This window comes from Lederbergia wuyishanensis (genome assembly GCF_022900255.1).
GTDB lineage: Bacteria > Bacillota > Bacilli > Bacillales > Bacillaceae_C > Lederbergia > Lederbergia wuyishanensis.
The window spans coordinates 1-57,671 of record NZ_JALIRM010000015.1; the positions used below are offsets into that span (position 1 = coordinate 1).

Here is a 57,671-nt window from a genome sequence, read left to right on the forward strand (position 1 = left end):
GAGGGTCGGCGGTTCGATCCCGTCATCCTCCACCATATATGCCGGCCTAGCTCAATTGGTAGAGCAACTGACTTGTAATCAGTAGGTTGGGGGTTCAAGTCCTCTGGCCGGCACCATTTAAGTAAAATATGTACGAGCCATTAGCTCAGTCGGTAGAGCATCTGACTTTTAATCAGAGGGTCGCAGGTTCGAATCCTGCATGGCTCACCAAAGTTTTTTGCCACAGGCAAAATAACTTATCTTATTTGCTCAAGCAAAAATAATAGTTATTCTTACGCGGGTGTGGTGGAACTGGCAGACACGCTAGACTTAGGATCTAGTGCCGCAAGGCGTGGGGGTTCGACTCCCTTCACCCGCATTAATAAATTATTTGGTAGAGTGATGCTAAACTCTGCGGAAGTAGTTCAGTGGTAGAACACCACCTTGCCAAGGTGGGGGTCGCGGGTTCGAATCCCGTCTTCCGCTCCAAATTAAGCCGGGGTGGCGGAACTGGCAGACGCACAGGACTTAAAATCCTGCGGTAGGTGACTACCGTACCGGTTCGATTCCGGTCCTCGGCATTTAGGTTTTTTGCAAAATAACCTACTGTCAAAGTAGTAGAAAACACTTTCGCAATCTTACATCCCATACATGCGCCCGTAGCTCAATTGGATAGAGCGTCTGACTACGGATCAGAAGGTTATGGGTTCGACTCCTTTCGGGCGCGCCAATAAAATAATGTTATTTATCGGGAAGTAGCTCAGCTTGGTAGAGCACTTGGTTTGGGACCAAGGGGTCGCAGGTTCGAATCCTGTCTTCCCGACCACTAAAAAATTTGTTTGGGGCCTTAGCTCAGCTGGGAGAGCGCCTGCCTTGCACGCAGGAGGTCAGCGGTTCGATCCCGCTAGGCTCCACCATTTTTATGCAAACAACCAATATGGCGGCGTAGCTCAGCTGGCTAGAGCGTACGGTTCATACCCGTGAGGTCGTGGGTTCGATCCCCTCCGCCGCTACCATATTTTTTGGACCTTTAGCTCAGCTGGTTAGAGCAGACGGCTCATAACCGTCCGGTCGTAGGTTCGAGTCCTACAAGGTCCACCATTTAATTTCATTTGTGGAGGAATACCCAAGTCTGGCTGAAGGGATCGGTCTTGAAAACCGACAGGCGGGTTAAACCGCGCGGGGGTTCGAATCCCTCTTCCTCCGCCACATATTATTTTATTATCGCGGGGTGGAGCAGTCCGGTAGCTCGTCGGGCTCATAACCCGAAGGTCGCAGGTTCAAATCCTGCCCCCGCAATTTTAAAAAAATGAATATTAAGTAGTTTTATGGTCCCGTGGTGTAGCGGTTAACATGCCTGCCTGTCACGCAGGAGATCGCGGGTTCGATTCCCGTCGGGACCGCCATTATTTTTTAAAGTTGGCTCAGTAGCTCAGTCGGTAGAGCAAAGGACTGAAAATCCTTGTGTCGGCGGTTCGATTCCGTCCTGAGCCACCATTTAAATCATACGATGCAAAAGAATGGCGGCTATGGCGAAATGGTCAACGCATCGGATTGTGGCTCCGACATCGTGGGTTCGATTCCCACTAGTCGCCCCAAAATATTTTGTGATATGATTGATTTACGCGGGTGTAGTTTAGTGGTAAAACCACAGCCTTCCAAGCTGTTGATGAGGGTTCGATTCCCTTCACCCGCTCCATATATTAATATGGGCCTGTAGCTCAGCTGGTTAGAGCACACGCCTGATAAGCGTGAGGTCGGTGGTTCGAGTCCACTCAGGCCCACCATTCCGCAGTAGCTCAGTGGTAGAGCTATCGGCTGTTAACCGATCGGTCGTAGGTTCGAATCCTACCTGCGGAGTTTGTGTGGGGAAGTACTCAAGAGGCTGAAGAGGTGCCCCTGCTAAGGGCATAGGTCGCGTAAGCGGCGCGAGGGTTCAAATCCCTCCTTCTCCGCCATACATATGTTAAGGCCCCTTGGTCAAGCGGTTAAGACACCGCCCTTTCACGGCGGTAACACGGGTTCGAATCCCGTAGGGGTCATCTATTAAACAAACCATCTGATATGAATCAGATGGTTTGTTTTTTATAGAAAATGTTATTGTATATTATTCTTCTTCATTATCTACATATCCATCCGTATATTTGTAGGGGATATCTCCAAACGGTGCTTCAATGCCTTCTTTATCCAATGTTTCTTCATATTCCATTTTCTCTTCTGACGTATACGTTTTTATGCCTTTTCCGTCTATATTTGTTCCAGTGAAGGTTTCGTATTCCTCGACAAATCCATCCTTCATATCTCCTTCGTATAAATCATTATAATCGTTATAGTCGCCTTCGAAATCGGAAGGTGTTTCGGAAGTACCATATTTTGCAACTTCTTGAAAACTGTCTTCATAATCTTTTACTGAACTTCTTTTATCACGATAAGCATAAGAATTATCTACAGCTGGCTTTAATAATTGTTCTTCTACAGGACGGTCTCCAGGTAACCTTTGTTCAGGAGTATGTTCTACACAAAAGGTTGTATTTGGAATTACTTCTAGTCTTTCGTATGGAATATCTTTGCCACAAACCTCACATTTTCCGTATGTTCCGGATTCTATTGCTTCAAGTGCTTGGTCCACTTTTACTAGTTCTGCTTCTGAATGAACTGCTAGAGCAAAATCTCTTTCTCGTTCGAAGAGCTCAGTTCCCATATCTGCGGGATGGTTATCATACATCGATAATTCTCGATCCCTTGCATTGGCGCTTCCAAAAACTTCTTCATCTTCATGTATATCTTGAGTCAGCTGTTTCTTTATCTCTAAAAGTTCGTTTTTTAAAGTTGCTAATTGTTGTTGATTTAGCATTTGCGATCCCATCCTTTATTTTCGATTCATTTGTAGTATGAACCTATTGTTTGTAAACAACCATTTCCTTATAGTTTCCTTTTATTACAAAATAATAAACATAAGTAATACGTTTAATACAGCAGGGCAATGTGCTAATTGCTAAATGATTGATTATAAACGATGCTTATTACAAATGAAGAACAGAATACACAAAAAAACACTTGCCATAAAGACAAGTGCTGATTAAGAAAAGTAGCTTATGAAAAGTCCGATTGCCATTAGAAAGCCAAATATAGTATTTGTTTGAGCTGTTGCTTTCATTGCGGGCATCATTTGAATAGGTTCTGTTTTTCCAATAAATCCTTTTACAGCTTTCAGAGCTTTTGGGATACTGATAAATGTAATTAATAACCAAAACGATGTTTCTGTAAAAAATATTAAAAAGATAATCCAGCTGTATGACACAATAAACATAGCTGCTAGAAGTACAATTGCATTTTTTCTTCCAATAATGATTGCTAGTGTTTTACGACCATTTTCCTGATCCCCATCTAAATCACGAATATTATTTGCTAGCATAATACTTCCAATTAATATAGACACTGGGATAGATACAAGTATACTGATTTTTGAAATATAGCCAGTCTGTATGAAATAAGAAATTTGAATGATGACTACACCCATGAAAAAGCCAGACATTAACTCTCCGAATGGAGTGTAGGCAATCGGTTTAGGTCCACCTGTATAAAAATATCCTACGGCCATGGAAATTAGTCCAATTACTGCAATCCACCAGCTGCTACTCATTGATATATAAATACCTAATATGAGCGATATTCCAAAAAGAAGAAAACCAAGGCGTAAAACAGTTTTGGGTTTTACACCGTTTCGTACAATCGCACCCCCAATACCGACCGAGGATTCGTTATCAAGCCCTCTAGCGTAATCAAAGTACTCATTAAACATATTTGTTGCTGTTTGTATGAGTAAGCTTGCGACAAGCATAGCAACGAATAAAGGAATATGAATGGGTACACTTTTTATTGCTAATGCTGTACCTAATAATACTGGAACAAATGCAGCAGTCAATGTATGTGGTCTACTTAACTGCCACCATATTCTCCAACCTGTATCTGCAGATATTAGAGATTCTTTCTGTATATTCATTATTTGTCTCTCCCTTTACATAATACAAATAAAACTAAAAACATAATAGGAATCTTATTCACCTATTAAAGTGTAGGAAATGAGTGGGCTTGTGTCAATCCATTTAATAAGGGAATTTGCGAGAAATCTTTTCCATAAGTATGATTGCTACATTTACCAATGATATTCATATATAATATAGTAGTGAAAAAGTTAAAATGCAGATTTTGTAATACTACATTTAGAACTATTATAAGCGTCAATTTATGCAAAATGATGGCTTTAGTATTAAATAGTGAAACCTAAAACAAGGTCTTCATTTACTTATAGTTATTTTATCACTTATTGTATTAAAAAACTTGGCCGTAGGATGCTTAAGTTTTTGGCTTTAGGAGAGAGATTACGTTGACAAAAATATTCTTACAGACGAGCTTCGAAAATGATTTATATAAGGAACAGAATCATAAGAAAAGCAAACTTTTTAGTTACACCCAGCCAATAGATTTTTATGATCCTGTTGAGTTTTTTACTTACCAATCCTCTACATTCCATGGAAAAAGGTTTTTTTGGAAAAGCTCGGATGAACAATTGTGGACTGTCGGATTAGGAATTGCAGCCACTATTTCAGTCGATGATGCGGAGGAAAGATTTCAAGATTCACATACGAAATGGAATCAACTCCTTAAGGATGCAAATATTGAAAATCCAGCAAGAGTTCCAGGGACAGGACCGTTACTATTTGGGGGCTTTTCTTTTGATCCTTATAGTGAAATTGAGGATGAATGGGAGGCTTTTGGGCATTCCATATTATACTTGCCATCGTATATGTTAACCGTTACGGAGAATCAAACTTACTTAACTATTAATGCATTTTCTAATAATACTGTGTCTGCTGAATCATTGCGTGAAGAAGCGAACAAGCTAGTACAGCAATTAAAGAACGATGAGAAATTGTTGAAAGAGAATCCAATAAAAATAAAAAATAGTATAGAGATTGCGCCAGACAAATGGATACGTTCAGTTGACGAAATCGTGAATATTTTAAAAACAACTGATACAAAAAAAGTTGTCTTTGCTCGAAAACTATTGCTCGAATTTGAAGAGAGTGCCCAACCATCTTATATAATAAAAAAGTTACTTGAACAGCAACCGGATAGTTTCGTCTTTGCTTTGGAAGTTGGGGATTATTGTTTCCTTGGTGCATCCCCAGAGAGGCTTATAAAAAAAATAGATCATGACGTATTATCTACTTGTTTAGCAGGGTCTATTGGGCGCGGGAAAGACATAATAGAAGATCAAAAGCTTGGTGAAATGCTTTTACATGATCATAAAAACTTATTTGAGCATGAGTTAGTCGTTTCTATGATCGAAGATGCTTTAAGGCCTTATTGCACTGACATCAACATTCCTGCTGAACCAGTATTGATGAAAATGCCAGACATTCAGCATTTGTATACTCCAGTAAGAGGAAAAGCAAATGAGGATTTTTCAATATTGAACGTTGTTGAAAACTTACATCCAACTCCCGCTCTAGGAGGAGTTCCAACAAAAGCAGCACTTAGTATTATTCGTGAAAAAGAACATATGGATAGAGGGTTTTATGCTGGTCCCATTGGATGGACTGATTATAAAGGGAATGGAGAATTTGCTGTAGGCATCCGTTCAGGCCTTATAAATAGGGATAAAGCATATTTATATGCAGGATGTGGCTTAGTATCTGATTCTGTTTCGGAGGAAGAATTGAAAGAGACAAGAATAAAGTTTCAACCAATGCTAAAGGCAACCGGAGGAGAAATTCTATGAATCATCAAGAAGCGCTCACAAAATATCTTGCTGCATTTATTACTGGTCTTGTCCAAGCGGGTATTAAGGATGTGGTTATTAGCCCAGGCTCACGCTCGACTCCATTGGCATTAATGTTTTCAGAACATCGTGACGTAAACGTGTATATGAATGTAGATGAACGCTCAGCTGCGTTTTTCGCTTTGGGTCTTGCAAAAGCATCGGGGGATCCAGTTGGTTTACTTTGTACTTCGGGAACGGCAACGGCGAATTATTATCCTGCTATTATAGAGGCAAGTCTATCCGGTGTTCCTCTGATTGTGATGACAGCTGATCGTCCTCACGAGCTACGTGATGTTGGTGCTCCACAAGCGATTGATCAGCTTCATTTATATGGAAGCCATGTTAAATGGTTTGCTGAGATGGCTTTGCCTGAATCAGGTGTTGAACAGCTTAGATATGCTAAAACGACTGCGATTAGAGCAGTGAAAGAAGCAATGGTTCAAAGCAAAGGACCTGTTCATTTGAATTTTCCTTTTAGGGAGCCGCTACTACCAACACTTGATCCTTATCCATTTGAAGATGAAGCATCAATTTCAATTGAAGAAGGAATCCTTTTTCTGCCGTATGAAAAATTAAAGAAATACGCTGAACAATTGCAAGGAATTGAAAGAGGTTTAATCATTTGCGGTCAGATAGAAGAACCTGGCTTTAATGAAGCTGTCACTACATTAGCTAAAAAGCTTAAGTTTCCGATTTTAGCTGATCCACTATCCCAACTTAGAAGTAGTTCTATATTAGAGACGACAGTTATTGATAGTTATGATGCTATCTTAAGAGTCAAAAATGCAGTTGCTACCCTCAAACCGGAATTGATTATTCGTTTTGGAGGAACAACTGTATCCAAGTCTCTTTCACTTTACATGAAAAGCTTAAATGATATTGAGCAAATTGTTGTGGATAGTGGGTCACACTGGAGAGACCCTAATTATGTTGGAACAACGATGATACATTGCGACGAAAAAGCATTTTGTAATGAACTTGCTACATTGATTCAGGAGAAAACTTCATCTTCATGGCTTTCAAAATGGTTGAAAATGGATGAAGTGGCAAAAAGTACGATCAGAAAGCATATGCAATTAGTGGAAGAGCTTGAAGAAGGAAAAGCAGTCTTTGAACTAGTTAATCTTCTTCCTGTCGATAGTACCGTTTTTGTTGGAAATAGTATGCCGATTAGGGATATAGATACTTTTTTCCATAAAAATAATAAAAATATTTCGGTTATGGCTAACCGAGGTGCTAATGGGATTGATGGTGTGGTATCTACCGCTTTAGGTGCAGCCGTCTATAAACGACCTCTTTTTTTAGTGATTGGTGATCTTTCTTTTTTCCATGATCTGAATGGCTTACTGATGGCAAAATTGCATAAATTGAACATTACCATCATCTTGCTTAATAATGATGGTGGGGGAATCTTCTCCTATCTGCCACAATTTGGCGAGCCGAAGCATTTTGAGGTTTTATTTGGGACCCCTACTGGTTTAAATTATGAACATGCAGTTCAAATGTACCACGGTCAATATACAAAAATATTTGACTGGGAAGGCTTAAAAATGGCTATTTTAGATTCAGTTAGTTATGAAGGTTTAAACGTTATAGAGATTCCGACAGACCGTGAAAGAAATTTGTCCTCTCATCGTGAAATGTGGGAAAAGGTTTCCCAGGAAATATATTTAATACTTCAGGATGTTGAAAAATGATTGTAACCGTGGATGGAATAGATTATTATTACGAGGTTTCTGGAAATGGAGAACCGCTTTTTCTTTTCCATGGGTTTACGGGTGATTGTTCAACTTGGAATTCAATAAAACAATATTTAAATGACTCCTTTCAAGTTATTTCAATAGATATTATTGGCCACGGAAAAACTTCTTCACCGGTAGATGTAAGCAAATATACAATGGAAAAGGTCTCTTTTCAAATAAAAACTATTATGAACCATCTTTCGATAAGTAAAGCACATTTCCTCGGTTATTCGATGGGAGGAAGGCTTGCTCTAAGTTTTGCATTTCTCTATCCTGAGTCCGTGAATAGTCTCATTCTTGAAAGTGCCTCGCCAGGATTAAGAACGGATGAAGAGCGTAGATTACGTGTACAAGCTGATGAACGGCTTAGTCAAATGATTTTACAAAATGGTATCGAAGACTTTGTTAATTACTGGGAAAATATTTCGTTGTTTGAAACACAGAAAAGATTGGATAAATCAGTCCTAGCGCAAATAAGAAAACAAAGACTTTCAAATAGTTCGATTGGATTGGTAAATAGTTTACGAGGAATGGGAACAGGAGCTCAATCTTCTTGGTGGGATGCACTTACTACATTGGAGATACCTGTGTTATTACTATGTGGTGAGCAGGATCAGAAATTTTGCGGTATATCGAAAGAAATGCAAAGTCTAATACCCAACACAGATCTTATCGAAGTAAATGGGGTAGGACATGCAATTCATGTGGAGGATCCTGAAAAGTTTGGTACAATAGTGAAGGAGTTTTTGTGCAAAATTTAATAAAGGAGGAAAAATAGATGGCATTTAATTGGACACAGGAAAGAGAATATGAAGACATTTTATATGAAACTTATAATGGGATAGCGAAAATATCCATAAATCGCCCAGAGGTACATAATGCATTTAGACCGAAAACGGTTATGGAATTAATCGATGCTTTTGCATATGCACGTGATGACGAAAAAGTCGGCGTTATTGTTTTAACAGGGACAGGTGGAAAAGCATTCTGTTCTGGTGGGGATCAAAAAGTGCGCGGTCATGGAGGGTATGTTGGCGAGGATAATATCCCTCGTTTAAACGTTCTTGACTTACAAAGGCTAATAAGAGTTATTCCAAAACCAGTTGTTGCTATGGTTGCAGGTTACGCAATTGGAGGGGGGCATGTTCTTCATGTCGTCTGTGATTTAACGATTGCTGCAGATAACGCTATTTTTGGACAAACAGGACCGAAAGTAGGAAGCTTCGATGCTGGATATGGTTCCGGCTATTTGGCTCGTATTGTTGGCCATAAAAAAGCGAAAGAAATTTGGTTCTTGTGCCGTCAATATAATGCACAGGAAGCACTTGATATGGGGCTAGTTAATACGGTAGTTCCGTTAGAACAATTGGAAGAAGAAACCGTTAAATGGTGTGAAGAAATGCTTGAAAAGAGCCCAACTGCATTGCGCTTCTTAAAGGCCGCATTTAATGCTGATACAGACGGTTTAGCAGGACTTCAACAATTGGCTGGAGATGCTACGCTTCTTTACTATACAACAGATGAAGCAAAAGAAGGTCGCGATGCATTTAAAGAAAAGCGCAAACCGGACTTCGGGCAATTCCCAAGATTCCCTTAATATTTTTCCCAAGCCTGATGGAATTTACCATTCAGGCTCTTATTTAGTTTTTAGGAGGAACTTCACGCCATGGGAGAATTGATTCCAAATTGGTTATTGCAAAGATCCTATTTGACACCGAACCGGACAGCTCTTGTTTTTAATGGTCAAACGTGGACTTTTCAGGAATTGAAGGATACTGTTCATAATCTTGCAATGAAGGTGGCTGGATATTCTGTGACCCAGCATTCAAGGGTCGCTATTCTGGTGAAAAATCGTCCTTCAACTGTGTTTCTTATCCATGCATTACAAATGATTGGAGCAGAAATTGTTTTTCTTAATAGTCGCCTTACAGCATCTGAGTTAAGCTATCAGATTAAAGATAGTGAAACAACAGTTTTATTTTATGATCATGATTTTGATTCAAGTGTGAAAGACCTTGAAAAATTATGCTCTCAACTTAAAACGTGTTCTATTGAAAATCTTACAATGTCTGAAAAATATTCAGTCAATATACGAAATGAGTTTAATTTAGATGAAATATGCTCAATTATGTATACATCTGGAACAACCGGAAAACCAAAAGGTGTTCTACAAACATATGGAAACCATTGGTGGAGTTCTACAGGTTCATCATTGAATCTGGGATTACAAGCAAATGATGCATGGCTTTGTACAGTTCCAATTTTTCATATAAGCGGTCTTTCTATATTGATGAGAAGTGTAATATACGGAATACCCGTTTTCTTAATGGAAGAATTTAATGAAAAACAGGCTAATTCCTTGTTGCAAAGCGGAAAAATAACGATTATGTCAGTCGTTACAGTTATCTTGAATAGAATGCTAACCGTTTTAAAAGATGAGACGTATCATGAAAACTTCCGTTGCATGTTGATTGGAGGAGGTCCGGCACCACTACCACTTTTAGAAAAATGTGCCTTGAAGAAGATTCCTGTTTTTCAAACGTATGGGATGACGGAAACTTCATCGCAAATCGTTACTTTATCACCGGAGGATAGTTTCGTTAAGCTTGGTTCTGCTGGAAAGCCACTATTTCCAGCTCAAATAAAAATCGTAAGAACGGATGGAACAGAAGCTAATGCCCGTGAAACGGGAGAAATATCCTTAAAAGGTCCAAATATTACACCGGGATATTTAAATCGTAAACAATCATTTCATGACGGTTGGTTTTTAACTGGGGATCTTGGTTATTTAGATGAAGATGGATTCTTATATGTTCAAGATCGTCGCTCTGATTTAATCATTTCTGGTGGGGAAAATGTGTATCCTGCTGAAATCGAAGCTGTGCTTATGGCACATGATGCCGTCGATGAAGCAGGGGTGACAGGAATAAGTGATTCAACATGGGGACAAGTAGCGTATGCATTTATCGTTGGGCAGAATGTTTCAGAGGAGGAACTACTCCAATTTTGCCAGGCACGGTTAGCATCTTATAAAATTCCAAAACGGATTATACAAGTAAAGGAATTACCTCGAAACGCCTCGAATAAATTAGTACGTGATAAATTACGGCTTTTGATTGAAGGAAGAGAATAAATGCTACATATTAATCGTGTTAACTTATCAGTTATTGAAATGCCATTAAAACTGCCATTTTTTACCCATCTGGGTACTGTGAAAAAAAGACAATCAATTATTATCGAAGTGATGGATCGCGACGGTGTTTCCGGATTAGGAGAAGCTGTTGCATTTTCCTCCCCTTGGTACACAGAGGAAACAACTCAAACTGTGTTGCATATGATGAAGGATTTTTTAATTCCAAAACTTTTTACCGAGAAAATAAATCATCCAGCAGGAATCTCCAGCATATTTGATTCAATACGAAGAAACGAAATGGCTAAGTCAGGAATAGAGACTGCTATTTGGGATTTATACGCTAAAAAGCAAGGTATCCCTCTTTCAATTTTACTTGGTGGTAGTCGTAGTGAAATTCGAACGGGTGCTGTTGTAGCAACACAAAATGAAGAAGAGGCTTTAAAACAAATTGAGTATTTTCAAGAACAAGGTTACCAAAGAATCAAAGTGAAAATTAGTCCTGCGAATGATATAGATTTCTTAAGAGCTATTAGAAAGGAATATCCCCATATTCCACTTATGGCTGATGCAAATTCTGCATATACACTTAATGATGTAGGGCGATTGAAAGTATTAGATGAATTCCAGTTATTAATGATTGAACAACCCCTTTCTGTAACTGATATGGTGGATCATGCTACTTTGCAAAGACAAATTGCTACTCCTATATGTTTAGATGAGAGTATAACAAGTTATCATGATGCGTATAGTGCTATTCAGCTTGAAAGCTGTAAAATCATTAATATTAAAATGGGGCGTGTTGGCGGCTTGGAAAATGCCAGGCGTATTCACGATTTATGTGTAAAACACCAGATTCAAATTTGGTGTGGAGGAATGATTGAATTTGGAGTTTCTCGCGCACATAATATTGCTCTTGCTACATTAGAAGGATTTACGATACCTGGTGATATAGTATCCTCGAATCATTATTGGGAAGAAGATATCATTGAGCCTTTTGTTGAGGTGAAAAATGGTGTAATTTCAGTACCTGCTGAAGTTGGAATCGGATTTTCGATTAATCGAAAAAGATTAAAGGAAGTCACGATATACAATGAAGAATTTGTTAAAGGGAAGGGAGTTTAATATACTCGCCTTCCCTTTTATTATTTTTGTTTAAACGTTTGACAATCTGTTTCTTGCTCTGTTTCTGCTTTTTTTCCAGTGTTGCTGACCACATAGATTTGATTTGCAGAACAAAGATTCCCCTTAGCCCAGAAATGACAATTTTCTACTTCACATAAAACATCCTTAGCCATCTGTATCACTCCTTTTCAGAATAAGATACAACAATAGTTTGGGTTAAGTGATGAATGTTATGAGAGGAAATGTATCATTAAATAGCAAAACTTTTCCACTTCTGACAATCGTTATTTCTTTTTTTCAGGAACCGGATCGATTCCCCCTGGATGGAAAGGATGGCATTTTAATATTCTTTTTATTGTCAAAAAGCCCCCACGTAACGCACCAAAACGTTGAATTGCTTCGATTCCATAATGCGAGCATGTTGGATAGAATCGGCAAGTCGGCGGCTTTAAAGGTGATATGACCTTTTGATAAAATCGTATAAAAATGATTAATAATTTTTTCAATATGATCGCTTCTTTCAGGAAGGATATAGTTCATTTTAGCATATTTACATAAAGGTAAGGGGAAAATACTTTTGTTTGCAATTGGGACAGGTAGGGTAAATTCTTTAAAGAAGGAGTGATGAATATGTCAGATACTGATCAATTAGTTCAAATAGTTAATAAGCAAGTAGCGAATTGGACAGTTCTTTATATGAAGCTACATAATTTCCATTGGTATGTAAAAGGTCAAAATTTCTTTGCCCTTCATGAAAAGTTCGAGGAATTGTATAATGAAGCGGACTCTCATATTGATGAACTTGCCGAAAGAATTCTTGCTCTAGAGGGTAATCCAATTGCAACTTTAAAAGATGCTCTAGAGATTGCAAGTATAGGTGAAGCGGAAGGTAATGAAGATGCAAATCAAATGATTCATTCCCTAATCGATGATTTTTCGATCCTATTAACTGAATTAAAAGAGGGGATTAAAGTTGCAAACAATATGGGTGATGATTCGACAGGAGACATGCTAATCACAATTCATCAAGGCTTAGAAAAACATAATTGGATGTTAAAAGCATATTTGGGAAAATAAGAAAACTTGGCAAATAGCCAAGTTTTTTATTACTTATGTATCAATGTAAGTGTCTAGAGTTATTGTAATGTGTTCCATCTAGCTGGGCAAATTTCCCTTTAAGTGTTTCCAATAAGTATAAACGAATAAAGTATTGGAGTTCATGCTGGTCCATATCTTTTACGATATCTAATAATTCATTGCGATTGTAATGTTCTAGAACCGCAAATGTAATCATGTCTAAATCTTCTTCATCGTCTGTAATTTTATTACGATACATGGCGAATAATTCGTCCACCAATTTCATGTAAGTCACCTCTTTTATCAAAGATTATCATGCCATAACTGTGTGTTTCTAGCAACCCATATTTTTATATACCCGCATTATTATTAATACAATCAAAAAAATGGAGAATTCCTATTAAGAATAAATTGGGTCTGTGTGCGGCAAAATATGCATAGCAAATTAAGTAAAGGCTGTTATCTAAATGTTTATTGTTTTTGTAAAATCTCAAAATCCGGCTTTATACTTAATTTTTATCCTTAATGTCGTATAAAGTTACTAAAACTTTTTGCAGTTGAATTATTTTCTTTAGAGAACCGAAAATTTTCTTATTGTTAAAACTTTAATTAGCAATAATGTTTGAAAAAAGAGCTTTAGTAAATGAGGAGGGACAATACTTGGAAAACAAAAAAACTTATTATATATCTGTTGGTGCAGGTGAGATTATGTCGGTCCCCAATGCCTCTCCATGGGAATTTAAAATTCAAGCAACAGATGATGAAATAACACGCTTAAGAATGTACTTTGATAATAACCAAGAGAATAGTATGTATGACTTCTTAAGAGCGCATGTTCCTTATGTTGAATATCATAATGATTCCACAAATGATATCCATGATGAGAATTTAATAAAAGTGTATGAAATGGTTCATCAACTTGGAGATGAAGAAGCAAGAAATCATATTAAAAGTATGGGAATCTTAAATGATTTTACAAGTGAATAATTAAAGCGGAAATGCCTTTTTAAAAAGTAGAGAACTTCATAATAATCATCTTAGGATTAACAGCTTATAAAGGTGCAACTATTAGAAAAAAAATATACTCCTCTTTTCTCTTAAGAAACGGTATCGTATAGTGAGAATGAGGAGTGATTTTTTTGTTGCAATTTTTTGATGCAAATGGAAATAAAGTCATATTTTCGTTTGAAAAAGATTCTTTTCCGATAAAGACGCGTCATGTATTAGTAGTATCACGCTATAAAGAGAATTGGCTTCTTACGGAACACCCTATTCGGGGTTTGGAATTTCCAGGTGGTAAATTAGAAGCAGGGGAAACGGTGGAAGAAGCAGCTATAAGAGAAGTTTATGAAGAAACTGGCGGAGTTGTGGATACATTGGAATTCATAGGTGAGTACTACGTTGAAGATTTACGAAATGGTCCTTTTGTAAAAGCGGTTTTTTACACAGATATTTTTACTTTGGATAATAAAGAACATTTTATGGAAACAAATGGACCCGTTTTAAAAGAAGGAGAACTTATCAATGAATTAATGAATCCAGAGTTTAGTTTTATTATGAAGGACAAGGTTGTTTCCATTGCTATTAGAAAAATAAAAGAGAAATATTGAGACTGCCTCGTTTGAGACAGCCACCATCATTCTCCTACATCTTTAATTAATTTTTTTTCAAGCCACTCGACAACTTTATACATGATCGTGGCAAAAATAGCTATGAGTAGAAGGGAAAGCATTACAAGTGTGAAATTAAATACTTGGAAACCATAAATAATCATATATCCAAGCCCTTTTTTTGAAACAAGGAACTCTCCGACGATAACTCCTACCCACGATAAGCCCACATTTACTTTTAGAGTAGAAATAATCGTTGGAAAAGAAGCGGGTAAAATAGCTTCTTGAAAGAGTTGTCTTCTTGAGGCACCAAATGTTCTTAATACCTTAAGATAATTATCATCTACTTCACGAAATGAAGTATAGACAACAATCGTTGTGATGATAACTGAAATAATGGCACCCATTGCGATGATGGAAGTGAATCCTGGACCGAGTCCTACGATTAAAATGGGTCCAAGTGCGACTTTCGGCATTGCATTTAAAATGACAAGGTAGGGGTCGAGTACTTTTGATAAAAATGGAGACCACCATAAAATGGCTGCAAGAATCGTACCAAGCACTGTTCCGATTAAAAATCCTAACAATGTTTCAAAAACGGTGGCACCAAGATGTGTAAATAAAGTTGAATCGGCCGTCTTTTCGAATAAGAGACTTGCCACCTTCGAAGGGTAACTGAAAATGAGAGGATCTACCCAGTGGAGTCTACTTGCCATTTCCCATAAGGAAAAAAAGCCAATGAAGATTAAGAACTGGTAAAATAACACCCATTTTTTATCCGTGGCGAGTTTTTGTTTATATTTCGAATGAAGGAGATTCGGATCAGTTATTTTGTTCAAGACTCTCCAGCTCCTTCCAAATCGTATGAAATATTTCGTTATAAGTTTCTTTACTGCGAACTTCAAATGGAGTGACGTCTCGAATTTCCTTAGGAACATCAAATATTTTATAAATTCGGCCAGGCTTTGCTGAAAAAAGTAGGATTCGATCACTCATAGAAATGGCTTCACCAATATCGTGAGTTACGAGGACTGCCGTTTTTTTATACACTTTTAACGTCTCAAATACTAAATCTTCAAGCTTTAATTTTGTCTGGTAGTCTAAGGCTGAGAAAGGTTCATCTAATAACAAAAGCTTGGGATTTACAGCCATTGTCCTAGCTAGAGCAGCACGTTGCCTCATTCCTCCTGAAAGCTGTCTGGGAAATTGCTTCTCAACACCTTCCAACCCAATTTGCTTTAAAAATAGAAGTGCTTTTTTTTTCGTTTCTTCCGTCAGTCGCCCTTTTAGTTTTAACCCTAAAAAAATATTTTCTTCAATTGTTTTCCATGGAAATAAATAATCTTGTTGGAGCATATAGCCGATTAAATTAGAATTAGCATCCGGAGATTCGTGATCAATCGTTACACTGCCGCTAGTTGGAGGAAATAGACCGGCCAAAATTGATAACATTGTCGTCTTCCCACAGCCGCTCGGTCCAAGAAGTGATATAAACTCACCTTCATCAATTGAGAAGGAAATGTCCTCCAAAGCTTTTGTAGCAGTGGAGGGAGTAAAATAAAAGTGGGCGACATTTTTAACTTCTAGAAAACTCATCGTTAAAGCCCTCCTTTATTTTTTCATTACTTTATCTACTATCTGTGTATTTACAAGCTTTTCGTAATCAACTTTTTCAGGAAGCTCACCAGCTTCTTCCATAATTGCTTGTAAATTGTCCCAACTTTCTTTTGATATTTTCATTTCTTTTGCAAAAGATCCCTGGTTCTTGTAGCGGTCTACTACAACTTCTAGTGTTTCAAGATCAGAATCCTCGAAAAATGGCTGTACTACTTTAGCAATATCTTTCGAGCTATTTTCATCGACCCATTGTTGAGCTTTATAGAGAGCACGAACAAACTTTTCTACGATCTCTTCATTTTTCTTGATATAGCTTTCTTTAGCCATAAAGGATGTGTAAGGAACCTCGCCTGACTCTTCACCAAAAGAAGCAACGATATGACCTTTTCCTTCTTTTTCGAAAATAGAAGCAGTTGGTTCAAAAAGCTGAACAAAGTCGCCCGTGCCGGAGCCGAAGGCACTTGCAATATTCGCAAATTCAATATTCTGGATTAGCTCCAAATCAGCATGCGGATCGATGTTATGTTTTTTTAAGACGAATTCTCCGACCATTTGTGGCATTCCGCCTTTACGCTGTCCTAAAAATGTAGATCCTTTCAGCATATCCCAATTAAAATTATCAATTTTTTCACGTGATACTAAGAAAGTTCCATCTGTTCGAGTTAATCCAGCGAAATTAATGACTGGATCAGACGCCCCTTGCGCATATACATAAATGGAAGTTTCTGACCCAACAAGTGCAATATCAGCCCCGTCTGCGAGCAAGGCTGTCATTGTTTTATCTCCGCCCCAAGCTGTAGTTAGTTCAACATCAAGACCTTCCTCTTTAAAAAATCCTTTTTCAATAGCAACATATTGTGGCGTGTAAAATATAGATCTAGTTACTTCTGCAACTCTTACTTTACTTTCTTTCTGTGAGCAGGCTGTCATAGCAATAAGCATAAATGTGGATATAATAACTGCAATTCCTGTTTTAAACCATGTCTTCATCTTGCAATCCTCCTTGAAATAATCTGGGCTAACATATAGTATGAATTGGGCGAAAATGTGTGATAGCCTATAATAAAAGAAGAAGAGCTTTTCCAAAACAAACAATTGAATTAGAAATGTCACAAAAAGGATTGCAGTTTGAGTGTTGATGAGTATTTATACGGCTAAAAAAATAGATATTATTAATGAAGGATGAATGTTATATGGATGGAACTATTATCGATAAACAGCATTTCCCATCTCCAAGCCCGCTTGTCCGACTTTTTTTAGTCACTTATATGTCTCAAGGCTTAAAAGTAAAAGGTTTAATTGCTGAACCAATAGAGAAAGGGATATATGAGGGATTTCTTTATTTGCGAGGTGGAATAAAGAATGTAGGGATGGTAAGACCAGCAAGAATTGCTCAATTTGCTTCAGAAGGATTTGTTGTATTTGCACCATTTTATCGAGGTAATCGTGGGGGAGAAGGGAATGAGGATTTTGCTGGTGATGATCGACATGATGCATTTTCCGCATTTACATTATTAAAAAACCTCCCAAATGTTCAAGAAAACAGGGTTCATATTTTTGGATTTTCTAGAGGCGGCGTAATGGCACTTTTTACAGCTATCCAATTTCCTGAGGCTGCATCTATAGTAACGTGGGGAGGAGTGTCGGATCTTTCACTTACATATGTGGAAAGAAAAGATATGAGAAGAATGATGAAACGGGTCATTGGAGGTTCACCTAAAACGGAGCCAGATGAATATGAATCCCGAACACCGCTATATGAATTGGAAAAATTGAAACCTCCTGTTCTAATCATTCACGGTGAACTTGATAATAACGTATCGGTTGAACATGCAAGGCGTCTTGAAAAAAGGCTTCAATCGCTTGGAATGCAAGTAGAAGCGTGGTATTTTAAAAACTTTACTCATTATTTTCCACCTGCTATTAATCGAGAAGTAGTTCGAGACCTATGTCTTTGGATGAAAAAGCAAAGATGTGATATATAATAAGTGGAAAGGATAAGGGGGAATCAAGAATGGGAATGCCGTTTGAAATGAACACTATGATCGTGACGAAAGGAAAGGAAAAAAGGCAAAAGGATAATTTTTTCACTCTCGAGAAAAATGGTTATAGACTATACCCAATTGATATTCCTATCGAAGTTCGACATTCAAAAGAGAGCGATTACCATGCTACTGCAATAATAAAAAAAGTAGAATGGGAAAATGAAACAACCACCATTTTGTATCAACTTGTGGCTTTACATTCAAGTAATTAGATAAATCCTCCTATAGTGAATGAAAATAGCATATGTAGGGTGGGTTTGCGATGTGTGACAAGGACCAACTATCATTCATCATTTCTTATTAGAGGCTGAAATGACTGGAGAAATGTATCCAGTCTGAATCGTGTTCGCATATCTGAAATAAATAGATAAGAACACAACACATAGCTTTATATCCCTATCTCTCTGGTCTAAATTCCTTAATGTTCCTAGAGACGAGAGTCTGCTATCAGGAAACGATAAAAACTAGGCCCTTCTATACTGTTACTTTAAATCAGTCTAATAATTGGAGTTTGATACTTTACTTGTAGGGTATTTAAACTTTAAAAGCTTAGCTAAGAAAAAATGCAAAAACTAATGCAATTTAGCGAAAGATTTACACAAAATAGCTTTAACAGGATAGATTGGGGTACATAATATTTGGACTATTTTACCTTTTTTTGATTTGACTACTGGCTATAGTCCTCTGTTAAACAAAGATGTTTATCTTATTTGACAATGTCTCACTCATTGCGCTATTATTTTAGATTGAACGGATACTCTTATCCTGAGATGGTGGAGGGTACAGGCCCTATGAAACCCAGCAACCTACTGACAATTAGGAAGCAAGGTGCTAACCTGTTGCAGGGCATTTGCCTTGGGCGATAAGAGTGAAAGGCTCGGATGATAACAAAACCTTTCCTCAATGTATAAAATAGGAAAGGTTTTTCTTATTTTAAGGTGATTTAATGCCTTTTCATCATTACGACCTCTTTAATCATTAAGGAATTGAGTACCGTTACTTATATAAGGAAACCATACTGATAAAAGGAGGAAACATTTTGTCTAAAACACGCCATTTATTTACATCTGAATCTGTAACAGAAGGGCATCCTGATAAAATTTGTGATCAAATTTCGGATTCTATTTTAGACGCCATTTTAACAAATGATCCAAATGCACGTGTTGCTTGTGAAACATCAGTCACTACTGGTCTTGTACTAGTTGCTGGAGAAATTACAACTTCTACCTATGTTGATATACCCAAAATTGTGCGAGATACAATAAAAGAGGTAGGATATATTCGTGCGAAATATGGTTTTGATGCAGAAACCTGTGCAGTTATTACTTCAATAGACGAACAATCACCTGATATTGCAGCTGGAGTTAACCAAGCTCTTGAAGCTCGTGAAGGTTCAATGTCTGAGGAAGAAATCGAAGCAATAGGAGCAGGAGATCAAGGGCTGATGTTCGGATACGCATGTAATGAAACGAAAGAACTCATGCCGCTTCCAATTTCATTGGCTCACAAATTGTCTAGAAGATTGTCTGAAGTGCGTAAGGAAGAAATATTATCATACTTACGCCCAGATGGAAAAACGCAAGTGACAGTTGAATATGATGAACATAACAATCCGGTTCGAATTGATACGATTGTTATTTCAACCCAACATAATCCTGATATTACGTTAGAACAAATACAAAATGATATTAAAGAATTTGTAATTTCACATGTTGTTCCTGCGGATTTGATTGATGACGAGACGAAATATTTTATTAATCCAACAGGCCGCTTTGTTATTGGTGGTCCTCAAGGTGACGCTGGATTAACTGGCAGAAAAATCATTGTTGATACGTACGGTGGATATGCACGTCATGGCGGAGGAGCTTTCTCAGGAAAAGACCCTACAAAAGTTGACCGATCTGCTGCATATGCTGCTCGGTATGTCGCGAAAAACATTGTAGCATCTGGCCTTGCAGATCGTTGTGAAGTTCAGCTTGCATATGCAATTGGTGTTGCTCAGCCTGTCTCTATTTCAGTTGATACATTTGGCACTGGAACCGTTTCTGAAGAAGTATTAGTCGGAGCGATTAGAAAGAATTTTGATCTAAGACCTGCTGGAATTATTCGGATGCTAGATCTTCGCCGTCCGATTTACAAGCAGACAGCTGCTTATGGTCATTTCGGTCGTACTGATTTAGACTTGCCTTGGGAGAGAACAGATAAAGCTGAAGCCATTAGAAAATCGGCACAGCAATAACATAATAATTGGGTAAAATAGGGCTGTATAAAAAATACGGCTCTTTTTTTTGTAAATATTACTGCAAAAACTGATAAAATAATGATAGTATTAACAAGTATGCAACGCATTGATGCTAGAAATTGCGCTTGAAATATAACAGAGTAGGTGACAAGGAAATGTGTGGTTTTATCGGTTGCGTTCATGATCAGGCAATGGAATACCGCGAATCTGATCAAGAATTATTTAAACAAATGAATCAAATAATCACTCATCGTGGACCGGACGATGAAGGATATTTTACAGATGAACATATACAATTCGGTTTTCGCAGGCTTAGTATCATCGATATTGAAAGTGGCAAACAACCATTATCATATGAAAATGAACGTTATTGGATTATTTTTAATGGTGAAGTATATAATTTTGTAGAACTACGTGATGAACTTGTAAAAGAAGGATTATCTTTCGAAACAGCTTCAGATACAGAAGTCATCATTGCTCTTTATAGCCAATTGAAGGAAAAAGCTGTTGAAAAGCTTCGTGGTATGTTTGCTTTCCTTATTTGGGATAAAGAGAATCAACAGCTATTTGGTGCTCGTGATTCATTTGGTATTAAACCATTTTTCTATTATGAGGAAAATAATCGAACGTACTTTGCGTCAGAGAAAAAGAGTATTTTACTTGCAATTGAGAACAACGACTTAAATCGTGACGCATTACAGCAATATATGACATATCAATTCGTTCCCGAGCCAGACTCAATGACAAAAGGCATTAAAAAACTAGAGCCAGGTCATTACTTCATAAAAAAAATGGGCGAACCATTAAAGATTTCTCGTTACTGGAAGGCTCAGTTCCATCCAGTCAATAAATCTGAAAAAGAATTTATTAAAGAAATTCAAGACGTATTATTTGATTCTGTAAATATTCATATGCGCAGTGATGTTCCAGTTGGTTCTTTTCTTTCAGGTGGAATCGATTCATCCATTATCGCATCCATCGCAAAACAGTTCCATCCGAGCATTAAAACGTTCTCCGTTGGATTCGAGCGAGACGGTTTTAGTGAAATTGATGTGGCAAAAGAAACAGCTGATAAGCTTGGAGTCGAAAACATCAGCTATGTCATTACTCCAGATGAGTATATGAAAGAGCTACCGAAAATTATGTGGTATATGGATGATCCACTTGCTGACCCAGCTTGTGTTCCTTTATATTTTGTAGCGAGAGAAGCACGAAAGCATGTAACCGTCGTTCTTTCTGGTGAGGGAGCGGATGAATTATTCGGTGGATACAATATTTATAGAGAACCACAATCATTGGAAATGTTTAATAAAATTCCTGCTGTTGGAAAGTCACTTCTGCGTGGTCTTGCTAAAGTGCTGCCTGAAGGAGTGAAAGGGAAAAGCTTTATTGAACGTGGACTTACTCCTATGGAAGAACGCTATATCGGAAATGCTAAAATGTATTCAGAAGAAGAAAAAAGAAATTTGCTTAAATTTTATAATGAGAGCATCGATTATCGTGATATAACGAGACCTTTATATGCTGATACAGTTGGATATGATCCAGTGGACCAAATGCAATATATTGATATACACACGTGGATGAGAGGGGATATTCTTCTCAAAGCAGATAAAATGACAATGGCTCATTCATTAGAGCTCAGAGTACCTTTTCTTGATAAAGAGGTCTTTAATGTGGCGTCCAATATCCCAACTAGTCTAAAAACAGCGGAAGGTACGACGAAATACATACTTCGGAAAGCGGCTGAAGGAATTGTTCCGGATCATGTATTAAATCGAAAAAAATTAGGATTCCCTGTTCCAATTCGTCATTGGCTGAAAAATGAAATGCACGATTGGGTTAAAAATATTATTAAAGAAAGCGATACAGACCATCTTATTAACAAACAGTATGTTCTGAATTTGCTTGAAGATCATTGCCAAGGAAAAATGGATTATAGCCGTAAAATTTGGACGGTCGTCGTGTTCATGGTATGGCATTCTGTCTATATGGAAAATCAATACGACTTTCAAAATCAATATAAAACAGCCAACGCTCACTAATATGAATACGTGAGCGCCTGGCCGCCCATTTGCACCCAAGATTTTTCAAAATCTTTTATGGGTGCTTTTTTATTTTTTATCCCTGTTAACGGATCATTAAAATAGACAAATTGATCGTCATAACCAGTTATAAGGACGGAATGTTCCTTCATGGTGATCCGAACCTTTCCTGATTTTGTGTGCCATGTTTGAAAATATGAATCTTCTAATTCTCGATATTGAGAATTAATAATAACCCAGACAGGACGGCCATCTGATAGTGGAATTTTAAGTTCATCAAAAGATTGTCCGGTTAGATTAACGATTTTTTTGGGTAAATAAGAATTTGCTAGCTCCATAATAGGTTCGTGGTATACTCCAAGCCCTGGTTCTTTGAAAGAATACATATTGCCTACGAATCCGTTATGCGGGTTTCCAAAGTGGATTTCCCCATTTTTAACAGTACGAGGTGTCGGGTCTTTTTTGATTTCATCCGCAAGTGTCATTTTATCTACTTCTACACCTGCACTGCCTAAAAGCATTGCCAATGCAGTAACCTCACATCCGCGTGGAAGTTCAGGAAATTGCTTAATAACTGGAGCATTAATCAGAACTTTATTCTCAATTTTAATAATCGCTAAGTTTTCTTGTTGTTCTTTTGACTTACTTGCTTGAACATTTTGTGGAGCATCGTCAGTTTTTTCACTATAGGTTCTATTTGTTCCGTAAAAATAAATGGTCGCTCCAAAAATTACGATAACTAGAAATGAAATAAATCCCGAAAAAAATATATGTCTTTTATATTTAATAAATAGTAAGATGAATACACCGACAGCACATGCTATCGATATGAACTGCAGTGTTTCCATATTAATCAATCACCTTTTTTTAATAATTGCTAGTCGTTAGAAAACAGTTTTCTGGTCCATTTCGCCAGAAAATAGCCTTCCGGGCTTTTTCGCTAGAAAATAGCCTTCCGGGCTTTTTCGCTAGAAAATAGCCTTCCTCTATAACATCGGAAAATAATTACATTTTTTCAGTCTTTTTGTAGTGATTTGTAATACTTTGCTTTTTCTACGTATTCCCTTGAAATACGTTCCATATCTTTTACATCTTCATCAGTTAATTCTCTAATTACTTTTGCAGGCCGACCAAAAGCAAGTGAATTAGGGGGAATGATTTTACCTTGCGGGACTAAACTACCTGCACCAATAAATGCACCTTCTCCAATTTCAGCTCCATCTAAAATGATAGAACCCATTCCAATTAATGCTTTTTTTCTTATTTTGCAGCTATGTAAAATTACTTGATGACCTATTGTTACTTCATCTTCAATAATGAGTGGATTATTTGGACTTTGATGAAGAACTGAGTTATCCTGAATATTTACTTTTTCACCAATAATAGTAGGAGCAACATCACCGCGAATGGAGCAATTAAACCAAACACTTGAATTCGCGCCAATTTTGACATCTCCCGTAATCGTTGAATAGTCTGCTAAGAAAACGGATGGGTGGATGTCAGGTTTTTTTCCATGATAAGGGTAAATAGCCAAATGTAATCGCCTCTTCCAATATATACTTATTCTAGTGTAGCAAATTATATAGATTTTTGCAGAAAGACCAATATGGTTGTCGAAAATTTTTTAAGTATGAAAAAGTGGGTAAAATATGTGTATCATTATTTGAGGTGGTTTTTGTGCGAAAATGGGAAGCTTATCAAGACCCAAAAGCCGTAATTGTGATTGTCCATGGAGCAATGGAGCATCATGGAAGATATGGTTGGCTAATTGAAAACTGGAGGCTAAACGGTTTTCATGTCATTATGGGTGATTTGCCAGGACAGGGCCTTACAACTAGATCTAGTCGTGGCCATGTAGACTCTTTTGATGAATATATAAAAGAAGTCCTTAATTGGATAAATGAGGCTAAAAACTTTGCTTTGCCAATTTTTCTCCTTGGACATAGTATGGGTGGTCTAACAGTTATTAGACTTCTTCAAAATATGGATGTTAAGATAGATGGAGTCTTATTATCTTCTCCATGTTTAGGACTTGTAGAGTATCCACCTATTCCAATCAATGCACTATCTGTTGGACTGAATTGGATACTTCCTGAGTTAAAAGTTAGTAGCCATTTAGATATCGATCTAGTAACTAGAAATGATGATGTTAAGGAAAGAGCTTTAAATGACAGCCTATATGTAACAAAAGTTTCTGTTCGATGGTACCGTGAACTTTTAAAGGCGATGAAGATGGCATTTACAAAACTTTCAAAGTTTCCTAATGTGCCTCTATTGGTTCTCCAAGGTGGAGATGATAAAATTGTTAATAAGATGGATGTCATGGATTGGTTCAATCAGTTAAAGATTTCGGAAAAACATTATAAAGAATGGGAATATTGTTACCATGAAATTTTTAACGAGCCTGAAAGAGAACATATTTTTGATTATGCAAAAAGCTTTGTAGAATTAAGGCTCCGTCAATTAGGATATAATGAATATAAAGAATAAGAGAGCATTGATGATGAGGTGATTGGAAGATGTCTTTACCATCGCATCCAATAGCATTAATGAATCAAGTTTATCGAAAAATAATGCCTGCTGTTCATTCTGAATTAGCGTATTGGAAGGAGCGTGCGGCTGCTATTCCTGATTTGGAATTAAGGCAGCAAGCAATTGCTAGTATTGAACATAAAACCTTCCACTGTGAGGGTGGAGCTATTATGGCACTTACTGCTCATAATGAGAAGCAATCCGCGATAAAATTTATTGTTGCTTATCAAACGATTAGTGACTATTTAGATAATCTTTGTGACCGTAGTACATCACTAGATCCAAAAGATTTTGCTGCATTACATGAATCTATGAAAGATGCACTGACGGTTGGTGAAGAACCTAAACAATATTATCGTTTTCGTGCAGAGAGAGAAGACGGCGGTTATTTAACGGAGCTTGTTCAAACATGTCAGAATGTTTTAGCTACCGTACCTCATTATGAGGCAGTTAAACCATTTCTTCTTGAACTATGTCAATATTATTGCGATTTGCAAATACATAAACATGTTTGTTGGGAAGAACGTGAAGATCGATTAAAAGAATGGTTTGCTGAATACAAAGATTTATTGCCGGAGATGGGATGGCATGAATTTTCAGCTTGCTCTGGGTCTACTCTTGGGATCTTTTGCTTAATTTCGTATGCATTAAGAAATGATTTTGAGGAAAAACATGCAGAAATGATTCGTGAAGGATATTTTCCTTATATACAAGGGTTGCATATCTTGCTCGATTATTTCATTGATCAAGATGAAGATCGCGCAGGAGGAGACTTAAACTTTTGTTTTTATTATGAGGATAAAGAGCAAATGCTGAATCGTTTTATTCACTTTTTAGACGAAGCGGACAAGCATACGAAAAATTTGCCCGATAAAAAATTTCATAAGCTCATTAACCGTGGTCTGCTTGGAGTTTACTTATCTGATAGAAAAGTTAACGAACAAAAGGATGTCAGAACGCTTGCGAAAAAAATCATGAAGCACGGCGGAGTCACAAGTTATTTCTTTTATTGGAATGGAAGGCTCTATAGACGGCTACAGCAATTGGTAAGCGATTCAGGGAGGTTCTTGACGGCAAAATAGAAATAAAGCGCTTGGAAGGAGTATAATCCACCAGGCGCTTAAGTTTTATAATATATTTCGTAATGTTTTATCTAACGTATTGTATGTAAAAATAAATCCTTCTTTCTCTAATTTTTCCGGGAGTACCCACCGACTTTTTAAGACTAACTCGGTTTCCGTTCTTATTACTGCTGCTCCTATTTCCAGCATCCATTTTGGTGCAGGTAAACCAATCTTTACATTCATTTCCTCCCTTAATAATTTCATTAACTCTGCATTACTAACAGGATTGGGGGAAGAACAATTAAATACACCTTCAAGATCATTTCTATTATTAAGAAAAAGAACGATTTGAAATAAATCCTCAATATGAATCCAACTAAATTTTTGCTTACCATTTCCTTGGATGCCACCAAGTCCAAATCTCGTTAAATTTCGATATGGTATAATCACACCACCGTTTTTACCTAACACAATTGCGGTTCGCAATGCTAATTTCCTAGTTTTTGGTAAATTAAAACTAAAAAATTCTTTTTCCCAATTCGTTGCAACATCTACAGAAAATCCTGTGCCAATTTCTCCATTTTCTTCAGTCATAGGTCGGTCTTCAGCATGTCGATAAATGGTTGCAGTACTTGAATTCATCCAAACTTTAGGAGGATTATTACAATCCAAAATACACTTGCCGAGAATATTTGTCGTTTTTATTCTAGAACTCATAATTTCTTTCATGTTTTTTTCGTTATATCTACAATTAACTGACTTCCCAGCAAGGTTTATTAATAGTTCAGATCCTTCTAATGCTTCTACAATTGCTTTTTTGTCATCCCATTGAATATTATGTGGGTGTCTTGAAATGATTTTGACGTCGTAACCTATATCATTAAATCTTTTTTCAAAGTATGTACCAATAAAACCCGTTCCACCGGCAATAATTACCTTTTTCATGTTTATCCCCCAATCACTTGAAGATTTTTTAGTGAAACAATTCACAAACTTATGTGTTCATTTTAACACATATTACTTTAATTTAAATGCAAATTTGTATAAGAATAAAAAAACATACCAAACCTTATGCAGATTGGCATGCCGATTGTTTATTTATTAATTTATCTTTTTTCAATCGCAATGATAAAAGGAGGATTGTTAATTTGGTTAATAAACGAGTATTGCAAGACGTGAAAACTTTTCTGGTTTAAGTTTGATGTGTACCTAAGCAATGCATCTCGTTCAATCTTTCCTCCAGAATGACCATAATAAATGACAAGAACAATGATTCCTTTAGGTGCCATAACATCTAAAATTTGCTGAACAGCCGAGATTGTTGTTTCTGGCCTTGTTGTAATAGATTTATCACTTTTTGGTAAATATCCTAAATTAAAAATCGCACTTTTTATCTGGTGATGTTTATCTTTAGGAATGACGTCTAATATATGTTCGTGACCAGTATGAAAAAGGGTCGCACGATGGAATAATTCGTTCGAATGAAGTAATTTTTGGGTTTCGGACAATGCTTCCTTTTGAATATCGAATCCATATACATGTCCATTTTCCCCCACTAGCTTTGCTAAAAAAAGTGTATCATGTCCATTCCCTATCGTCGCATCTACAACGATATCACCAGGCTTAACGACCCTTTCAAGAACTGATCGTGCAAAAGAAAGTATATTTTCCAAAGACAAAGTATCCAACTCCTTACTCAACATACAAAAAATTGTAACATAACCGTAATCGGAAAAGAACAAACTAAACATGACCTTTTGGGGACAGTCTCAAGGGGGAAAGGTTGAAAGGAGAGGATTGTCAGTGGCAACTCGCCAATCAATTGATGACTGTATTAATCGTTGTGAGGCAGCAATTCTTTACGCGAACGATCAATTCACTGAAGCGAAAAAACAGGAACATTACTATGACGTAGAATTCAGTGAGGCTCAGCAAGGGTTGGAAAATGCGGTATTGGAGCTTGAAAAACTAACCGATAGCTCAAATGCACAGCAACGAGAACAATTGCATCGTATTCGCTTAAAAGTCCAGCAGTTGCAAAACAAAATGATTCTCCAAAACCACGATCATCCGCTATATAGCACTTGGCATTAAAAAAGGAAATCTGGCACTTATACAGTGCCGGATTTTTCAATCAGTTATTTCCCTATCTAAATATAGATGAAATTTACATTAATAGTAAAAGAATTTCGCTAAATAATATAATCAGCAATAACACAATTAATATTGTTTTTATCATTAATTAACTGAATTTATTTTTATTTTTTCATGTACTTGCCAGCACCTACATAAAAGCATAGAATTGTTTGGTACACGAAATATAAGCGTGGAAAGGGTGCAGACAAACATGCCAAAAGCTTTATGGCTGTTAGTCATCGGGATGCTTGTGAATGTAACAGGATCCTCTTTTTTATGGCCGCTCAATGCGATTTATATGCATGAGCATTTAGGAAAATCATTATTTGTAGCTGGTTTAGTTCTAATGTTGAATTCTGCAACAAGTGTAGTGGGGAATTTAATCGGCGGAATACTTTATGATAAAATTGGCGGATATCGTTCAATTATGCTTGGAATCATTATTTCTGTTGTTTCATTAACCGGGTTAACCTTGTGGCATGGCTGGCCGCATTATGTTTATTTTTTGGCGTTAATCGGTTTTGGAGGTGGAATTGTATTTCCATCTATGTTCGCCATGGCTGGGGCTGTTTGGAAAGAAGGAGGGCGAAAAGCTTTTAATGCAGTGTATGTTGCTCAAAATGCCGGAGTAGCGATTGGGTCTGCACTGGGAGGTTTTGTCGCTTTTTATTCCTTTGATTATATATTTCTAGCAAATTTATCCATGTATGTCGTTTTTTTATTTTTAGCCCTTTTTGGCTATAAAAATTTGGCAGGAAATCAGTTAGCTCAAACAAATGTACTCCAAGAACGTAAAACATTAAAAAGTAAAAATAAGTTTTATGCACTTTTAATTTTATGTTCTGCCTATTTATTAGGATGGGTTTGTTATGTACAATGGCAATCTACAATTGCTGCCTACACACAGGAGATTAACATTACTTTAAAACAATATAGTTTGCTCTGGACTATTAACGGAGCATTAATCGTTCTAGCCCAACCTTTACTGCAAAGAGCATTAAGAAAGTATGGGGAACAGTTAAAAGGGCAAATGCTTGTTGGTTTTATCATATTTATTCTTTCCTTCGTTTTAGCTAGTACGGTAAATGAATTTAAGGGGTTCCTTGCTGCAATGGTTATTTTAACGATAGGTGAAATGCTTGTCTGGCCAGTTGTACCGACAGTTGCAGATAAATTAGCTCCAAAAGGAAGAGAAGGTTTTTATCAAGGGATTGTAAATAGTACTGCTACAGGAGGAAGAATGATTGGACCAGTTCTCGGGGGAATGATTGTTGATTTAACAGGAATGACCGCACTTTTCTATTGTATGATTGGTCTTTTATTCATTTCACTAATTCTAACCTTTTTGTATGATCGACCTCTTAAAAGCTTAAGCAATGAAAAAGCAAATGCAAATTTTTAATAAGGCAAAGATTTTAATCTTTGTCTTTTTTTGTTTGTTGGATTTTTCGAAAAGTAATGAATTGTCGAATGTTTGATATTATAATGAAAGCAATTGTGTTAATAGGTAGGGATTGTATATGAATAGAGGAAATATATTCACCAAAGTTGCGATACTAATTGTATTCTTGTTAATCCCAGTTTTAGTTTTATATTTTTATTCAAATCATGTTAGTAATAATGTTGCTAGCACAGAAATTAAGCGTTTAAATAGAGAACAGTTATCCTTTTTTGTCAATCAAGTAGAAATGAATATGGATAACTTAGCAATGAATACAATGACATTAGGTAGAATACAAAGTATTAAAGATTTTAAAACTGTTCATCTTGTTAAAGATCCCATGGATTATATTCAAATAAAAGATGCTGCTATTAAAACAATAGAGCAACAAAACATATCAAATAACTGGAAAAATGAAATTGTAGTTTATTCACCTAATTCTAAAGAGTTAATCTCAACGACAGCTTCTTCTTTTAACATCGAAAATTTATATGAGAGCGAAAAAAATAGGTGGAATCATCATACGGTTATTATTAATGGCAAAGAACAGCACTATTTTTCATGGTATTCAGTTGAGCCCTGGTCAAAGAGTTCAAAAATAAGGGAAGTAAATTTAGTAATTGGGATAAGTTTCTCAGAAAGTATTTTACAAGAGAGGTTAGATCAGTTTAAAAATACTGGTCGAAATGATCCGTTTTTCTATAATCTTAAAGATCCCCCTATTACTAGTCGTACTGCAAATAATGAAATGGTTAGGGCAGTCATAAGTGAATTACAGAAAGATATTCCTCTAAATGAAAATAATGAAAAAATCGTAAAGATTTACAATAAAAATTATATGATTAGTTATGTATATTCAAATAGATTGGGCTCGTATTTAGTAGATTATGCACCTTTTGATACCTTAATGGCGCCTATTAAATCAAGTAGGAATTTATTTTATTTTTCAGTAGGACTTTTATTAATTACTGGTATATTTGCAGCATTTATTTTATACCGACATGTTCACGTTCCTATTAATCAATTAATTCATGGTGTAAATAGTATAAGGTTAGGGGATTATTCAGTACGTATTCCTAATTTACCAAAGAATGAATTTGCGTATTTAATTAAATCGTATAATGAGATGGCTCAACAAATTCAAATATTAATTGAAAAAGTGTATGAAGAAGAAGTAAGATCCAAGGAAGCGATTTTAAAACAACTTCAATCCCAAATCAATCCTCATTTTCTTTATAATAGTTTATTTTTTATTAAAAATATGTCTAAATTGGGTAATCAAAAAGCTTTAAATGAAATGGTACATAATTTAGCAGAATATTACCGTTATACAACAAGGGTAGACAAGCATTTAGTTACTTTAAATGATGAAATCAATCTTATTGAAAATTATCTCAATATATACACATTACGAATGGACAGAATAAGTTTTAATATTTCAATTCCAGAGGATATGAAAGAAGAAAAGATTTTGCGCTTAATAATACAACCAATTGTTGAAAATGCTATCGTTCATGGTCTTGAACCAAAAGTTGGTAAAGGAAATATAAACATCACTGGAAAAATTGTTAGCGAGAAAAACATAATTGTGATTGAGGACGATGGTGTTGGAATGGACCCTTTTGAATTAAACGACCTGAAAGGTAAAGTAAGTTCTCCAATAAACACTAGAAACAATTACGGTATTTGGAATGTCCATCAAAGATTATTGCTTTATTTTGGAACAGGATCAGGAATAGAACTATTTGTTCCTGAGTCAGGAGGATTTAGAGTTGTTTTGTCTTGGAATAGAGTAAAACAATAAATAATTAAATAAATAAATCTCCTCTCTTTTTAACAAAGTGTGGAGATTTTTTTAAATAGTTTATAAAGTAATATGAATATTAATATTCTATTATTTTTAGCCACTATGAAAGCATGTAAGATAATGAATAGATTAACAATTTTTTAAAAGGAGGATTCTTATCGGCTTTTATTTCAATAATGAAAACGCTTTAAAAAACAAGGGGGATGAACATGAAAAAAAATATCTCATTAATTCTACTTCTTTTACTCACTTCAGTTTTGATGTTCGGTTGCAATAAGCAATCAAATACAAAAGAAAATGAAGAAAATACTGAATCAAAATTAGTAAATGGAAAATTTGATCCTCCGGTCACCATTACAACAGGCAGGGGACTTAATACAGGGGATGTAAAATTTAAGAACGATGAGGACATACATAACAATGTCCATAATAAATGGGCAAAGGAAGCATTGGGGATTGAAATAAAATATGACTGGATTGTTGCTGGCGAAGGTGACCAATTCAATAATAAAATTCGCTTATCATTATCCGCTAATGAACCATTACCCGACGTAATGTTAATCGGAGATAGACAATTGGCTAGTGATTTAATCGAATCTGGTTTAGTGCAACCTATAGATGAAGCAATAGAAAAGTATGCAACACCTAGAATAAAAAAACTTTTTGAAGATTTCCCCCAAGGATTTACTACTTCAACTGTTGATGGGAAAAGATATGGAGTTCCAAGATATTCTGGTGGAAACGGTTCAGATTCAGTTTTATGGATACGTCAAGACTGGCTTGATAAATTAAACTTGAAAGGTCCAGAAACACTTGAGGATGTTGAAAAAATAATGGACGCTTTCGTTCATCAAGATCCAGACGGAAATGGAAAAGATGACACAATCGGCGTTACGCTTGCAATGAAATATAATTTAGCTACTTGGATGGCTGACGGAAGTTGGATTTTTGGAGCTTATGGGGATTATCTCCCTAAACTTTGGTCCAAAGATGAGGACGGTAAATTAGTATATGGATCCATCCAACCATCTATAAAACAAGGGTTGGCAAAATTAAACGAATGGTTTGAAAAGGGCTACCTAGATCGAGAAGTAGGTATTTTAGATGAAGAGAAAGCGATTGAAAGTTTTGTTTCCGGAAAGTCAGGGATTGCTGCTGCTCCTCCATGGGCCGCCGATTGGCCTTTACCAGACTTATTAAAAAACAATCCGGGAGCGGTTGTAAAAGCTTATCCAATGCCTAGTGGTCCAGATGGCAACGTTGGGCGTTATGGTGAAGGGTATTTGACAGGTGCTTTTCTCTTTAATAAAGACTTTAAGCATTTAGATGCTTTTTTCAAATATTATGATGCTATTTATGGATACTTATTAGGGGAATCGGAGTATTTTGAAAATGGAATGCATGAGGGGTATGACTATGTAATGAAAGATGGGAAACCAGTGTATGACAAGGATGAAATACCTGGTGGTTGGGTTAACCCTGGAAAATATAATTTACTAGGAGATATCCCTGACGCTCCATTTTTAATGTATGATCTTCTCAAACAATTTCACAGAGGAGAGAAAAAACCGGGAACTGCCTATGAACATATTCTTGTGGCAAGAGGCGATTTATGGTTAGAATCTGCAGCTATTATTACTGACCAAAACGAGCACCGTATCGAAAACTTATTTACAGGTCCACCTACAAAAACCCAGACATCGAAAGGTGAGTTTTTAAGCAAAATGCAGGATAAGACCTTTAGTGAAATTGTTTATGGGAAAGCACCACTTAGTGATTTTGATAAGTTTGTTGAAGAGTGGAAAGCAGGTGGTGGTGACAAGATGACAGAAGAAGTTAACGAATGGTATAAATCCGTCAGTGGAAAATAAATGATATTAATAGAGTGCGGATAGTAATAATCCGCACTCTAAAAGATTTACTGATTTGTGTTGAAGGAGGGTTTTATTTGGAAATACAGACAGGATCGATGAAAAAACAAATTATAACTACTAAAACCCAAAAACAAAAATGGAATTTAAAGAAAAATTGGCCATTACACATTTTACTTCTTCCTGCTGTTATAATCGCATTGATTTTTCAATATGGACCGATGTTTGGCCTTGTTATGGCTTTTCAAAATTATAAGCCTTGGTTAGGATTCATTAATTCTCATTGGGTTGGATTAGAACATTTTCGAACAATGCTTGAATATCCTGATGCGAAGCAAGTGATATGGAATACACTTGTAATTTCAGTATTAAAAATTATTTTTCAATTGTTAGTTCCCATCACTTTTGCCCTTTTATTAAATGAAGTTTATAAAATGACTTTCAAACGGACGGTCCAAACAATTGTATACCTGCCTCACTTTCTATCATGGGTTATTTTGGGTGGTATTTTGATAGATATGTTGTCACCAGAAGGAGGATTAATCAACAATATATTAGTTTCAGTACTACATATTGATCCTATCTTTTTCTTAGGAGACAATACATGGTTTCGATTTGTAGTGATTATAAGTGATATTTGGAAAGAATTTGGCTTTAATACAATCGTATTTTTAGCAGCTATTGCTTCTATAAATCCAAATATGTATGAAGCGGCACTGATGGATGGAGCAAACAGATGGAAACAAACAATCTATATTACAATACCCTCTATGCTTCCGATTATTATCGTAGTAGGAACATTATCTTTGGGTGGTATTTTGAATGCTGGTTTCGATCAAATATTTAATCTATATAATCCTTTGGTCTATCAAACAGGTGATATTATCGATACATATGTATATCGAGTAGGTCTTCAAAACGGTGACTTTAGTTATGCCACTGCAGTAGGATTATTCAGATCAGTCATCAGTTTTATTTTGGTGGTTTGTGGATATTGGCTAGCTTATAAGATCGCTAAGTATAGGATTTTTTAAGGGGGATGTTGATGATATACAAGAGCAAATCATATCAGATTTTCAGCATGTTCAATTACCTGTTTCTTACCATCATTACGTTTTTATGTATCCTGCCTCTTATACATGTATTAGCTGTATCTTTAAGTGGAAGTGCGGCGGCAACTGCCAATATCGTGGGTTTAATTCCAGTTGACTTTACATTAGATGCATATAAAAAGACAATAGGTAATGAAAACTTTATAAGAGCTTTGGGGATAGGGATTTATAGGGTTTTCTTAGGGACGATTGTATCGATGACTTTAATGACATTTGCTGCTTACTCTTTATCAAAGGAAGATCATGATTTTAAAGGCCGAAAATATTATGTATGGTTTTTTGTTTTTACTATGTTATTTAGTGGAGGTTTGGTTCCATCTTATATAATAGTAACTAAAGTAGGACTGATGAATTCTATTTGGGCATTAATATTACCGGTGGCAGTTAATGCATTTAATTTAATATTATTATTAAATTTTTTCCGTACTGCAGTACCTAAATCATTAGAAGAGGCTGCATATATGGATGGTGCAGGACATTTTAGAATATTATTCAGTATTTATCTACCTGTTGCAATTCCTGCACTTGCTACCGTCTCACTATTTACTATGGTGTTTCATTGGAACTCCTGGTTTGATGGTATGATTTATATGACGGATTCTAAAAAATATCCTTTATCCACTTTTTTACAAACAATTATTGTCCAACAAGATTATTCAAAAATGAGTGTGGATGCAGAAACGTTAAGGAATTTATCTCAGCGGACAGTTAAATCCGCACAAATATTTATTGGAGCGCTACCAATGCTTATTATCTATCCGTTTTTGCAAAGGTATTTTGTAAAAGGGATAGTACTTGGTTCCGAAAAGGAATAATTCTTAATAACTCTTTCAAGTTAAAACTTATATATCAATGGAGGTGACCTTAAATGTATCAACTGCTTTTAGTTGATGATGAACAATCTATTGTTGAAACTCTATCATTGACTATTCCCTGGGATAAGATAGGAGTAATAAATATTTTTAAAGCATACTCCGCTTATGAGGCACTAGATATTTTGAGTGAAAACTCTATTGATATTGTCATTACAGATATTAAAATGCCAGGTATGTCTGGAATTCAATTGATTGAAGAGATAAAGCACCGTTTTAAACATATCAAATGTGTTCTACTCTCCGGATTTGATGATTTTGCATACGCTCAACAGGCTATTAAATTTGGTACATCTGACTACCTACTAAAACCAGTTAAAGACGAAGAATTGATCGATACAGTAAGACGATTAGTAATACATCTTGACGAGGAGTGGGATAGCGTTGCCTCAAATAAGAGGGTTATGTCCATAATAAAAAATAATTCAGCTTTATTAAAAAGAAATCTACTTGCGGAATTATTATCTGGTATGAATATTTCTAAAAGTCTCTTAATGGAAAAATTGGAATTACTAGAGATACCTACTAAGTGCGATGATCAAATTTACATTTTACATATACATATCGAAGAAATATTTCACAATTGTACTCTTGAAAGCAACACACTTATACAATTTTCAATTGAAAATATTGCAGAACAAATACTTAGTGATGTTTTTCAATTTTGGTCATGTTCAGATAACTATGATGATATTATTTATGTTGTTAAACATGATAAAGAAGAGAATATTAATAGACTAATAAGAAAGAGTATGATTGCAATTCAAGACAATGTACAAAAGGACTTAGGCTGCAGAGTATCGGTTTTTCTAAGCAAACAAGGAATATTTCCTTACAATATTACTGAATTGTATCAGGATGTAGTTGCCAAATTAAGAAGCAATTCAACCAAGAAAATTGAAGAAATTTTAGAACCAAATGAAATGAAAGCGCAGAAAAATAAAGTGTATTCCCTACAAACTCTCTATCAGGCTCCAAGTATAAATCAATTGTTGGATAGCGGCCTATTCGATCGAGTGAAAGAGAAGCTTAATTCTATTTTTGTTGAGGTGAAGCAAGAACGTTTTTTGTCTAAAGAATATTTATATGAAGTTTTTTATTCAATATCGAGTGCTTATATTTATATCGCTCATAAATATGGAAAACACTTATCCTATATCATAGAAGATGATATTCAAAAAATAACAAATTCAAAATATTTCACTTCAGATGAAATAAAGAAGTGGGCATTTATTACATTAGAAAAAATAATAGGTATAGTAGAAACTGAGCAAAAGGGAGTTCGGTTCCCAATTGTAAAACAAGTTCATATTTTTATTGAAGAAAACCTTGATAAAGATGTATCATTACAAAAAATTGCGGAACATGTTTATTTACACCCAGTTTATCTTTCAAAAATATATAAGATAGAGACGGGGGAAGGTCTGAGTGATTTTATTTATAAATATCGGATGAAGCAGGCTTCAAAATACCTGATAAATAGTAATAGAAAAATAAATGAAATTGGAAAGTCTGTGGGATATCAAAATACATCTTATTTTATTAAAGTTTTTAAAGATTTTTTTGGAATGACACCTCAAGAATATAGAAATGGAAGATATAAAAATGATTTTTAATAATTATAGGGGTGGGATAATTAATGAAATTAGGGTTAATAGGGTCTCCAGTTGAAGAAAGTTTTATAAAAGCTAAGGACAAGGGATTATCATTTTTGGAATTTTGTATCAACATAAATGATGATATTGATCAATTTCTTGAGAACATACCGCTTATTTCTAAATGGAGTAAAACTTACGATATAGGAATCCAATCCATTGGGCGATGGGGAACTGATAAGATCGATGCAAATGGAGAAATTATTGAAAAAGAGTTACAAAAATCCTTTCAATTAATAGATGCTGCAAGTTTTTTAGGCTGTGAAAACTTCGTTTGTGGTTGTAATTTTGTAAAGGAACTTTCTTATTATGAAAATTGTCGTATCGCCATAGAGTTTTTATCAAAACTTATTGAATATGGAAATGAAAAAGGAGTTAAAATTTCCACCTACAATTGTCGATGGAACAATTTTATCTGTGATGATATGGCTTGGACAGTCATTCATGGATATCTGTCTGATTTAGGGATCAAATATGATCCATCCCATTCACGATATGCAAGTTGTGATTACTTAAAAGAAATACGGGATTGGGGAAATAGGTTCAATCATGTTCATATTAAAGGTTCCTTAATAGTAAATGGTAAGAGATTTGACGATCCTCCCGCAGGGCTAGATCAAACCGATTGGCATTCGTTTATGGCTATCCTTTATGCAGTGCAATATAAGTCAGGGCTTAGCATTGAACCACACTCTCATAATTGGGAAGGGGAACTTGGAGAAAAAGGACTAGATTTTACAATCGATTATATAAAAAAACTATTAGTATAGAAAAATAACAAAATATAAATAAAAACATAAATAAGTGACAAAAGGCATCTCCCCTTTTAAAAAGACTACAAAAAAATGGAGATGTCTATTTTTTATGGGCAAAGAAAAATTTGTATGCGTTAGTAATGGGGAAGGGATCTGAAATTTATGCCTAGACTAGTGTGGTTATTAGTAATAGGGCAATTCATATTGATGACAGGGTCTTCTTTTTTATGGCCTTTGAACTCAATTTATATGAGCGAAAATCTAGGGAAATCTTTGTCAGTTGCCGGCTTAGTATTAATGCTTAATTCAGGTACTAATGTAATCGGTAGTTTTTTAGGTGGATTATTATATGATAAATTGGGGGGATATCGTTCAATTTTAATTGGAACTTTTATCTCTATTACTGCTATTTTAGGTTTAGTGATATCACCTACATGGCCAAATTATGCAATTTGTTTAGGAGTTTCAGGATTTGGTAGTGGAATAGTTTTTCCATCCATATATGCGTTAGTTGGATCCGCATGGAAAGAAGGTGGAAGGAAGCCTTTTAATGCAATTTATGTAGCGCATAATGCAGGAGTAGCTCTAGGCTCTGCTCTTGGAGGTCTCGTTGCTTCATATTCCTTCGACTATGTGTTTCTAGCTAATATGACTATGTATATTGTCTTTTTTTTAATTGCTCTATTAGGTTATAAAAATATTACTGTGTCAAAACAACTAAAAAACAATGATGAAATTCGAGAGAAAAAAAGAATTGGTATCAAAAAGCTCTATATGCTAACCATGTTATGTTCTATGTTTTTCCTTTGTTGGGCAGCTTATGTTCAATGGTATACGACCCTTTCAGCATATACCCAAGAGATTAACATCTCATTAAAGCAATATAGCGTTCTCTGGACTATAAATGGAATATTGGTTGTAGCAGGTCAGCCACTTTTACAATGGTTACTTCGTAAATACAATGACCGCTTAAAGGGACAGCTATTTGTAGGTATTAGTATATTTGTTGTTGCCTTTAGTCTGGCAGGGTCATCTAACGGATTTAAGGGATTTATTATAGCAATGATAATCTTAACCGCTGGAGAAATGCTAGTATGGCCGGTTGTACCTACAATCGTTAATCAACTCGCACCTTCAGGCCGTGAAGGATTTTATCAGGGAATTGTTAGTAGTACAGCTACTGCTGGGAGAATGATCGGTCCAGTACTTGGGGGAGTTCTAGCTGACTTATATGGAATGCATATGTTGTTTTATTGTATGATTTTGTTACTTATCGCTGCTCTTATTTTTACTTATTTTCATGACAGGCCATTAAAAATGATGAAAAAAAGTAGTAAAGCAGCTATCTAATTGTATGAACTGTTGATTTTTTGTTGAAAGTAAGTATAAAATTGATTACAATTGGTAATATCATGAATAACATAATTGAAACGTTAACGAAGGACCAGTAATGATTAAAGCCCCGTTCAGAGAGTTGGCGGAAGGTGCAAGCCAATCGGGAGCAATCACGAACTCACCTTTAGAGTTGCATGTGTAAACGGATATTCAGAATGAAATATCTAAGTAATCCATGCCGTTTTCCGCGTTAAGGATGAATGAAGTGAGTGTAAATATACACTAATGTGGGTGGTACCGCGGGAGAATCAACCTCTCGTCCCAAGAAAAGTTATTTTCTGGGATGAGGGGTTTTTTGTTTTTTTTTATGGAAATGTCTAGCACCAGCGCCTATCGTCACTTCGAATGGCAACGTTGACTGTGTAACGTGTCCAGAGGCAAGTATGTAATAAGAAAGGCGCTTGTGCTTTTCTAAAATAAGGAGGCAGTAACATGAGTTTTAACCACAAAGAAATAGAACAAAAATGGCAAAAATTTTGGGCTGAGCATAAAACGTTTAAAACCGATGCATATGGTGAAGGAGAAAAGTTTTATGCGCTTGATATGTTTCCGTACCCATCTGGAGCGGGCTTGCATGTTGGACACCCGGAAGGATATACGGCGACCGATATTCTTTCAAGAATGAAGAGAATGCAAGGGTATAATGTTCTTCATCCGATGGGTTGGGATGCTTTCGGGCTTCCAGCTGAGCAATACGCTCTAGATACTGGAAATAATCCTGCTGATTTTACACAGCACAATATTGATACATTTAAAAGACAAATTAAAGAACTTGGGTTTTCGTATGATTGGGATCGTGAAATCAACACGACTGATCCAAATTATTATAAATGGACACAATGGATTTTTACAAAGCTGTTTGAAAAAGGTCTTGCTTATGTTGATGAAGTAGCTGTGAACTGGTGTCCTGCTCTAGGAACAGTCCTTGCAAATGAAGAAGTTATTGATGGAAAAAGTGAGCGTGGGGGGCATCCTGTAGAGCGTCGCCCTATGAAACAATGGATATTAAGAATTACTAAATATGCTGATCGCCTACTTGAGGATTTAGAAGAGCTGGATTGGCCAGAAAGTATTAAAGATATGCAAAGAAACTGGATTGGTCGTTCGGAAGGTGCTGAAGTTATTTTTGGCATTGACGGATTTGATGAAACGTTCACTGTATTTACGACTCGGCCAGATACGCTTTTCGGTGCGACTTATGCTGTACTTGCACCTGAACATCCTTTTGTCGATAAAATTACAACTGCCGAGCAGAAATCTGCGGTTCAAGGGTACATCGATCAAATCAAATCAAAAAGTGATCTTGAAAGAACAGATCTTGCAAAAGATAAAACAGGTGTTTTTACAGGGGCTTATGCTGTAAATCCTGTGAATGGTAAAAAAATTCCGATTTGGATTGCCGATTATGTATTGATGTCTTATGGTACTGGTGCAATTATGGCTGTTCCAGGGCATGATGACCGTGATTATGAGTTTGCGAAGAAATTTGGTTTAGACATTATTGAAGTTGTTGCAGGAGGAAATATTGAAAAAGAAGCCTATACTGGCGATGGGGCACATGTGAATTCTGAGTTCCTTGATGGAATGAACAAGGAAGAAGCAATCTCTGTAATGATTGAATGGCTTGAAAAAGAGGGCAAAGGAACGAAAAAAGTCACTTACCGACTAAGAGATTGGCTATTCAGCCGTCAACGTTATTGGGGAGAACCTATTCCAATTATCCATTGGGAAGATGGTACCATGACGACAGTTCCTGAAAATCAGCTTCCTGTCATTCTACCTGAAACTGATCAAATTAAACCATCTGGTACAGGAGAGTCTCCGTTAGCAAATATTGAACTATGGCTTTACGTTGAAGACCCTGAAACAGGTAAAAAAGGACGCCGTGAAACAAATACAATGCCACAATGGGCAGGTAGCTGCTGGTATTATTTGCGTTATATCGATCCTCAAAATGATCAGGCACTTGCCGATGAGGAGCTTTTGAAAAAATGGCTTCCAATTGATATATATATAGGTGGTGCAGAGCATGCGGTCCTTCACTTGCTTTATGCGCGATTCTGGCATAAATTCTTGTATGATATCGGTGTAGTTCCTACCAAAGAGCCTTTTCAAAAGTTATTTAACCAAGGTATGATTCTTGGTGAAGGAAATGAAAAAATGAGCAAATCAAAAGGGAATGTTGTAAACCCAGATGATATCGTAGAAAGCCACGGTGCCGATACTTTGCGCTTATATGAAATGTTTATGGGACCTCTTGATGCTTCTATTGCTTGGTCTACAACCGGTCTTGATGGTTCTCGTCGTTTCCTTGATCGTGTATGGAGATTATTTGTAGATGAAAATGGAAATCTTAGTGAAAAAATACAGGATGGCTCTGGCTCAGTTCTTGAAAAAGTGTACCATCAGACTGTTAAAAAAGTAACGGTCGATTATGAGGCTTTGCATTTTAATACAGCTATTTCCCAGTTGATGGTGTTTATCAATGAAGGTTATAAGGCTGAAGTGCTTCCAAAAGAGTATATTGAAGGATTTGTAAAGTTGCTTTCTCCAATTGCTCCTCATATTTCAGAGGAATTATGGGAAAAGTTAGGACATACAAACACACTTGCTTATGAGCCATGGCCAAAATATGATGAGTCAAAATTAGTTGATGATGAAGTGGAGATTGTTGTTCAGTTGAATGGAAAGGTTCGTTCAAAACTATTGATTTCTCGTAAAGCTACGCGTGAAGAACTGGAAGAATTCGCGTTGAACGATGAGAAAATCAAGGAAATGATCGAAGGAAAAACAATTCGAAAAATCATCGCGGTTCCTGGTAAATTAGTAAATATCGTTGCTAATTAACATCATTTCATATTGGTAGGAGAGAGGTGAAACGAATGGAACATATTAAAACTATAACTCCAGAAGAAGTACAAAAGCAGTTAGAGGAAGGGAAAACCTTAAATCTCATTGATGTGAGAGAAGATGACGAAGTTGCAGAAGGTATGATTCCTGAGGCGGTCCATATTAGAATGGGTAATATCCCAGAAAACCTCGATAAACTAGATCTAAATTCAGAGTATATAATTATTTGCAGATCTGGTGGACGGAGCGGTAGAGTGTGTGAGTATCTCTTTGACCAAGGATATAATGTTAGTAACATGGTAGGCGGAATGCTGGAATGGGAAGGACCGCTTGAACCCAAGAAATAATTATTTAATGAAAAATAGATGATTTGCTAACTCTAAACCTCCGAATGAAAAACGGGGGTTTTTCTTTTTGTCTATATTCCAATATTGTAGGGCAGTGAAAATTAAAACTACTTACACCTTTATTGTAATTGACTTTGGATAAACAACTATCAAAGGCCCCGATACCCTCGACAAGAAAATCTAAAAGCTTAAAAGTTTACTTATTGTATTTTAGTCATGGGTTCTGATTTAGGGTCAAAAATATAGTCCCTTATACTAAACTAGTAATTTTCTTATAGTAAATTTTATGTGTTTTTAGACAGACTTTAATTATTTCTAAATTACCATTATAATGAAAAATATATTTATTAAAGGGGGGACTTTAGAATTACAATTTTATTAAACGCGCTAAAATCTTTATCTCTGTACATAGTAGTAACCGTATTATTAATCCTAATTGTGTTATTTCCACGAGAGCCTGTTTATGAATATGATGGTATTGCGTTGGAGCCAATTCTAAAATATGAATTTCATTGGGAACAGTACAAAAGCAGTTTGCTACATTTTTATCATTTAGTAAAAGACGAGCATTCATTGGGGATGACGAGGTATGAACTTACAGCAGAGGAAGAGATCAAGCGTTATTTACCTAAGAGTTTAAAAGTTATTGCGGTTGCTTTTGTTTTAAGTATTGTTTTTGGAATTTTAAAAGGTATTTTTGATTATAGGATCAAAGATACAAAGCTTAAAATATTTGGAAATGGAAGTACTTGGTTCTTTCAGTCAATTCCGGACTTTTTCATTATTCTCTGTGTTCATTGGCTGACTATTTTCATGGTTCCATCGTTGCGTATTTTTAATAATTCTGTTTGGTATAATTTTTTGGCAATTGGATTTCTTGTTTCCTTATATCCGATGATGTATATTGCACGCATCACATTTGCTGCAATTGCTGCAGAAGAAGGTGAATTATATATCCAAGTTGCGAAGTCTAAAGGATTTACTAATAAGAAAGTTTTATATAAACATATTATGCGTAATAGCATGCAAACAATTTTAACGCATATTACGCCTTTAATGCTTTTTATCCTTTCAAGTCTTCTTATTACCGAATATTTAGTAGGATATCAAGGCATTGCTTATCGTGTATTCACAGCAATCGGAGTCGCACAATCAATTGGAGGAGGCTGGCCAATTTATGAACCTGGGATTATAATTGGGACCGGTTTTTGCTTCATTGTGCTTGTCATGCTCTCTCAACTCGTTGGTTTTATTATAAGAAAAAGTATAAAACTAGAATTGGAGAGAGATTGATGCTAAAAAACAAATATTTATTAATTGGTTGTATATTACTGTCGTTTTTGTTATTTGTTATGTACATAGGCCCTAAACTACCAATAGTAGATACTAAATTAGAAGGTGAGCGGCTTTATTTTCCTGAAAACGGAAAATTTCAAAAAGCTCCTTTTAAACCTTCTGAACGCCAGTGGTTTGGCTCTGATCGAGATGGAAGGGATTTATTTAGCTTAATTGTAATGGGGGCTAAAGAAACCATCATTCTCATTTTTGGAATAACGATTTTGCGTTACCTGATCGCAATCCCTCTCGGATTATCGGGGTACAAAAACAGAGGAATCATGTCTAAAATTATTTATGGATGGCATAAACTTTTCTCCAGTCTTCCTACGATTTTTATAGCAATTATTGTGTTAAATATGCCTTTTTTGGTTTATGCACAGCATCGAATGTATTGGGCCATCTTTGCACTTGCTCTTATAGAAGTTGGAAGAGTCAGCTATATTATTCAGCAACAAGCACATTTAATATCGAAAAAGCCTTATATGGACGCGGGAATAACGATAGGTATGAAACCAATAAATCTCCTTAAAAATTATTATTTAACTAATTTAGCACCAGATGTCGCAACCAATTTCTGTTTAGACGTTGGTAGGGTTGCTTTATTAATGGGGCAGTTGGCGATATTTGGAATTTTTATGAAAGTAGATTTTGTACAGGTAGGTTATGGAGTAAGCGAAATTGTGAATACAAGTCTTGAATGGGGAACGATGATGAAAGAGGCAAGAAAGGATGTTGTTACTGCATTTTGGATTCCTTTCTTCCCGGCACTTGCATTAGCTTATATTATCTTTACTTTCAATATATTAGGAGAAGGTTTACGAAGATTTTTTAATCGTCATTTAGAATAAATTCTGAATTGTATAAAAATAAGTTTTTCGGACATAATATATTTAAAACTCCGAAAAGGTGAGAGAAATGGTTCAAGTGAAATTATTCGATTGTGAACATGAGCGAGATCTTGAAGACGAAATGAACGATTTTTTGAGCGAGTTAGAGGAAAGAGATATTATCGACATCAAATATAATGTTGCAGCTATTGGAGAAGCTGGCTCAGAGCAGGTGTATTGTTTTAGTGCAATGGTTTTATATGTTAAATAATGAAAGAAGCTGTTTCAAGTTGACAGCTTCTTTCATTTTTAAATACTTTGTGCAGCATTTATACCAGCCAATCTCCCCGTAACTAAAGCAGATGTAATATTATAACCACCTGTGTAGCCATATATATCGAGAACTTCTCCACAAAAATATAGGCCAGGCATCAACTTCGATGCCATTGTTTTAGGTTCAATTTCTTTGACTGATACGCCTCCACCAGTAACGAATGCTTTTTCAAGCGGTAACGTGCCGTTCACTTTAAACCGGAATTGTTTACACATTTCTACGAATGTACGCAATTTTTCACCTGAAATTGAAGCACATATTGCGCCAGAATCAATTCCGCATCGCTCCAATAAAAACAATAAATAACGTTCAGGTAAAATCCCTTTAAATGCATTCTTTACTGCTTTCTTTGACTCTTCTTTCATTATTTTTAAAAGATCATTATGTAAATCTTCTTGTTTACGATTGGGAAGAGCGTCCAAAGACATTATAACTTCATTGAGTTTCCACTTTTTTTGTGCCTTCACGACGAATTGGCTGCACCTAAGAACAGCTGGACCGGAAATGCCAAAGTGAGTGAAGATCATATCCATTTGATGTGTAATAATTGGCTTTCCTTTAGGGTTTAGAACACTTAACGCTACATCTCGCAATGATAAACCCTGCAATGTTTTTTCTCTTATAAAATCTTCTGATGAAGTGATAGGAACTTCTGTAGGGAATAGCTCTGATATCGTATGACCAGCTGCGATTGCCCAAGGGAAACCATCTCCTGTTGAACCCGTTTGAGGCACTGACTTTCCTCCTGTAGCAACTACAACAGATTTACAAGCAATTTTTTCACCGGATTCTAACAAAATTCCAGCAATGTGATGATCGCTAAATAAAATCTCTTGTACTGGACTATTCACCTTTATTGCAACCCCTAGAAGGTCAAGCTGGGTTAAAAGCGCGTCAACAACAGATTGTGCCTTATTAGAAACAGGGAACATCCTACCATGATCTTCTTCCTTTAATTCTATACCTAGATTTTCAAAAAAACGGATAATATCCTCGTTATTAAAAACGGAAAATGCCCCATAAAGAAATCGGCCGTTTCCTGGGATATGGTGAATAATTTCTTCAATAGGAAGTCGGTTTGTAACATTGCAACGCCCACCTCCTGAAATTGCCAGTTTGCGTCCTAATTTATTTCCCTTATCAATGAGAAGTACTTTAGCATTATTTTCAGCTGCACCGATGGCAGCCATCAGTCCTGAAGGTCCCCCTCCAATTACAATGACATCATACATAATTCAATCAACACCTTGTTATTTGCTGTTTCAATTTTAAAATTTGTAGTGAGGAAAAGCAAACAGTTCATATACCGTTCATTGTCAAATGACGTCAATAACTGTAAACTAACAATAGAGTTTTCTGCAAACAATCGATAGGAAAAGGTCCTTTACTAGTAGTTATCCTATTATAATTGATAATAAGATTTGTTTTCAGTAGTAAGTCGTGCAAATCGGTAATAAAATTCTAAGATCGAAAGTATATTAAAATCTTCTAGTAATATATACTTATGATTTTTCACATAAAATAAATGACGGAGAGTAAGAGAATGTATGTCTTCTAAATTAATTCGAGGAACTTTTATATTAACGTTAGGTACAATTTTATCGAAAGTATTGGGATTAATATACGTAATCCCTTTCTATGCCATAATTGGCGGAGAAGGGCCATATGCTTTATATAATTTAGGGTATGTGCCTTATACCATTTTTATCAGTATTGCTACAGCAGGGGTGCCTCTAGCTGTTTCGAAGTATATTGCAAAATATAATGCAATGGAAGAATATGCTGTCGGACGAAAATTATTTAAATCAGGTCTTTTAGTTATGAGTGCGACAGGAATAATATCATTCCTGATTATGTATGCCTCAGCTACACCGTTGGCAGAAATCGTTTTAAGGGGAGCGAAAACAACATATACAGTTTCCGACGTCTCCCAAGTGATTAAGGCTGTTAGCTTTGCCTTACTGGTAATCCCATTAATGAGTTTAATCCGTGGGTTTTTCCAAGGACATCAATCAATGGGCCCTTCAGCAGTGTCTACAGTAGTAGAACAAATTGCACGTATCATATTTTTATTAGCAGGAAGTTTCGTTGTTTTATTTATTTTAAAAGGAAGTATTGTCACTGCTATTAGTATTGCCACCTTTGCAGCACTAATTGGAGGAATTGCCAGCTTAGTCGTCCTCTTAGTATATTGGAAAAAAAGAAAACCTGGACTTGATGAACTATTAAAACATGACAAAGGAACATTACATATTTCTTTAAAGGATATGTATAAAGAAATTATCGTTTACGCCTTTCCTTTTGTTTTAGTAGGAATTGCTAATCCTCTCTACCAATTTATTGATCAGGCTACCTTTATGAGTGCCATGGAACAAGCAGGTAAAGCTAAAGAAAGTTTTGATGCTTTAGGTACCTTAAATGGAACAACTCATAAGCTAGTTATTATTCCGGTTTCTTTAGCAACAGCCTTTGCGTTGACACTCGTTCCTCTTATTACAGAGGCATTCGTAAACAATGAGCGAAAAATCATGTTCCGTCAGCTCGATCAGACAATACAAGTTTTGATGTTTATTACTTTACCGGCTGCTTTAGGGTTGTCTCTACTAGCAGATCCGATCTATTCGGCCTTTTTCAGGTATAATCCTTTTGGAGGAGAAATCCTTCGTGCATACGCCCCAGTTGCAATCCTTTTTGCCCTTTACTCTGTAACGGCAGCTATACTACAGGGGATCAACGAACAGCGTTTTACAATTTTAAGCTTATTAACAGGATTACTTTTAAAATTAACTTTTAATATTCCTTTCATTAAAGCCTTTGGAACAGAGGGAGCCATATATGCCACATCTTTGGGGTATACTGTTTCCATCATCATTAATCTTTTTGTTATTAGAAGTTTTGCACGTTATCCCTTTAAGTTAATTTTTAGGCGATCCCTTTTGATTATTATTTTCAATGTCATGATGATTGTGCCTGTTTATTTTGCATATAAAGGACTGTTATACTTTTTAACTCCTGAATCTAGATTTGAATCTATATTGATTATCATTATCTGCGCTTCAATTGGTGGCGTAATTTATGCTTATTTGGGACTAAAAACAGGATTAGCGGATCGACTTTTTGGCGAAAGATTAAAAAAGTTAAAGCGTAAATTAAGAATTAATAGTATTTAAAAAAAGAACTGACCGTTTGGAATTTTTCCATTTCAGTCAGTTCTTCATTTACATCAATAGTATTGGTCGAAGCCTGGACGACCCGGAAATCCCATTTGCCCTGGGAATCCCATTTCGGGGGACATCATTTGTCCAGGAAATCCCGTTTGTCCTGGAAATCCTGTTTGTCCCGGAAACCCAGTTTGCCCTGGGAAACCACCCGTTTGCCCTGGAAATCCAGACATTCCACTACCCATGCCTTCTAGTTTTTGTAATCTTGAACTTAAACGTTCATGTTCGCGCTCTAGTCGTTGCATTCTTCTTTCTATTTGGCTCATTCTTTGAGTTAATCCTGCACTCCCAGTTGAGCCAGGGAATTGTTGAGGAAGCATTTCTCCATGAAACTGGGGTTGCATTTGTTGTCGGAATTTCATGTTAGTTACCACTCCATTCATTGTTCTCCTGCATCATTAGCCTATGTTTCTGAATAGATTATGTTTGGGCCACAGCCTAGAAAAGAGTTTTATAATTATAGAAATAAAAGGGGGACCTATTTTGCGAATCGATAAATTACTTTCTAATATAGGATATGGGAGTAGAAAAGAAGTAAAAAAAATTTTAAAAAATGGAAATGTTACAGTGAATGGAGACATTGTTAAAGATGCGAAATTTCATGTAAATCCGAATGTCGATACTGTTTTTCTATTTGGGGAACAGGTTTACTATCGTGAGTTCATTTATCTCATGATGAATAAGCCTGCCGGAGTCATTTCTGCGACAGAAGACGAGAGAGATAAAACAGTGATTGATTTATTGAATGATGAAGAAGTAATATTTAATCCATTTCCGGTGGGGAGACTAGATAAAGATACTGAAGGATTATTGATTTTAACCAACGATGGAAAGCTTGCACACCAATTGCTATCCCCGAAAAAAAATGTTCCAAAAACATATTTTGCCGTTATTAATAGCCCAGTTACAGAAGAAGATGTTGAAGCTTTTGCAAATGGTGTCACCCTTGATGATGGATATGAGACAAAACCAGGTAAGTTAAAGATAATTAAGGCAGGTTCGTATTCAGACATTGAACTTACTATTACAGAAGGAAAATTTCATCAAGTTAAAAGAATGTTTGAGGCGATTGGAAAAAAAGTAGTATACTTAAAACGGATTTCGATGGGGCCAATAGAACTGGATAACACGTTGGAGAATGGTAAGTATAGGGAGCTTACAGAAGTAGAAGTACAGCAATTGAAAAACTTTGTTCCCGAAGAAGAGTAGATTGGTATTGATTTTATTATCATGTTGGAAAAAATTTCAAAAACATTGGACGTTTCATCGTAATGTGTTTTTCACTAAAGATATTAAAGCTACTTAGTATATAAAATAAATTAAAAGTCAGGAATCAGATATAAGGACTTTTTCGTTGAAAAACTTATGAAGGACAAGTTCTTGAAAGATTACGAGGGTTTGTCTATAAAGGAGATCAAAATAGACAATTCCCGAAAAATCTAAGACCTTGTCTTATATTCTGATAAACCATACCAATATCAATTAAAAAGCCATCTTATAATGTTTCTCCTGCTAAAGAGGACATACATTATTTTAGATGGCTTTTTTAGTTAATCGTATCAATAAACAACTCTACAACGGTTATTATTTTGTTCTATGAGGTGATTTTTACTTTTTTCTTTGTTGTCGTCCATTTTCCCCGATGTGGGCTGCTGATCAGGTCATTGTATTCTAACACATTCAAATCCCTTTGAATGGTGCGAGGAGTGCTCCCAAATTCTTCCGCAAGCTCACTTGTCGTTACGGTGCCATTTTCTTTAATGTATAAATAAATGGCTTTGATTCGGGTAAGCATTCTGTTCGTCGAAGGTTTCAAAAAACCACTCCCTCATCTTAAATTCCTTGGCAGATGGTACGGTCGGCTTAATGTCCCGGACAGAACGGGCTATTATCTTTTTCCGTATAGACAACTCCTTATTTTTTTTTTTGACTTTTTCACATGTCAAGGGGGACTACTTATAAAGTAACTAATCAGACAGTTCTATTTTAACTCATTAATGTGAAAATTTAAAGGTTTTTTCTTTTGTAGTGGAAATTTTCGCATTTCGAAACTTACATATAGTATCATTCGTATAAAAAAGTGATCAAAATGTAAGGTGTGAACTCAATGTCGTTGTTAGAAGTTAATATTCAGCAAGCAGGCTATAAAGCAAATATTGAAACGATCAGGAATATACATTTTTCAATAATGAAGTCAGAATTAGTCGGGATGATTGGATCAAACGGAGCGGGGAAAAGTTCGACAATAAAAGCTTTTCTTGGTGAACTCCCTTTTTTAAATGGGGAGGTTAAAAGAGAAAAAGGCAGCAACTACTCATACATACCTGAAAGACCGATTTTTTATCCGGAATTAACGCTATGGGAGCATTTTGAATTTATAACTGCTGTGGAAGAACTTGGTGAATCTTCTCTTTCCTATGCAAAAGAAATTTTAAAGAAATTTCGTTTAATCGATCGGATACATGAATTTCCGGCTACTTTTTCAAAAGGAATGCAGCAAAAAGGAATGATTGCTCTTGCATTATTTACAAAGCCTGATTTATTAATTATTGATGAGCCATTTATGGGTCTCGATCCAGGGTCTACGAAACTATTATTAAATATGCTTGAGGAAGAACGTGAGAAAGGGACCGGTATTCTTATGTGCACACATATATTAGATACTGCACAACGAATCTGTGATTCTTTTATTATTATAGAAAATGGAACAATGAAGGCGTCAGGGTCTTTAGGCGAAGTATTAGAAGCATGTGGAGCCGAGGATGGAAGTCTCTATTCATGCATTTCGATTGAGGATGAGGTCAATGAATAGCACGCAGCTTCTATTTAAAAGAATCAAACAAAATTGGAAACAGCAATTTGCTGTTATTAAAAGAGTTGTAGACTGGACTGTGCTCGTATATCTAGTGATTCCCGCAGTTGTCATTTCACTTTCTGTATATCGATCGTGGTGGGTTCAAATTCCCGATTGGATGACGTATCTGCCTTTCCAAGGTATATTTCTACTTTTTTTCTTGTTTTTATGGGGGGAACATTTTTTAACATATGTTCGCGAAGCTGACCGAATATTTTTAAGAAAAAAGGAAAAGCTTTTCCTCGGTATGAAGCGAGGAGGCATTATTTATTCCTATATTTTTCAATGGTTATCTGCTGTGACAATCTGTATACTTATTGCTCCATTGTGGTTTAAGTATTTTGATTTGCGATTGGGACAGCTTATTCTATTTGCTGGATTATGGGTTTCATTAAAATGGATGATTATGGCAGTAAAAGGAAAGTTAGATGTAGAATTACGAGGATGGAGAAGTCTCTTACGCGGTGTTCCACTATTTTTTGGAGCGGCAATTATTTGGATTTGGTGTTATAAAGCATTCATAAACGATAATATACTAATAATCTTTATAATAATCATTATTAATTCAGTCGTATCTTATATACTAGTGCAATCACGTTTCCGCTCAGTACATACTTTTGACAAAGATTTAGCGATAGATGAACTAGAAAGAAGTAAATATTTGGAAGTCATTTTCGGAATTTCAATGGATATGGAAAAGATGCCGAAACCTGTTCCTGTACGGAGAAATCCGCGCCTGTATTCAAAGTCCAATCGAATCTTTAGAAATCGTACACCGAAAAACGGATTTATTGAGCTGTTTATTAAAGCAACGACTAGAAATATAGAATATATTATCGGATATTTTCAAATAATGGGTGTGACATCTGCGGCAATGGTAATCCTTCCGCCTTTATGGTTAAAAATCACGATGGCCGTATTAGGAACTATATTCCTTCTCATTTGGCTCGGTTCTGTTTGGCACAAAGTAATCGGAAGCCATTCTTTTACAAAAAAATTTGCTACACAAGAAGCCTATTATGAAGGGAAAAAAGTGGTTTCAACTATACTACTTATTCCATTCATCATCCTTGTAGGCTGTTCATTTATGTTAAACATTTGGATTCGTAATCATTTTTTCTTTTTCTGATTGTCTAAAAGGAGTACAATATAAAACAGAGTGATGTTAGATAAGGCAATAAAAAAGGGCCTTTGAAAAGGAGTATGATCATGGGTTCAATCAATTGGATAAAAGAAGTTGAGAAAAGAAAAGAAGAATTAATTACTGATTTGCAGGGACTATTAAAAATTGAAAGTGTATTGGATGAAGCAAATGCTTCTGAAGAAGCCCCTCTTGGTGAAAATGTAAGAAAAGCATTGGATTACATGCTTGAGTTAGGGGAAAAAGACGGTTTTGTTTCAAAAAACAGCGGAAATGTAGCAGGCCACTTAGAAATGGGTACCGGAGACCGCTTAATCGGAGTATTAGGTCATGTTGATGTAGTGCCCGCTGGAGATGGATGGTCGGTCGATCCATTTGAAGGTGTCATACAAGATGGGAAAATTTATGCTAGAGGTGCTATTGATGATAAGGGACCTACAATGGCCGCTTATTATGCGATGAAAATTATTAAAGAATTGGAATTGCCTCTTGAAAAACGAGTCCGTTTAATTATCGGAACCGACGAAGAAAGTAAATGGCGCTGTGTAGATCATTATTTTAAGCATGAAGAAATGCCTCATATGGGGTTTGCTCCTGATGCTGATTTTCCAATCATTAATGCGGAAAAAGGAATCGCTGATTTTGAACTAGTTCAGAACACGCAAGAATCGAATAATCACACTTCTACTATTACACTTTTATCATTTGTATCAGGGTTACGTTATAATATGGTCCCTGATAAAGCAAAAGCAGTTCTAGATGTGAGAGAGAATCATACTGAACTCATGCAAATGTTCAATGATTTCTTAAACAGTCAAGAGTTGCAAGGCCAATATTACGTGGAAAGTGGTTATTCCATTATTGAACTTGAAGGAGTTTCTGCGCATGGCAGTGAACCGGATAAAGGAAGAAATGCTGGTCTGTTGTTAGCTAGTTTTTTATCTACAGTGGATCTAGATATAAGAGCAAAGTCATTCATTTCATCTGCAATTGCTTTCTTTTTTGGGGATTCACGCGGAAGGAATCTCGGTGTTCAATACAAAGATGAAATGTCCGGTGAACTTACAATTAATGTTGGCATCATGTCATATAATGAGCAAGATGGAGGTAAATTTGGCTTAACGATGCGTTACCCTGTTACATTTAATTGGAAAGAAGGCTTAGAAACTCTTACTCAATCTGTAAATGAAAAAGGGTTTTCTGTAGCTAATTTTTCAAATTCTGAACCGCATCATGTATCTGAAGACAGTGAGCTAATACAAGTACTAAAAAATGTGTATGAAATGCAAACACATAAACCGGCATCTTTGATGGCAATTGGCGGCGGGACATATGCAAGATCATTAAAATCTGGTGTTGCTTTTGGGGCTTTGTTCCCTGGACGACCAGATGTTGCCCATCAAAAAGATGAATACATGGAATTAGATGATTTAGTAAAAGCAACAGCAATTTATGCACAAGCCATCTATGAGCTTGCACGTGAAAAATAGGGAGATGACTAAAATGGTAAAAGTAATCGTTAATGATAAAATCATGGATAGATCAGAAGCCGCTATTGATATCGAAGACCGTGGGTACCAGTTTGGAGACGGTGTATACGAAGTAATCCGCGTGTATGATGGAGTACTCTTTACAGGTGACGAACATTTAGAGAGATTTTATAGTAGTGCAGAAAAAATAAAAATTAACGTACCTTTTCAAAAAGAAGAGTTATTTGACTTAATGAACCAACTCATTCAAGAGAACAAAGTTAAAGATGGTTCCGTATATATGCAGCTTACAAGAGGCGCATCTCCAAGAAACCATGTTTTTCCTGGTAAAGACACAACACCTGTGCTAACTGCTTATACAAAAGAAGTAGCAAGACCTGTGGAGTCTTTAGAGAATGGGGTTGCTGCAATGGTTGCTGATGATATTCGTTGGTTGCGTTGTGATATCAAAAGCTTAAATCTTCTTCCAAATTTATTAGCAAAGCAAGCTGCAACAGAACAAGGGTGCTATGAAGCGATTCTTCACCGTGATGGCCTTGTAACAGAAGGCTCATCATCAAATGCATATATTGTAGTTGATGGAAAAATTAAAACCCATCCTGCTACGAACTTGATTTTAAATGGAATCACACGTCAAGTACTAATACGTTTATGCGAACAAAATAATATTCCATTTTTCGAAGAGGCATTTACTTTAGAAGATTTACGTAATGCAGATGAAATTTTCGTTACAAGTACAACTTCAGAAGTCATGCCTGTTGTAAAACTAGATGGAAAAGAAATTGGAAATGGTAAGCCAGGTGAATTAACAAGAAAACTTCAAGTATTGTTTGTAGAAGAATTCGAATCTGTAAAAAAAGCTCATTCTATGTAATTTAAGAGATCGGCAATACCCTGAAATATGGATATTGCCGAATTTTTTTGTTAAAGATCTATAGAGGTAGATATAGAGTTAAATTCCGGGTCCAGGGATCTATTACCTTTCAGGGTTGTTCAATTCCCGTTCAGAGGGGATTCATTCCCTTTCAGAAGTGATCCATTCCCTTTCAGGCATGTTCAATTCCGTTCCAAGGGGAGCTGTTTCCTTTCAGGGGCGTTCCATTCCCCTTTAGTAGCGATCTTTTCTGTTTCAAGCTGTACAAATTCTATTCAAGCAGTGAACTAACTCTTAAATGGTTATAATAAAATAAAAAAGGAAGTAAGATTATGACAGGACATTATTTCTATGCCTTAGCTCTCCCTAATGAAGTTAAGCAATATTTAAAGAAATTGAGTGAACAAACCAATGATCCATTCCCATTTAAAAAATGGGTACATCAGGAAGATTACCATATTACACTCGCTTTTCTTGGCCATGCAGCAGAGGAAAAACTATCAGAATCCGTACAGTTAGTTAAAGAAAAATTAAATGATATTCCATCTTTTAAGCTAGAATTAAGCAATATAGGAATTTTTGGCAGTCCGAGGGCCCCAAGGATCTTATGGGCTGGGGTTAATCATTCGGAAACTTTACATAGTCTTCGTGCAAATGTTTACGACAGCTGTGTTCAAGCTGGTTTTCAACTAGAAACTAGACCGTTCAAACCGCATATTACATTAGCAAGAAAATGGAATGGTGAGGATTCTTTCTCATATGATGATTTCCAAAAGTATACTGAGAAGAATCTAGATGAATTTGACTTTATCGCCAATGAGGTAGTACTCTATCATACTCATCCTGAGAACACGCCAAAATACGAAAAAGTAGAGACCTTTCAACTTGAATAAACAAATATCCTAAAACTACTGAAAATACTATTAAGGAAGCACCTGACATCACTTATGCTAGGTGTTTTTTGATTGTTCAGATACTACTTGTTTCCGAAACATCGTAGGATTTAATCCGTAAAAAGAGGTGAATTGTTTAGTGAAATAAAATGGACTAGAAAAGCCTACATCTCTAGCAATTTCTGTAATCGATAAATTTGTATACTCAAGTAATCGAGCGGCATGTTTCAAACGCATTGCTAAAAGTGTAGACATAACTGAATTCCCCACTTGTTCACGAAATAAGTGTGACAATCTAGAAGGAGATAGATTTATTTGCTTAGATAGAGATTGAATCGTGTGTTGCTCTTTTAAGTTTTGACTAAAAATTTGTAACACTTCTTGTACTCGTGAATCGGCAATCGTTTGGATATCGTGACTTAGTATTTGGTTGACTAGTAATAATATTTCTTCCAGCGCATTCATGCTTAATTCCTTAGATAATGAATGAATGCCATGATTATCGCGAATCATTCGTCTAAAACAACCTAAAATGCGCTCATTTACATGATTTTGTTCAATTTTATAATATTGTAAGCCTTTAAATGGTTCTTGAAGTAGAAGCAAATCAATCCAAGTTTCCCTTGGAAGAAAGTGGACCCAAACAAACTCCCAATGGGAGGAAAGAGTCTCATATATATGAGATGTTTTGGGCTTTAGAATGGCAAGATCTCCTTTTTCAACTGTTTGTACGTCATCACCTACTGTAAATTGACCTTGACCAGAAATTGTATAGGTCATTAGCCAATCCTTCGTCCCCTCATATCTAGTAACTTTATAACCTTTCTTTTGATTAAAATGGTCACAAATAAGGACACCTGGAGAAGGGCTTGGTGTAACAATAGCAGGATTGTTAAGGTTATTCGTCATTTTGTTCATTCCTTTTTTACAAAACCAATTTATTATTTAATTATAGACAATTTTCAAATAAACGGGAGGGGAATATCTTTGATAACTGAAAATACCGCTATTAATCAAAAAGAAGTGTTTGATAAAGAAGGCTATTTAATTGTGAAGTCCCTTTTTACAAAAGAAGAAATAGAGCAATTAAAAGAACACTTTATGAATATCCATAAAAATGGACCGATACCAGGACATTTTTCACCTAAGACAGAGGAAGAAGCAAACGGAGATGTATTAAAAATGTATCCGAGAATCATGCACCCGCATAAAGTCGATCCAATTTCGATGGATTATATGTTAGATGCAAGAGTTTTTGAAGTACTGACGAATCTTCTTGGTGAAAAGCCACTTGCTGCACAAAGCATGTTTTATTATAAACCGCCTGGTGCGAAAGGTCAGGCACTTCATCAAGATAATTTTTATTTAAAAGTAGAGCCGGGCACATGCATCGCAGCATGGACCGCTGTTGATCCTTCAAATGAAGAAAATGGTGGGTTATATGTAGTTCCTAATTCGCAATATTCCGAGTTGCAATGTCCTCATGAAGCAGACCCGGAAAAATCTTTTACACGTGAAGAGGTAACTGTTCCGGAAGGGTTAGAGCCTATCCCTGCAATTCTTGAACCAGGGGATGTCTTATTCTTTAACGGAAACGTCATCCATGGATCGTATCCAAATGTTTCTAAAGATAAATTTAGAAGATCGTTTATTTGCCACTATACTGGGATTTCAGCGACTAAAATAGGTAATTTTTATAAACCGCTTTACCATCAGGATGGTACGGAAGAACTCGAAATGGAAATAAGTGAATCCACACCATGTGGTAATGAATTTGACGAAGTAAAAATGGGTTAATGTATATATATAAAGATGCACTTCATTGGAGGTGCATTTTTTTGATTAGAAAAAGTAATAATGGACATCTATAATGAATTTTTAATGGAATAGCATAAACACAATTATAAGTAAACGACTTTCTAATCAATATACAACATATTATAATGGAGATTACTATAGTTTTTAGTGTCATGTAAAGGATGATTATCGATGGCTCAGCTCATCAAACTACAAGATTATGTATCTCGCTATGAAACGGATATGTCCCGTTACCCTGCTCAGTTTGTCCGCTTGAAAAAACAGCAGTGGGAGAAAATCAAGGAAACATGGGAATCTGGGGCCCTTCATTTCGACAGTGAATTATTAAATCAAGAAATTTCTAACGAAAAACAGAGTATCTTCAAAAAAGTGAAGAGCTTGTTTTCTAGAGAAGAAGAAACATTAGAAGAGGAATATGCTTTGCAAGAAAAAGAAGAAGAGGAATTCAATTTTCCGAATCTTTTACATGCAGCTACTGAAAATGAATTAAAACAACAGTTTCTTAATCACCTTCTTCATTTTCAAATTAAATGGGCGAGTTCGACAATTCATGAAAAATCATTTGTGAATGAAGAATATTATGTGAGTGAGAGACTGCAGCATTT

54 protein-coding genes, 20 tRNA genes, 1 riboswitch and 1 other annotated feature (1 of these 76 running past the window's edge) are annotated in these 57,671 nt (G+C 35.9%); of the genes, 58 read left to right on the plus strand and 16 right to left on the minus strand.

Features of this window, described 5'->3' with window-relative positions:
* The first annotated feature begins 40 nt into the window (after window positions 1-40).
* The 20 genes from MT489_RS18700 (at window position 41) to MT489_RS18795 (ending at window position 2,021) form a co-directional block, all read left to right on the plus strand.
* Window positions 41-116: transfer RNA gene (locus MT489_RS18700), tRNA-Thr, on the plus strand.
* 18 nt (window positions 117-134) lie between these two features.
* Window positions 135-210: transfer RNA gene (locus MT489_RS18705), tRNA-Lys, on the plus strand.
* Window positions 211-276: 66 nt separating this feature from the next.
* Window positions 277-358: transfer RNA gene (locus MT489_RS18710), tRNA-Leu, on the plus strand.
* A gap of 35 nt (window positions 359-393) precedes the next feature.
* A tRNA-Gly gene (locus tag MT489_RS18715) sits at window positions 394-468 on the plus strand.
* A gap of 6 nt (window positions 469-474) precedes the next feature.
* Window positions 475-560 (plus strand) — tRNA-Leu (locus MT489_RS18720).
* 72 nt (window positions 561-632) lie between these two features.
* Window positions 633-709, plus strand: a tRNA-Arg gene (locus MT489_RS18725).
* A gap of 19 nt (window positions 710-728) precedes the next feature.
* Window positions 729-805 (plus strand) — tRNA-Pro (locus tag MT489_RS18730).
* Between the two features lie 15 nt (window positions 806-820).
* A tRNA-Ala gene (locus MT489_RS18735) sits at window positions 821-896 on the plus strand.
* Window positions 897-918: 22 nt separating this feature from the next.
* Window positions 919-995: transfer RNA gene (locus tag MT489_RS18740), tRNA-Met, on the plus strand.
* 8 nt (window positions 996-1,003) lie between these two features.
* A tRNA-Ile gene (locus MT489_RS18745) sits at window positions 1,004-1,080 on the plus strand.
* Window positions 1,081-1,095: 15 nt separating this feature from the next.
* A tRNA-Ser gene (locus tag MT489_RS18750) sits at window positions 1,096-1,188 on the plus strand.
* Window positions 1,189-1,204: 16 nt separating this feature from the next.
* A tRNA-Met gene (locus MT489_RS18755) sits at window positions 1,205-1,278 on the plus strand.
* 31 nt (window positions 1,279-1,309) lie between these two features.
* Window positions 1,310-1,385, plus strand: a tRNA-Asp gene (locus MT489_RS18760).
* A gap of 15 nt (window positions 1,386-1,400) precedes the next feature.
* Window positions 1,401-1,476, plus strand: a tRNA-Phe gene (locus MT489_RS18765).
* A 26-nt stretch (window positions 1,477-1,502) separates the two neighbouring features.
* Window positions 1,503-1,577, plus strand: a tRNA-His gene (locus tag MT489_RS18770).
* Window positions 1,578-1,604: 27 nt separating this feature from the next.
* Window positions 1,605-1,678: transfer RNA gene (locus tag MT489_RS18775), tRNA-Gly, on the plus strand.
* A gap of 11 nt (window positions 1,679-1,689) precedes the next feature.
* A tRNA-Ile gene (locus MT489_RS18780) sits at window positions 1,690-1,766 on the plus strand.
* 1 nt (window position 1,767) lies between these two features.
* Window positions 1,768-1,839, plus strand: a tRNA-Asn gene (locus tag MT489_RS18785).
* Between the two features lie 7 nt (window positions 1,840-1,846).
* Window positions 1,847-1,937: transfer RNA gene (locus MT489_RS18790), tRNA-Ser, on the plus strand.
* A 12-nt stretch (window positions 1,938-1,949) separates the two neighbouring features.
* Window positions 1,950-2,021: transfer RNA gene (locus tag MT489_RS18795), tRNA-Glu, on the plus strand.
* Window positions 2,022-2,086: 65 nt separating this feature from the next.
* On the opposite strand, the gene MT489_RS18800 is transcribed toward MT489_RS18795, so the two are convergent.
* Both MT489_RS18800 and MT489_RS18805 read right to left on the minus strand, forming a co-directional pair.
* The gene (locus MT489_RS18800; RefSeq protein ID WP_244683096.1) at window positions 2,087-2,833 is read right to left on the minus strand and encodes a TraR/DksA C4-type zinc finger protein; all 747 of its coding nucleotides are present in this window, start codon (window positions 2,831-2,833) and stop codon (window positions 2,087-2,089) included.
* A 225-nt stretch (window positions 2,834-3,058) separates the two neighbouring features.
* Window positions 3,059-3,982 carry a 1,4-dihydroxy-2-naphthoate polyprenyltransferase gene (locus MT489_RS18805; RefSeq protein WP_244683097.1) on the minus strand — a complete coding sequence of 308 codons (924 nt, stop codon included), beginning with the start codon at window positions 3,980-3,982 and terminating at the stop codon, window positions 3,059-3,061.
* 384 nt (window positions 3,983-4,366) lie between these two features.
* On the opposite strand from MT489_RS18805, the gene MT489_RS18810 reads away from it, so the two are divergent.
* The 6 genes from MT489_RS18810 to menC all read left to right on the plus strand — a co-directional run bounded on the left by MT489_RS18810 (window position 4,367) and on the right by menC (window position 11,803).
* Entirely contained in the window at window positions 4,367-5,764 is a 1,398-nt protein-coding gene (locus MT489_RS18810) for an isochorismate synthase (protein WP_244683098.1), read from the plus strand.
* A complete protein-coding gene (menD, locus tag MT489_RS18815; RefSeq protein WP_244683099.1) occupies window positions 5,761-7,503 on the plus strand; it encodes a 2-succinyl-5-enolpyruvyl-6-hydroxy-3-cyclohexene-1-carboxylic-acid synthase in 1,743 nt (580 codons plus the stop codon). Before MT489_RS18810 ends, menD begins: the two co-directional genes overlap by 4 nt.
* Entirely contained in the window at window positions 7,500-8,309 is an 810-nt protein-coding gene (gene menH, locus MT489_RS18820; protein ID WP_244683100.1) for a 2-succinyl-6-hydroxy-2,4-cyclohexadiene-1-carboxylate synthase, read from the plus strand. The genes menD and menH overlap by 4 nt, the downstream gene beginning before the upstream one ends.
* 17 nt (window positions 8,310-8,326) lie before the next feature.
* Entirely contained in the window at window positions 8,327-9,145 is an 819-nt protein-coding gene (menB, locus tag MT489_RS18825) for a 1,4-dihydroxy-2-naphthoyl-CoA synthase (protein ID WP_244683101.1), read from the plus strand.
* A gap of 69 nt (window positions 9,146-9,214) precedes the next feature.
* A complete protein-coding gene (locus MT489_RS18830; protein WP_244683102.1) occupies window positions 9,215-10,681 on the plus strand; it encodes an o-succinylbenzoate--CoA ligase in 1,467 nt (488 codons plus the stop codon).
* Window positions 10,682-11,803: an o-succinylbenzoate synthase gene (gene menC, locus MT489_RS18835; protein WP_244683103.1), complete on the plus strand. Its 1,122-nt coding sequence runs from the start codon at window positions 10,682-10,684 to the stop codon at window positions 11,801-11,803.
* A 20-nt stretch (window positions 11,804-11,823) separates the two neighbouring features.
* On the opposite strand, the gene MT489_RS18840 is transcribed toward menC, so the two are convergent.
* Window positions 11,824-11,976 carry a DUF1540 domain-containing protein gene (locus tag MT489_RS18840; protein WP_244683104.1) on the minus strand — a complete coding sequence of 51 codons (153 nt, stop codon included), beginning with the start codon at window positions 11,974-11,976 and terminating at the stop codon, window positions 11,824-11,826.
* A 111-nt stretch (window positions 11,977-12,087) separates the two neighbouring features.
* Entirely contained in the window at window positions 12,088-12,312 is a 225-nt protein-coding gene (yidD, locus tag MT489_RS18845) for a membrane protein insertion efficiency factor YidD (RefSeq protein ID WP_370876392.1), read from the minus strand.
* A 121-nt stretch (window positions 12,313-12,433) separates the two neighbouring features.
* On the opposite strand from yidD, the gene MT489_RS18850 reads away from it, so the two are divergent.
* Window positions 12,434-12,880, plus strand: a complete 447-nt coding sequence (locus tag MT489_RS18850) for a Dps family protein (protein WP_244683106.1) — start codon at window positions 12,434-12,436, stop codon at window positions 12,878-12,880.
* A 40-nt stretch (window positions 12,881-12,920) separates the two neighbouring features.
* Here the strand turns inward: MT489_RS18850 and MT489_RS18855 are convergent, their stop codons facing one another.
* On the minus strand, window positions 12,921-13,166 hold the full coding sequence (locus MT489_RS18855) for a DUF6154 family protein (RefSeq protein ID WP_244683107.1): 246 nt from the start codon (window positions 13,164-13,166) through the stop codon (window positions 12,921-12,923).
* A gap of 422 nt (window positions 13,167-13,588) precedes the next feature.
* On the opposite strand from MT489_RS18855, the gene MT489_RS18860 reads away from it, so the two are divergent.
* Together MT489_RS18860 and ytkD are read left to right on the plus strand one after the other, a co-directional pair.
* Window positions 13,589-13,867 (plus strand): hydrolase, encoded by a 279-nt coding sequence (locus MT489_RS18860; RefSeq protein ID WP_370876393.1) that lies wholly within the window; start codon window positions 13,589-13,591, stop codon window positions 13,865-13,867.
* 152 nt (window positions 13,868-14,019) lie between these two features.
* Entirely contained in the window at window positions 14,020-14,490 is a 471-nt protein-coding gene (gene ytkD, locus MT489_RS18865) for an RNA deprotection pyrophosphohydrolase (protein ID WP_244683109.1), read from the plus strand.
* Window positions 14,491-14,516: 26 nt separating this feature from the next.
* On the opposite strand, the gene MT489_RS18870 is transcribed toward ytkD, so the two are convergent.
* From MT489_RS18870 to MT489_RS18880, 3 genes are read right to left on the minus strand one after another with little or no spacing between them, the layout of a single operon-like run.
* Window positions 14,517-15,320 (minus strand): ABC transporter permease, encoded by an 804-nt coding sequence (locus MT489_RS18870; protein ID WP_370876394.1) that lies wholly within the window; start codon window positions 15,318-15,320, stop codon window positions 14,517-14,519.
* Window positions 15,313-16,086 (minus strand): ABC transporter ATP-binding protein, encoded by a 774-nt coding sequence (locus MT489_RS18875; protein WP_244683111.1) that lies wholly within the window; start codon window positions 16,084-16,086, stop codon window positions 15,313-15,315. The genes MT489_RS18870 and MT489_RS18875 overlap by 8 nt, the downstream gene beginning before the upstream one ends.
* A gap of 15 nt (window positions 16,087-16,101) precedes the next feature.
* Window positions 16,102-17,097 (minus strand): ABC transporter substrate-binding protein, encoded by a 996-nt coding sequence (locus MT489_RS18880; protein WP_244683112.1) that lies wholly within the window; start codon window positions 17,095-17,097, stop codon window positions 16,102-16,104.
* Between the two features lie 203 nt (window positions 17,098-17,300).
* Here MT489_RS18880 and MT489_RS18885 point away from each other — a divergent pair, with 203 nt between their 5' ends.
* From MT489_RS18885 to asnB, 4 genes are all read left to right on the plus strand, one after another.
* Window positions 17,301-18,092 (plus strand): alpha/beta hydrolase family protein, encoded by a 792-nt coding sequence (locus MT489_RS18885; RefSeq protein ID WP_244683113.1) that lies wholly within the window; start codon window positions 17,301-17,303, stop codon window positions 18,090-18,092.
* Window positions 18,093-18,121: 29 nt separating this feature from the next.
* Window positions 18,122-18,364, plus strand: a complete 243-nt coding sequence (locus tag MT489_RS18890) for a DUF2584 domain-containing protein (RefSeq protein WP_244683114.1) — start codon at window positions 18,122-18,124, stop codon at window positions 18,362-18,364.
* Window positions 18,365-18,909: 545 nt separating this feature from the next.
* Window positions 18,910-19,021: riboswitch (SAM riboswitch) on the plus strand.
* A gap of 170 nt (window positions 19,022-19,191) precedes the next feature.
* Complete coding sequence (gene metK, locus MT489_RS18895) at window positions 19,192-20,391, plus strand: methionine adenosyltransferase (protein WP_244683115.1); 1,200 nt, start codon at window positions 19,192-19,194, stop codon at window positions 20,389-20,391.
* Between the two features lie 158 nt (window positions 20,392-20,549).
* Window positions 20,550-22,439, plus strand: a complete 1,890-nt coding sequence (asnB, locus tag MT489_RS18900) for an asparagine synthase (glutamine-hydrolyzing) (protein ID WP_244683116.1) — start codon at window positions 20,550-20,552, stop codon at window positions 22,437-22,439.
* Here asnB and MT489_RS18905 read toward each other — a convergent pair.
* Together MT489_RS18905 and MT489_RS18910 are read right to left on the minus strand one after the other, a co-directional pair.
* Window positions 22,436-23,287 (minus strand): C39 family peptidase, encoded by an 852-nt coding sequence (locus tag MT489_RS18905; RefSeq protein ID WP_244683117.1) that lies wholly within the window; start codon window positions 23,285-23,287, stop codon window positions 22,436-22,438. The genes asnB and MT489_RS18905 overlap by 4 nt on opposite strands.
* Before the next feature lie 167 nt (window positions 23,288-23,454).
* Window positions 23,455-23,973, minus strand: a complete 519-nt coding sequence (locus MT489_RS18910; protein ID WP_244683118.1) for a gamma carbonic anhydrase — start codon at window positions 23,971-23,973, stop codon at window positions 23,455-23,457.
* 143 nt (window positions 23,974-24,116) lie between these two features.
* Here MT489_RS18910 and MT489_RS18915 point away from each other — a divergent pair, with 143 nt between their 5' ends.
* Both MT489_RS18915 and MT489_RS18920 read left to right on the plus strand, forming a co-directional pair.
* The gene (locus MT489_RS18915) at window positions 24,117-24,929 is read left to right on the plus strand and encodes an alpha/beta hydrolase (RefSeq protein ID WP_244683119.1); all 813 of its coding nucleotides are present in this window, start codon (window positions 24,117-24,119) and stop codon (window positions 24,927-24,929) included.
* A gap of 29 nt (window positions 24,930-24,958) precedes the next feature.
* Complete coding sequence (locus MT489_RS18920; RefSeq protein ID WP_244683120.1) at window positions 24,959-26,053, plus strand: tetraprenyl-beta-curcumene synthase family protein; 1,095 nt, start codon at window positions 24,959-24,961, stop codon at window positions 26,051-26,053.
* Window positions 26,054-26,098: 45 nt separating this feature from the next.
* Here MT489_RS18920 and MT489_RS18925 read toward each other — a convergent pair whose 3' ends face one another.
* Together MT489_RS18925 and mnmM are read right to left on the minus strand one after the other, a co-directional pair.
* Window positions 26,099-26,980, minus strand: a complete 882-nt coding sequence (locus MT489_RS18925) for a TIGR01777 family oxidoreductase (RefSeq protein WP_244683121.1) — start codon at window positions 26,978-26,980, stop codon at window positions 26,099-26,101.
* Between the two features lie 161 nt (window positions 26,981-27,141).
* Window positions 27,142-27,714, minus strand: a complete 573-nt coding sequence (gene mnmM, locus MT489_RS18930; protein WP_244683122.1) for a tRNA 5-(aminomethyl)-2-thiouridylate-methyltransferase MnmM — start codon at window positions 27,712-27,714, stop codon at window positions 27,142-27,144.
* 124 nt (window positions 27,715-27,838) lie between these two features.
* Here mnmM and MT489_RS18935 point away from each other — a divergent pair, with 124 nt between their 5' ends.
* The 14 genes from MT489_RS18935 (at window position 27,839) to MT489_RS19000 (ending at window position 44,712) form a co-directional block, all read left to right on the plus strand.
* On the plus strand, window positions 27,839-28,129 hold the full coding sequence (locus MT489_RS18935; RefSeq protein WP_244683123.1) for a YtzC family protein: 291 nt from the start codon (window positions 27,839-27,841) through the stop codon (window positions 28,127-28,129).
* 253 nt (window positions 28,130-28,382) lie between these two features.
* Window positions 28,383-29,573 carry an MDR family MFS transporter gene (locus MT489_RS18940; RefSeq protein ID WP_244683124.1) on the plus strand — a complete coding sequence of 397 codons (1,191 nt, stop codon included), beginning with the start codon at window positions 28,383-28,385 and terminating at the stop codon, window positions 29,571-29,573.
* Window positions 29,574-29,691: 118 nt separating this feature from the next.
* Window positions 29,692-31,416, plus strand: coding sequence for a sensor histidine kinase (locus tag MT489_RS18945; protein WP_244683125.1), 1,725 nt, complete (start codon window positions 29,692-29,694; stop codon window positions 31,414-31,416).
* A gap of 212 nt (window positions 31,417-31,628) precedes the next feature.
* Window positions 31,629-33,290, plus strand: coding sequence for an extracellular solute-binding protein (locus tag MT489_RS18950; protein ID WP_244683126.1), 1,662 nt, complete (start codon window positions 31,629-31,631; stop codon window positions 33,288-33,290).
* Window positions 33,291-33,388: 98 nt separating this feature from the next.
* A complete protein-coding gene (locus tag MT489_RS18955; RefSeq protein ID WP_244683236.1) occupies window positions 33,389-34,324 on the plus strand; it encodes an ABC transporter permease in 936 nt (311 codons plus the stop codon).
* Between the two features lie 11 nt (window positions 34,325-34,335).
* A complete protein-coding gene (locus MT489_RS18960) occupies window positions 34,336-35,217 on the plus strand; it encodes a carbohydrate ABC transporter permease (protein ID WP_370876391.1) in 882 nt (293 codons plus the stop codon).
* A 53-nt stretch (window positions 35,218-35,270) separates the two neighbouring features.
* On the plus strand, window positions 35,271-36,890 hold the full coding sequence (locus MT489_RS18965) for a response regulator transcription factor (protein ID WP_244683128.1): 1,620 nt from the start codon (window positions 35,271-35,273) through the stop codon (window positions 36,888-36,890).
* Between the two features lie 23 nt (window positions 36,891-36,913).
* The gene (locus tag MT489_RS18970; RefSeq protein WP_244683129.1) at window positions 36,914-37,699 is read left to right on the plus strand and encodes a sugar phosphate isomerase/epimerase family protein; all 786 of its coding nucleotides are present in this window, start codon (window positions 36,914-36,916) and stop codon (window positions 37,697-37,699) included.
* A gap of 147 nt (window positions 37,700-37,846) precedes the next feature.
* On the plus strand, window positions 37,847-39,034 hold the full coding sequence (locus MT489_RS18975) for an MDR family MFS transporter (protein ID WP_244683130.1): 1,188 nt from the start codon (window positions 37,847-37,849) through the stop codon (window positions 39,032-39,034).
* 74 nt (window positions 39,035-39,108) lie between these two features.
* Window positions 39,109-39,346: a binding site (T-box leader), on the plus strand.
* A 165-nt stretch (window positions 39,347-39,511) separates the two neighbouring features.
* On the plus strand, window positions 39,512-41,926 hold the full coding sequence (gene leuS / locus MT489_RS18980; RefSeq protein ID WP_244683131.1) for a leucine--tRNA ligase: 2,415 nt from the start codon (window positions 39,512-39,514) through the stop codon (window positions 41,924-41,926).
* A 35-nt stretch (window positions 41,927-41,961) separates the two neighbouring features.
* Entirely contained in the window at window positions 41,962-42,276 is a 315-nt protein-coding gene (locus MT489_RS18985; RefSeq protein ID WP_244683132.1) for a rhodanese-like domain-containing protein, read from the plus strand.
* Between the two features lie 483 nt (window positions 42,277-42,759).
* On the plus strand, window positions 42,760-43,569 hold the full coding sequence (locus MT489_RS18990) for an ABC transporter permease subunit (RefSeq protein ID WP_244683133.1): 810 nt from the start codon (window positions 42,760-42,762) through the stop codon (window positions 43,567-43,569).
* Window positions 43,569-44,462: an ABC transporter permease gene (locus MT489_RS18995; protein WP_244683134.1), complete on the plus strand. Its 894-nt coding sequence runs from the start codon at window positions 43,569-43,571 to the stop codon at window positions 44,460-44,462. Before MT489_RS18990 ends, MT489_RS18995 begins: the two co-directional genes overlap by 1 nt.
* 67 nt (window positions 44,463-44,529) lie before the next feature.
* Entirely contained in the window at window positions 44,530-44,712 is a 183-nt protein-coding gene (locus tag MT489_RS19000) for a sporulation protein Cse60 (protein ID WP_244683135.1), read from the plus strand.
* A 38-nt stretch (window positions 44,713-44,750) separates the two neighbouring features.
* Here the strand turns inward: MT489_RS19000 and MT489_RS19005 are convergent, their stop codons facing one another.
* On the minus strand, window positions 44,751-46,010 hold the full coding sequence (locus MT489_RS19005) for a BaiN/RdsA family NAD(P)/FAD-dependent oxidoreductase (protein WP_244683237.1): 1,260 nt from the start codon (window positions 46,008-46,010) through the stop codon (window positions 44,751-44,753).
* Between the two features lie 312 nt (window positions 46,011-46,322).
* Here MT489_RS19005 and MT489_RS19010 point away from each other — a divergent pair, with 312 nt between their 5' ends.
* The gene (locus MT489_RS19010; RefSeq protein ID WP_244683136.1) at window positions 46,323-47,945 is read left to right on the plus strand and encodes a putative polysaccharide biosynthesis protein; all 1,623 of its coding nucleotides are present in this window, start codon (window positions 46,323-46,325) and stop codon (window positions 47,943-47,945) included.
* A 53-nt stretch (window positions 47,946-47,998) separates the two neighbouring features.
* Here MT489_RS19010 and MT489_RS19015 read toward each other — a convergent pair whose 3' ends face one another.
* A complete protein-coding gene (locus MT489_RS19015; RefSeq protein WP_244683137.1) occupies window positions 47,999-48,358 on the minus strand; it encodes a bZIP transcription factor in 360 nt (119 codons plus the stop codon).
* A gap of 121 nt (window positions 48,359-48,479) precedes the next feature.
* Here MT489_RS19015 and MT489_RS19020 point away from each other — a divergent pair, with 121 nt between their 5' ends.
* Window positions 48,480-49,205, plus strand: coding sequence for a pseudouridine synthase (locus MT489_RS19020; protein WP_244683138.1), 726 nt, complete (start codon window positions 48,480-48,482; stop codon window positions 49,203-49,205).
* Between the two features lie 385 nt (window positions 49,206-49,590).
* Here the strand turns inward: MT489_RS19020 and MT489_RS19025 are convergent, their stop codons facing one another.
* Window positions 49,591-49,812 (minus strand): DeoR family transcriptional regulator, encoded by a 222-nt coding sequence (locus MT489_RS19025; protein ID WP_244683139.1) that lies wholly within the window; start codon window positions 49,810-49,812, stop codon window positions 49,591-49,593.
* A gap of 291 nt (window positions 49,813-50,103) precedes the next feature.
* On the opposite strand from MT489_RS19025, the gene MT489_RS19030 reads away from it, so the two are divergent.
* The 5 genes from MT489_RS19030 (at window position 50,104) to thpR (ending at window position 55,248) form a co-directional block, all read left to right on the plus strand.
* The gene (locus MT489_RS19030) at window positions 50,104-50,808 is read left to right on the plus strand and encodes an ATP-binding cassette domain-containing protein (RefSeq protein ID WP_244683140.1); all 705 of its coding nucleotides are present in this window, start codon (window positions 50,104-50,106) and stop codon (window positions 50,806-50,808) included.
* Window positions 50,801-51,979, plus strand: coding sequence for an ABC transporter permease (locus tag MT489_RS19035; RefSeq protein ID WP_244683141.1), 1,179 nt, complete (start codon window positions 50,801-50,803; stop codon window positions 51,977-51,979). The genes MT489_RS19030 and MT489_RS19035 overlap by 8 nt, the downstream gene beginning before the upstream one ends.
* An 80-nt stretch (window positions 51,980-52,059) precedes the next feature.
* Window positions 52,060-53,481 (plus strand): dipeptidase PepV, encoded by a 1,422-nt coding sequence (gene pepV, locus MT489_RS19040; protein WP_244683142.1) that lies wholly within the window; start codon window positions 52,060-52,062, stop codon window positions 53,479-53,481.
* A 13-nt stretch (window positions 53,482-53,494) separates the two neighbouring features.
* Complete coding sequence (gene dat / locus MT489_RS19045) at window positions 53,495-54,355, plus strand: D-amino-acid transaminase (RefSeq protein ID WP_244683143.1); 861 nt, start codon at window positions 53,495-53,497, stop codon at window positions 54,353-54,355.
* Window positions 54,356-54,687: 332 nt separating this feature from the next.
* Window positions 54,688-55,248 carry an RNA 2',3'-cyclic phosphodiesterase gene (gene thpR, locus MT489_RS19050; protein ID WP_244683144.1) on the plus strand — a complete coding sequence of 187 codons (561 nt, stop codon included), beginning with the start codon at window positions 54,688-54,690 and terminating at the stop codon, window positions 55,246-55,248.
* A 57-nt stretch (window positions 55,249-55,305) separates the two neighbouring features.
* On the opposite strand, the gene MT489_RS19055 is transcribed toward thpR, so the two are convergent.
* Entirely contained in the window at window positions 55,306-56,157 is an 852-nt protein-coding gene (locus MT489_RS19055; protein WP_244683145.1) for a helix-turn-helix domain-containing protein, read from the minus strand.
* A 78-nt stretch (window positions 56,158-56,235) separates the two neighbouring features.
* Between MT489_RS19055 and MT489_RS19060 the strand changes: the two genes are divergently transcribed.
* Window positions 56,236-57,045: a phytanoyl-CoA dioxygenase family protein gene (locus MT489_RS19060; RefSeq protein ID WP_244683146.1), complete on the plus strand. Its 810-nt coding sequence runs from the start codon at window positions 56,236-56,238 to the stop codon at window positions 57,043-57,045.
* A 192-nt stretch (window positions 57,046-57,237) separates the two neighbouring features.
* Window positions 57,238-57,671, plus strand: the 5' portion of a protein-coding gene (locus tag MT489_RS19065) for an NERD domain-containing protein (protein ID WP_244683147.1). The gene runs 511 nt beyond the window's last position; only the first 434 of its 945 coding nucleotides appear in the window; its start codon is at window positions 57,238-57,240; its stop codon lies beyond the right edge, outside the window.

Excerpts from the sequence above, each read along its gene's own strand:
- MT489_RS18800 (WP_244683096.1), bottom strand. The coding sequence starts at position 2,833 with ATGCTAAATCAACAACAATTAGCAACTTTAAAAAACGAACTTTTAGAG.
- MT489_RS18805 (WP_244683097.1), bottom strand. The coding sequence starts at position 3,982 with ATGAATATACAGAAAGAATCTCTAATATCTGCAGATACAGGTTGGAGA.
- menD (WP_244683099.1), top strand. The coding sequence starts at position 5,761 with ATGAATCATCAAGAAGCGCTCACAAAATATCTTGCTGCATTTATTACT.
- menH (WP_244683100.1), top strand. The coding sequence starts at position 7,500 with ATGATTGTAACCGTGGATGGAATAGATTATTATTACGAGGTTTCTGGA.
- menB (WP_244683101.1), top strand. The coding sequence starts at position 8,327 with ATGGCATTTAATTGGACACAGGAAAGAGAATATGAAGACATTTTATAT.
- MT489_RS18830 (WP_244683102.1), top strand. The coding sequence starts at position 9,215 with ATGGGAGAATTGATTCCAAATTGGTTATTGCAAAGATCCTATTTGACA.
- menC (WP_244683103.1), top strand. The coding sequence starts at position 10,682 with ATGCTACATATTAATCGTGTTAACTTATCAGTTATTGAAATGCCATTA.
- MT489_RS18840 (WP_244683104.1), bottom strand. The coding sequence starts at position 11,976 with ATGGCTAAGGATGTTTTATGTGAAGTAGAAAATTGTCATTTCTGGGCT.
- MT489_RS18850 (WP_244683106.1), top strand. The coding sequence starts at position 12,434 with ATGTCAGATACTGATCAATTAGTTCAAATAGTTAATAAGCAAGTAGCG.
- MT489_RS18855 (WP_244683107.1), bottom strand. The coding sequence starts at position 13,166 with ATGAAATTGGTGGACGAATTATTCGCCATGTATCGTAATAAAATTACA.
- MT489_RS18860 (WP_370876393.1), top strand. The coding sequence starts at position 13,589 with ATGTCGGTCCCCAATGCCTCTCCATGGGAATTTAAAATTCAAGCAACA.
- MT489_RS18875 (WP_244683111.1), bottom strand. The coding sequence starts at position 16,086 with ATGAGTTTTCTAGAAGTTAAAAATGTCGCCCACTTTTATTTTACTCCC.
- MT489_RS18880 (WP_244683112.1), bottom strand. The coding sequence starts at position 17,097 with ATGAAGACATGGTTTAAAACAGGAATTGCAGTTATTATATCCACATTT.
- MT489_RS18885 (WP_244683113.1), top strand. The coding sequence starts at position 17,301 with ATGGATGGAACTATTATCGATAAACAGCATTTCCCATCTCCAAGCCCG.
- MT489_RS18890 (WP_244683114.1), top strand. The coding sequence starts at position 18,122 with ATGGGAATGCCGTTTGAAATGAACACTATGATCGTGACGAAAGGAAAG.
- asnB (WP_244683116.1), top strand. The coding sequence starts at position 20,550 with ATGTGTGGTTTTATCGGTTGCGTTCATGATCAGGCAATGGAATACCGC.
- MT489_RS18905 (WP_244683117.1), bottom strand. The coding sequence starts at position 23,287 with ATGGAAACACTGCAGTTCATATCGATAGCATGTGCTGTCGGTGTATTC.
- MT489_RS18920 (WP_244683120.1), top strand. The coding sequence starts at position 24,959 with ATGTCTTTACCATCGCATCCAATAGCATTAATGAATCAAGTTTATCGA.
- MT489_RS18925 (WP_244683121.1), bottom strand. The coding sequence starts at position 26,980 with ATGAAAAAGGTAATTATTGCCGGTGGAACGGGTTTTATTGGTACATAC.
- MT489_RS18940 (WP_244683124.1), top strand. The coding sequence starts at position 28,383 with ATGCCAAAAGCTTTATGGCTGTTAGTCATCGGGATGCTTGTGAATGTA.
- MT489_RS18945 (WP_244683125.1), top strand. The coding sequence starts at position 29,692 with ATGAATAGAGGAAATATATTCACCAAAGTTGCGATACTAATTGTATTC.
- MT489_RS18950 (WP_244683126.1), top strand. The coding sequence starts at position 31,629 with ATGAAAAAAAATATCTCATTAATTCTACTTCTTTTACTCACTTCAGTT.
- MT489_RS18955 (WP_244683236.1), top strand. The coding sequence starts at position 33,389 with ATGAAAAAACAAATTATAACTACTAAAACCCAAAAACAAAAATGGAAT.
- MT489_RS18960 (WP_370876391.1), top strand. The coding sequence starts at position 34,336 with ATGATATACAAGAGCAAATCATATCAGATTTTCAGCATGTTCAATTAC.
- MT489_RS18965 (WP_244683128.1), top strand. The coding sequence starts at position 35,271 with ATGTATCAACTGCTTTTAGTTGATGATGAACAATCTATTGTTGAAACT.
- MT489_RS18970 (WP_244683129.1), top strand. The coding sequence starts at position 36,914 with ATGAAATTAGGGTTAATAGGGTCTCCAGTTGAAGAAAGTTTTATAAAA.
- MT489_RS18975 (WP_244683130.1), top strand. The coding sequence starts at position 37,847 with ATGCCTAGACTAGTGTGGTTATTAGTAATAGGGCAATTCATATTGATG.
- leuS (WP_244683131.1), top strand. The coding sequence starts at position 39,512 with ATGAGTTTTAACCACAAAGAAATAGAACAAAAATGGCAAAAATTTTGG.
- MT489_RS18985 (WP_244683132.1), top strand. The coding sequence starts at position 41,962 with ATGGAACATATTAAAACTATAACTCCAGAAGAAGTACAAAAGCAGTTA.
- MT489_RS18995 (WP_244683134.1), top strand. The coding sequence starts at position 43,569 with ATGCTAAAAAACAAATATTTATTAATTGGTTGTATATTACTGTCGTTT.
- MT489_RS19000 (WP_244683135.1), top strand. The coding sequence starts at position 44,530 with ATGGTTCAAGTGAAATTATTCGATTGTGAACATGAGCGAGATCTTGAA.
- MT489_RS19010 (WP_244683136.1), top strand. The coding sequence starts at position 46,323 with ATGTCTTCTAAATTAATTCGAGGAACTTTTATATTAACGTTAGGTACA.
- MT489_RS19015 (WP_244683137.1), bottom strand. The coding sequence starts at position 48,358 with ATGAAATTCCGACAACAAATGCAACCCCAGTTTCATGGAGAAATGCTT.
- MT489_RS19030 (WP_244683140.1), top strand. The coding sequence starts at position 50,104 with ATGTCGTTGTTAGAAGTTAATATTCAGCAAGCAGGCTATAAAGCAAAT.
- MT489_RS19035 (WP_244683141.1), top strand. The coding sequence starts at position 50,801 with ATGAATAGCACGCAGCTTCTATTTAAAAGAATCAAACAAAATTGGAAA.
- pepV (WP_244683142.1), top strand. The coding sequence starts at position 52,060 with ATGGGTTCAATCAATTGGATAAAAGAAGTTGAGAAAAGAAAAGAAGAA.
- dat (WP_244683143.1), top strand. The coding sequence starts at position 53,495 with ATGGTAAAAGTAATCGTTAATGATAAAATCATGGATAGATCAGAAGCC.
- thpR (WP_244683144.1), top strand. The coding sequence starts at position 54,688 with ATGACAGGACATTATTTCTATGCCTTAGCTCTCCCTAATGAAGTTAAG.
- MT489_RS19055 (WP_244683145.1), bottom strand. The coding sequence starts at position 56,157 with ATGACGAATAACCTTAACAATCCTGCTATTGTTACACCAAGCCCTTCT.